The 57295-nt window shown below is 67.5% G+C and carries 53 protein-coding genes (1 of these 53 cut by a window edge); 28 read left to right on the plus strand and 25 right to left on the minus strand.

What is annotated here, in order from left to right:
• The first annotated feature begins 890 nt into the window (after window positions 1–890).
• The 4 genes from ON23_RS37670 to ON23_RS01210 all read left to right on the plus strand — a co-directional run bounded on the left by ON23_RS37670 (window position 891) and on the right by ON23_RS01210 (window position 9242).
• Window positions 891–1748: a hypothetical protein gene (locus tag ON23_RS37670; RefSeq protein WP_157170136.1), complete on the plus strand. Its 858-nt coding sequence runs from the start codon at window positions 891–893 to the stop codon at window positions 1746–1748.
• A 299-nt stretch (window positions 1749–2047) separates the two neighbouring features.
• On the plus strand, window positions 2048–3259 hold the full coding sequence (locus tag ON23_RS01200) for an acetyl-CoA C-acetyltransferase (protein ID WP_039775454.1): 1212 nt from the start codon (window positions 2048–2050) through the stop codon (window positions 3257–3259).
• A gap of 37 nt (window positions 3260–3296) precedes the next feature.
• Window positions 3297–5459, plus strand: a complete 2163-nt coding sequence (locus ON23_RS01205) for a 3-hydroxyacyl-CoA dehydrogenase NAD-binding domain-containing protein (RefSeq protein WP_039775457.1) — start codon at window positions 3297–3299, stop codon at window positions 5457–5459.
• 198 nt (window positions 5460–5657) lie between these two features.
• Entirely contained in the window at window positions 5658–9242 is a 3585-nt protein-coding gene (locus ON23_RS01210; RefSeq protein ID WP_039775460.1) for a serine/threonine-protein kinase, read from the plus strand.
• Between the two features lie 64 nt (window positions 9243–9306).
• On the opposite strand, the gene ON23_RS01215 is transcribed toward ON23_RS01210, so the two are convergent.
• From ON23_RS01215 to ON23_RS01225, 3 genes are all read right to left on the minus strand, one after another.
• Entirely contained in the window at window positions 9307–10626 is a 1320-nt protein-coding gene (locus ON23_RS01215; protein ID WP_039775464.1) for a class I SAM-dependent methyltransferase, read from the minus strand.
• Window positions 10623–12074 (minus strand): FAD-binding oxidoreductase, encoded by a 1452-nt coding sequence (locus tag ON23_RS01220; protein ID WP_051041794.1) that lies wholly within the window; start codon window positions 12072–12074, stop codon window positions 10623–10625. Before ON23_RS01220 ends, ON23_RS01215 begins: the two co-directional genes overlap by 4 nt.
• A gap of 500 nt (window positions 12075–12574) precedes the next feature.
• Window positions 12575–13285 carry a hypothetical protein gene (locus ON23_RS01225; protein WP_039775465.1) on the minus strand — a complete coding sequence of 237 codons (711 nt, stop codon included), beginning with the start codon at window positions 13283–13285 and terminating at the stop codon, window positions 12575–12577.
• Between the two features lie 137 nt (window positions 13286–13422).
• Here ON23_RS01225 and ON23_RS01230 point away from each other — a divergent pair, with 137 nt between their 5' ends.
• Window positions 13423–13857 carry an SRPBCC family protein gene (locus ON23_RS01230; RefSeq protein WP_036497274.1) on the plus strand — a complete coding sequence of 145 codons (435 nt, stop codon included), beginning with the start codon at window positions 13423–13425 and terminating at the stop codon, window positions 13855–13857.
• 169 nt (window positions 13858–14026) lie between these two features.
• Here the strand turns inward: ON23_RS01230 and ON23_RS01235 are convergent, their stop codons facing one another.
• The 3 genes from ON23_RS01235 to ON23_RS01245 all read right to left on the minus strand — a co-directional run bounded on the left by ON23_RS01235 (window position 14027) and on the right by ON23_RS01245 (window position 15911).
• The gene (locus ON23_RS01235; RefSeq protein WP_039775467.1) at window positions 14027–14380 is read right to left on the minus strand and encodes a VOC family protein; all 354 of its coding nucleotides are present in this window, start codon (window positions 14378–14380) and stop codon (window positions 14027–14029) included.
• A 62-nt stretch (window positions 14381–14442) separates the two neighbouring features.
• Window positions 14443–15264, minus strand: a complete 822-nt coding sequence (locus ON23_RS01240; protein WP_039775469.1) for a MerR family transcriptional regulator — start codon at window positions 15262–15264, stop codon at window positions 14443–14445.
• 41 nt (window positions 15265–15305) lie between these two features.
• Window positions 15306–15911, minus strand: coding sequence for a hypothetical protein (locus tag ON23_RS01245; RefSeq protein WP_223273318.1), 606 nt, complete (start codon window positions 15909–15911; stop codon window positions 15306–15308).
• Window positions 15912–16081: 170 nt separating this feature from the next.
• Here ON23_RS01245 and ON23_RS01250 point away from each other — a divergent pair, with 170 nt between their 5' ends.
• Both ON23_RS01250 and recR read left to right on the plus strand, forming a co-directional pair.
• Entirely contained in the window at window positions 16082–16420 is a 339-nt protein-coding gene (locus ON23_RS01250; RefSeq protein WP_083903614.1) for a YbaB/EbfC family nucleoid-associated protein, read from the plus strand.
• A 21-nt stretch (window positions 16421–16441) separates the two neighbouring features.
• Window positions 16442–17050: a recombination mediator RecR gene (gene recR, locus ON23_RS01255; protein WP_039775474.1), complete on the plus strand. Its 609-nt coding sequence runs from the start codon at window positions 16442–16444 to the stop codon at window positions 17048–17050.
• A 56-nt stretch (window positions 17051–17106) separates the two neighbouring features.
• On the opposite strand, the gene ON23_RS01260 is transcribed toward recR, so the two are convergent.
• Window positions 17107–17748, minus strand: a complete 642-nt coding sequence (locus ON23_RS01260) for a hypothetical protein (protein WP_039775478.1) — start codon at window positions 17746–17748, stop codon at window positions 17107–17109.
• Between the two features lie 200 nt (window positions 17749–17948).
• Between ON23_RS01260 and leuA the strand changes: the two genes are divergently transcribed.
• From leuA to ON23_RS01300, 8 genes are all read left to right on the plus strand, one after another.
• Entirely contained in the window at window positions 17949–19751 is a 1803-nt protein-coding gene (leuA, locus tag ON23_RS01265; RefSeq protein WP_039775479.1) for a 2-isopropylmalate synthase, read from the plus strand.
• Window positions 19752–20335: 584 nt separating this feature from the next.
• Complete coding sequence (locus tag ON23_RS35710) at window positions 20336–22129, plus strand: MinD/ParA family ATP-binding protein (RefSeq protein ID WP_373282146.1); 1794 nt, start codon at window positions 20336–20338, stop codon at window positions 22127–22129.
• A 129-nt stretch (window positions 22130–22258) separates the two neighbouring features.
• Window positions 22259–24013, plus strand: a complete 1755-nt coding sequence (locus tag ON23_RS01275) for a hydroxysqualene dehydroxylase (protein WP_039775481.1) — start codon at window positions 22259–22261, stop codon at window positions 24011–24013.
• Window positions 24014–24049: 36 nt separating this feature from the next.
• Window positions 24050–24667 carry a pyridoxamine 5'-phosphate oxidase family protein gene (locus ON23_RS01280; RefSeq protein WP_039775587.1) on the plus strand — a complete coding sequence of 206 codons (618 nt, stop codon included), beginning with the start codon at window positions 24050–24052 and terminating at the stop codon, window positions 24665–24667.
• An 89-nt stretch (window positions 24668–24756) separates the two neighbouring features.
• On the plus strand, window positions 24757–25977 hold the full coding sequence (locus ON23_RS01285; protein WP_039775588.1) for a Mur ligase family protein: 1221 nt from the start codon (window positions 24757–24759) through the stop codon (window positions 25975–25977).
• The gene (locus ON23_RS01290; protein ID WP_039775483.1) at window positions 25977–26687 is read left to right on the plus strand and encodes a type 1 glutamine amidotransferase; all 711 of its coding nucleotides are present in this window, start codon (window positions 25977–25979) and stop codon (window positions 26685–26687) included. Before ON23_RS01285 ends, ON23_RS01290 begins: the two co-directional genes overlap by 1 nt.
• Before the next feature lie 126 nt (window positions 26688–26813).
• Entirely contained in the window at window positions 26814–28430 is a 1617-nt protein-coding gene (locus tag ON23_RS01295; RefSeq protein WP_039775484.1) for a GMC oxidoreductase, read from the plus strand.
• Between the two features lie 75 nt (window positions 28431–28505).
• A complete protein-coding gene (locus ON23_RS01300; protein WP_051041797.1) occupies window positions 28506–29333 on the plus strand; it encodes a hypothetical protein in 828 nt (275 codons plus the stop codon).
• Window positions 29334–29346: 13 nt separating this feature from the next.
• Here ON23_RS01300 and ON23_RS01305 read toward each other — a convergent pair whose 3' ends face one another.
• The 3 genes from ON23_RS01305 to ON23_RS01315 form a co-directional block, all read right to left on the minus strand.
• Window positions 29347–30552 (minus strand): low temperature requirement protein A, encoded by a 1206-nt coding sequence (locus ON23_RS01305; protein WP_039775489.1) that lies wholly within the window; start codon window positions 30550–30552, stop codon window positions 29347–29349.
• 54 nt (window positions 30553–30606) lie between these two features.
• Window positions 30607–31065 (minus strand): SRPBCC family protein, encoded by a 459-nt coding sequence (locus ON23_RS01310; RefSeq protein ID WP_039775492.1) that lies wholly within the window; start codon window positions 31063–31065, stop codon window positions 30607–30609.
• Between the two features lie 273 nt (window positions 31066–31338).
• Window positions 31339–31533 carry a DUF1918 domain-containing protein gene (locus ON23_RS01315; protein ID WP_373282142.1) on the minus strand — a complete coding sequence of 65 codons (195 nt, stop codon included), beginning with the start codon at window positions 31531–31533 and terminating at the stop codon, window positions 31339–31341.
• Between the two features lie 182 nt (window positions 31534–31715).
• On the opposite strand from ON23_RS01315, the gene ON23_RS01320 reads away from it, so the two are divergent.
• A complete protein-coding gene (locus tag ON23_RS01320; protein ID WP_039775494.1) occupies window positions 31716–32291 on the plus strand; it encodes a dihydrofolate reductase family protein in 576 nt (191 codons plus the stop codon).
• Between the two features lie 6 nt (window positions 32292–32297).
• Here the strand turns inward: ON23_RS01320 and ON23_RS01325 are convergent, their stop codons facing one another.
• Window positions 32298–32714: a secondary thiamine-phosphate synthase enzyme YjbQ gene (locus ON23_RS01325; protein ID WP_030516482.1), complete on the minus strand. Its 417-nt coding sequence runs from the start codon at window positions 32712–32714 to the stop codon at window positions 32298–32300.
• A gap of 388 nt (window positions 32715–33102) precedes the next feature.
• On the opposite strand from ON23_RS01325, the gene ON23_RS01330 reads away from it, so the two are divergent.
• Together ON23_RS01330 and ON23_RS01335 are read left to right on the plus strand one after the other, a co-directional pair.
• Complete coding sequence (locus ON23_RS01330; RefSeq protein ID WP_039775496.1) at window positions 33103–34368, plus strand: aspartate kinase; 1266 nt, start codon at window positions 33103–33105, stop codon at window positions 34366–34368.
• Window positions 34369–34370: 2 nt separating this feature from the next.
• Entirely contained in the window at window positions 34371–35405 is a 1035-nt protein-coding gene (locus ON23_RS01335) for an aspartate-semialdehyde dehydrogenase (protein ID WP_039775497.1), read from the plus strand.
• Window positions 35406–35466: 61 nt separating this feature from the next.
• On the opposite strand, the gene ON23_RS01340 is transcribed toward ON23_RS01335, so the two are convergent.
• Window positions 35467–36063 (minus strand): TetR/AcrR family transcriptional regulator, encoded by a 597-nt coding sequence (locus tag ON23_RS01340; RefSeq protein WP_051041800.1) that lies wholly within the window; start codon window positions 36061–36063, stop codon window positions 35467–35469.
• Window positions 36064–36157: 94 nt separating this feature from the next.
• Here ON23_RS01340 and ON23_RS01345 point away from each other — a divergent pair, with 94 nt between their 5' ends.
• On the plus strand, window positions 36158–36574 hold the full coding sequence (locus ON23_RS01345) for a nuclear transport factor 2 family protein (RefSeq protein ID WP_039775498.1): 417 nt from the start codon (window positions 36158–36160) through the stop codon (window positions 36572–36574).
• 43 nt (window positions 36575–36617) lie between these two features.
• Here ON23_RS01345 and ON23_RS01350 read toward each other — a convergent pair whose 3' ends face one another.
• Window positions 36618–37964: a serine hydrolase domain-containing protein gene (locus tag ON23_RS01350; protein WP_039775500.1), complete on the minus strand. Its 1347-nt coding sequence runs from the start codon at window positions 37962–37964 to the stop codon at window positions 36618–36620.
• 161 nt (window positions 37965–38125) lie between these two features.
• Here ON23_RS01350 and ON23_RS01355 point away from each other — a divergent pair, with 161 nt between their 5' ends.
• Together ON23_RS01355 and ON23_RS01360 are read left to right on the plus strand one after the other, a co-directional pair.
• Window positions 38126–38548, plus strand: a complete 423-nt coding sequence (locus ON23_RS01355; protein ID WP_039775502.1) for a Fur family transcriptional regulator — start codon at window positions 38126–38128, stop codon at window positions 38546–38548.
• A 70-nt stretch (window positions 38549–38618) separates the two neighbouring features.
• Window positions 38619–40085: a catalase gene (locus ON23_RS01360; RefSeq protein ID WP_039775591.1), complete on the plus strand. Its 1467-nt coding sequence runs from the start codon at window positions 38619–38621 to the stop codon at window positions 40083–40085.
• Window positions 40086–40164: 79 nt separating this feature from the next.
• Here ON23_RS01360 and ON23_RS01365 read toward each other — a convergent pair whose 3' ends face one another.
• Together ON23_RS01365 and ON23_RS01370 are read right to left on the minus strand one after the other, a co-directional pair.
• Window positions 40165–40383, minus strand: coding sequence for a hypothetical protein (locus ON23_RS01365; RefSeq protein WP_039775505.1), 219 nt, complete (start codon window positions 40381–40383; stop codon window positions 40165–40167).
• 17 nt (window positions 40384–40400) lie between these two features.
• Window positions 40401–41069, minus strand: coding sequence for a TetR/AcrR family transcriptional regulator (locus ON23_RS01370; protein WP_051041801.1), 669 nt, complete (start codon window positions 41067–41069; stop codon window positions 40401–40403).
• A gap of 103 nt (window positions 41070–41172) precedes the next feature.
• On the opposite strand from ON23_RS01370, the gene ON23_RS01375 reads away from it, so the two are divergent.
• Window positions 41173–41910, plus strand: coding sequence for an SDR family oxidoreductase (locus tag ON23_RS01375; RefSeq protein WP_039775508.1), 738 nt, complete (start codon window positions 41173–41175; stop codon window positions 41908–41910).
• Window positions 41911–41939: 29 nt separating this feature from the next.
• Here the strand turns inward: ON23_RS01375 and ON23_RS01380 are convergent, their stop codons facing one another.
• Window positions 41940–42722, minus strand: coding sequence for a TetR/AcrR family transcriptional regulator (locus ON23_RS01380; RefSeq protein WP_083903616.1), 783 nt, complete (start codon window positions 42720–42722; stop codon window positions 41940–41942).
• A gap of 157 nt (window positions 42723–42879) precedes the next feature.
• Here ON23_RS01380 and ON23_RS01385 point away from each other — a divergent pair, with 157 nt between their 5' ends.
• Window positions 42880–44400, plus strand: coding sequence for an MFS transporter (locus ON23_RS01385; RefSeq protein WP_051041802.1), 1521 nt, complete (start codon window positions 42880–42882; stop codon window positions 44398–44400).
• A gap of 362 nt (window positions 44401–44762) precedes the next feature.
• Here ON23_RS01385 and ON23_RS01390 read toward each other — a convergent pair whose 3' ends face one another.
• The 7 genes from ON23_RS01390 to ON23_RS01420 all read right to left on the minus strand — a co-directional run bounded on the left by ON23_RS01390 (window position 44763) and on the right by ON23_RS01420 (window position 51986).
• Window positions 44763–45428 (minus strand): LutC/YkgG family protein, encoded by a 666-nt coding sequence (locus ON23_RS01390; protein WP_036497302.1) that lies wholly within the window; start codon window positions 45426–45428, stop codon window positions 44763–44765.
• An 86-nt stretch (window positions 45429–45514) separates the two neighbouring features.
• Window positions 45515–46555 carry a tellurite resistance/C4-dicarboxylate transporter family protein gene (locus ON23_RS01395; protein ID WP_157170137.1) on the minus strand — a complete coding sequence of 347 codons (1041 nt, stop codon included), beginning with the start codon at window positions 46553–46555 and terminating at the stop codon, window positions 45515–45517.
• A 358-nt stretch (window positions 46556–46913) separates the two neighbouring features.
• Window positions 46914–48695, minus strand: a complete 1782-nt coding sequence (locus ON23_RS01400; protein ID WP_051041807.1) for a chloride channel protein — start codon at window positions 48693–48695, stop codon at window positions 46914–46916.
• Window positions 48692–49204 carry a MarR family winged helix-turn-helix transcriptional regulator gene (locus ON23_RS01405; protein WP_083903618.1) on the minus strand — a complete coding sequence of 171 codons (513 nt, stop codon included), beginning with the start codon at window positions 49202–49204 and terminating at the stop codon, window positions 48692–48694. The genes ON23_RS01400 and ON23_RS01405 overlap by 4 nt, the downstream gene beginning before the upstream one ends.
• A gap of 106 nt (window positions 49205–49310) precedes the next feature.
• Window positions 49311–50780 (minus strand): AAA family ATPase, encoded by a 1470-nt coding sequence (locus tag ON23_RS01410; RefSeq protein ID WP_210744066.1) that lies wholly within the window; start codon window positions 50778–50780, stop codon window positions 49311–49313.
• Between the two features lie 112 nt (window positions 50781–50892).
• Window positions 50893–51099, minus strand: coding sequence for a DUF397 domain-containing protein (locus ON23_RS01415; RefSeq protein ID WP_039775512.1), 207 nt, complete (start codon window positions 51097–51099; stop codon window positions 50893–50895).
• Complete coding sequence (locus ON23_RS01420) at window positions 51096–51986, minus strand: helix-turn-helix domain-containing protein (RefSeq protein WP_245555892.1); 891 nt, start codon at window positions 51984–51986, stop codon at window positions 51096–51098. The genes ON23_RS01415 and ON23_RS01420 overlap by 4 nt, the downstream gene beginning before the upstream one ends.
• A gap of 351 nt (window positions 51987–52337) precedes the next feature.
• On the opposite strand from ON23_RS01420, the gene ON23_RS01425 reads away from it, so the two are divergent.
• The 3 genes from ON23_RS01425 (at window position 52338) to ON23_RS01435 (ending at window position 54001) form a co-directional block, all read left to right on the plus strand.
• Window positions 52338–52523 carry a hypothetical protein gene (locus tag ON23_RS01425; RefSeq protein WP_039775513.1) on the plus strand — a complete coding sequence of 62 codons (186 nt, stop codon included), beginning with the start codon at window positions 52338–52340 and terminating at the stop codon, window positions 52521–52523.
• 6 nt (window positions 52524–52529) lie between these two features.
• Window positions 52530–52811, plus strand: coding sequence for a hypothetical protein (locus ON23_RS01430; RefSeq protein WP_039775515.1), 282 nt, complete (start codon window positions 52530–52532; stop codon window positions 52809–52811).
• Window positions 52812–53434: 623 nt separating this feature from the next.
• On the plus strand, window positions 53435–54001 hold the full coding sequence (locus ON23_RS01435; protein WP_039775517.1) for a Uma2 family endonuclease: 567 nt from the start codon (window positions 53435–53437) through the stop codon (window positions 53999–54001).
• A gap of 69 nt (window positions 54002–54070) precedes the next feature.
• On the opposite strand, the gene ON23_RS01440 is transcribed toward ON23_RS01435, so the two are convergent.
• Complete coding sequence (locus tag ON23_RS01440) at window positions 54071–55687, minus strand: GMC family oxidoreductase (protein ID WP_039775519.1); 1617 nt, start codon at window positions 55685–55687, stop codon at window positions 54071–54073.
• A 325-nt stretch (window positions 55688–56012) separates the two neighbouring features.
• On the opposite strand from ON23_RS01440, the gene ON23_RS01445 reads away from it, so the two are divergent.
• Complete coding sequence (locus ON23_RS01445; protein WP_083903626.1) at window positions 56013–56504, plus strand: glutathione peroxidase; 492 nt, start codon at window positions 56013–56015, stop codon at window positions 56502–56504.
• A gap of 28 nt (window positions 56505–56532) precedes the next feature.
• Here ON23_RS01445 and ON23_RS01450 read toward each other — a convergent pair whose 3' ends face one another.
• The gene (locus tag ON23_RS01450) at window positions 56533–57099 is read right to left on the minus strand and encodes a TetR/AcrR family transcriptional regulator (RefSeq protein ID WP_083870533.1); all 567 of its coding nucleotides are present in this window, start codon (window positions 57097–57099) and stop codon (window positions 56533–56535) included.
• Between the two features lie 169 nt (window positions 57100–57268).
• On the opposite strand from ON23_RS01450, the gene ON23_RS01455 reads away from it, so the two are divergent.
• Window positions 57269–57295, plus strand: partial view of a class I SAM-dependent methyltransferase gene (locus ON23_RS01455; protein WP_039775521.1) — the 5' portion only. The gene runs 660 nt beyond the window's last position; only the first 27 of its 687 coding nucleotides appear in the window; it begins with the start codon at window positions 57269–57271; its stop codon lies off the right edge, out of view.

Genomic DNA, 57295 nt, shown 5'->3' on the forward strand with positions numbered 1-57295 from the left:
TGCGGGAGAAGAAGAGCGCGCCGCATCCGGCGCAGCGGGCGCAGTCGCCGGCCGGCCCGCAATCACCGGCGGCGCCGCAAACGCAGAACGAATCGGAAGATCAACGGCCCCAAGGGCTTTCGGCCGACCCGCACGCTGCGGCCCCGGCCGGCAGCCCATCCTCGGATGATCGGTCCGCATCCGGTACCGCCGGGGTTCCGGCGACCGGTGAGCAGGAATCCGCGCCCGGCTCTACAGCGACCGCCGCTGCCGGATCGGCCGACCGTGAAGCCGGCCGTCCGACGTCGACCGGTACGGATGGGGACGAAAAGGCTACGGCGACAACCGCTTCCGGCCCCACAGCGGACAATGAGGGTCGAGGCGTCGGGTCGGAACCGCCCGCCGGCGCGCGGTCGGTTGCCGATGCCGAGCGACATGACGGGGCGCTGGAGTCCGCTCCCGATCGGGGCGCTGCCGCGGCCGGATCGGGCGCCGTCGATCGGCCGTCCGCCGCGGATTCCGGCGCCCGGCCGGAATCGTCCGACGTGCCGCATCACGAACCTGACAGCGCTGTCTCCACTGCCCCCCGAGGCGGGCCGGAGTCGGCCGGACCCGACGAGGGCGCCGAGCACGGTCACGAGGGACGGAACGCCGCCGCTTCCGGCTCGGTCGTGGACGGATCGGAGGCGGGAGGTCCGTCGGGTTCGGCCGCGCACGCCGCGAGGTCCTTCGAACCCGATCGCGACTCGGTCCCAGCCGGTCGGCCGACGACTGCCGAGGGGGCGAACGGTCCGGATGCCGGCCCGGGTCCGGATTCCGGCGGTGCCGAGTCCGCCGCCGGTGATGAGGCCGGTGCTGCCCGAGTTTCCACCGCCGAATCGGCTGCGGCCGCCGGCCCCGGGACGCCGGATGTGCCGGGTGCGGACACGGTGGGCCACGCCGCAGATGATGCGCCCGCGGAGCCGGTGGCCTCGCCCGCCGAGGCGGGCAGTGGCGATGTCCTGCGGGAGATCGAGGCCGCCTGGGCCGATATCCGAGCCAAGGCGCGGGAGTCGAGTGCCGCCTTGCCGGCGCTGCTCTCGGGTGCGGTGGGGGCCGTGCGGGTCGAGGGCGACACGATCGTGTTCGCGCATCCGCATGCTCCGCTCGCGCAGCGGTTGTCGATCCCGCAGAACATCGACGCCGTGCGGGCCGCGGTGCACGCGGTGATCGGCCGGCAGTACGGCGTGCGGTGGGAAGTCGGGTCCGGCGAAGCCGGTGGTGCGCGTGCCGGTGGTGCGGCGTCCGAGCGACCCGCGCGAGGCGGCGGCGAACCGTCGGCCGGCCGTGGTGGGCGTGGGGACAATCCGGGCCAGTCGCAACCGCCGCGATTCGTCCGGCCCAGCCAGAGTCAGGCGCAGTCGGCGGAGGGCGAGACCCGCGGCGGTCAGACCGATACCCGGGGCGCGGCGGCCGATCGTCGCGACGGTCAGGGGCAGGGACAGCGGCGGGAGTTCCGCCCGCCGCGCGGGGCCGGCGCCGCCGACCGGACCGCGCCCGACGACGATATTCCGCCGCCCGAGGCGCCGGACCTCCCGGACGACCCCGGGCCGTCGGACTACTCGCCGGTAGGTTACGACGGTGTCCCACCTGCGTTGACGCCGGAAGAAGAGCAGGAGATGCTCGCGGAATCAGCGCGCCCGGTCCCGCCGGAACAGCGCCGCGACCCCGATGAGGTGGCCTTGGAGTTGCTGCGAACTGAGTTGGGTGCCACACATCTGGGTGGTTGACAGTCACCTGCCGGAATACGTTAAGTTAACCGGAGTTCGCATCCCGCTGTACTATGAACGGGTGGTCGTCAGCATCGGTGCTACGAGGTTCTATGGTATGCCCAGGCATACGGGCGCCCCGGAGCCTCGTAGGTCGATGCATGTCGGCGTTTGTACAGCGTTATGCGCTCGGCGGACTTCCGGAGGGAACCGTGTGTGACCTCCCGGTTCGCCGGTGTGGTGTGCCCGAGGGCTCGCCGGGATCGAACACGGTCGGTCGGATGGCCGGTCGGCACCTTTAAGGAAGGAAACACTCCGATATGACCACAGAGGCCTACATTTTCGAGGCCATCCGCACCCCGCGCGGCCGCAACAAGAAGGGCTCGCTGCACTCGGTCAAGCCGATCGATCTGACGACCGGTCTGGTCCAGGAGCTGCGTAACCGCTTCCCGAACCTCGACGAGGATCGCATCTCCGACATCATCCTGGGTGTCGTGTCGCCGATCGGCGACCAGGGTGCCGACATCGCCCGTACCACCGTGCTGACCGCGGGCCTGCCCGACACGGTCGGCGGTGTGCAGATCAACCGCTTCTGCGCCTCCGGCCTCGAGGCCGTGAACATGGCCGCGCAGAAGGTCCGCTCCGGCTTCGAAGACCTGGTCATCGCCGGCGGTGTCGAGTCGATGTCGCGCGTGCCGATGGGCTCCGACGGTGGTGCGCTGTTCGCCGACCCGGCCACCAGCTACGACCTCTACATCGCGCCCCAGGGCATCGGTGCCGACCTGATCGCCACCATCGAGGGCTTCACCCGCGAGGACGTCGACAAGTTCGCCGTGCGCTCGCAGGAACTCGCCGCGCAGGCGTGGTCCGGCGGCTACTTCGCCAAGTCCGTCGTGCCGGTCAAGGACATCAACGGCCTGACCGTGCTGGACCAGGACGAGCACATGCGTCCCGGCACCACCGTCGAGGATCTGGCCAAGCTGAAGCCGTCCTTCGCGGGCATCGGCGAAATGGGTGGCTTCGACGCCGTCGCGCTGCAGAAGTTCCACTACATCGAGCAGATCGACCACGTGCACCACGGCGGTAACAGCTCGGGCATCGTCGACGGCGCCGCGCTGGTGCTGGTCGGCACCGAGGAGGCCGGCGCCGCTTCGGGTCTGACCCCGCGCGCCCGCATCGTCGCCACCGCCACCAGCGGCGCCGACGCCACCATCATGCTCACCGGCCCGACCCCGGCGGCGCACAAGGCGCTGGCCAAGGCCGGTCTGACGGTCGACGACATCGATCTGTTCGAGATCAACGAGGCCTTCGCCTCGGTCGCGCTGAAGTTCCAGAAGGATCTGAAGATCCCGGACGAGAAGCTGAACGTCAACGGCGGCGCCATCGCGATGGGCCACCCGCTGGGCGCCACCGGCGCGATGATCACCGGCACCATGGTCGACGAGCTGGAGCGCCGCAACGCCCGCTACGCCCTGGTGACCCTGTGCATCGGCGGCGGCATGGGTGTGGCCACCATCATCGAGCGCGTCTGATTCCCACCCTTCACATTCTCCAGGAGAACGAAAAACTATGACAGAGAACATGATCGGCTGGGAAAAGGACGCCGACGGCATCGTCGTGCTGACCATGGACGACCCGAACCAGGGCGCCAACACGATGAACGAGCTCTACAAGAGCTCGATGCACGCCACGGTGGACCGCCTGGTGGCCGAGGTCGACGACATCACCGGTGTCGTCATCACCTCCGCGAAGAAGACCTTCTTCGCCGGCGGTGACCTCAAGAACATGATGAAGACCACTCCGGAGAACGCTCCGGACATCATGGAAGAGCTCACCAGCATCAAGGCCGACCTGCGTCGCCTCGAGACCCTGGGCAAGCCGGTCGTGGCCGCCATCAACGGCGCCGCGCTCGGTGGTGGCCTGGAGATCGCGCTGGCCACGCACTACCGCATCGCCGCCGACGTCAAGGGCGTGCAGATCGGTCTGCCCGAGGTCTCGCTCGGCCTGCTCCCGGCCGGTGGCGGTGTCACCCGCATCACCCGCATGCTCGGCATCGCCGACGGCCTGATGAGCGTGCTGCTGCAGGGCAATAAGTTCAACGCGCAGAAGGCCAAGGCCAAGGGCCTGATCAACGAGGTCGTCGGCAGCGTCGAGGAACTGGTCCCGGCCGCCAAGGCGTGGATCAAGGCCAACAAGGACAATGCCGAGGCCGCCACCCAGCCGTGGGACCGCAAGGGCTTCAAGATCCCCGGCGGCTCGCCGTCGAGCCCGGCGCTGGCCGCCAACCTGCCGGCCTTCCCGGCCAACCTGCGCAAGCAGCTCAAGGGTCAGAACATGCCGGCGCCGCGGGCCATCATGGCCGCCGCGGTCGAGGGCGCGCAGGTCGATTTCGACAACGCGTCGCTGATCGAGTCGCGCTACTTCGTCTCGCTGCTGACCGGCCCGGTCGCGAAGAACATGATCCAGGCGTTCTTCTTCGACCTGCAGGCCATCAACAACGGTGGTTCGCGTCCGAAGGACGTGCCCAAGCGTGAGATCAAGAAGGTCGGCGTGCTCGGCGCCGGCATGATGGGCGCGGGCATCGCCTACGTCTCGGCCAAGGCCGGCTTCGAGGTCGTGCTGAAGGACGTCTCCCAGGAGAACGCCGACCGCGGCAAGCAGTACTCGGTGAAGATCGAGGAGAAGGCGCTCTCGCGTGGCAAGACCACCGAGGAGAAGTCCAAGGCGCTGCTGGATCGCATCCACCCGACCGCCGACCCCAAGGATCTGGCCGGTGTGGACTTCGTGATCGAGGCCGTCTTCGAGAACCCCGACCTGAAGGCCAAGGTCTTCCAGGAGATCGAGGACGTCGTCGACGCCGACGCGCTGCTGGGCTCCAACACCTCCACCCTGCCGATCACCCTGCTGGCCAACGGTGTGAAGCGGGCCGAGGACTTCATCGGCATCCACTTCTTCTCCCCGGTCGACAAGATGCCGCTGGTGGAGATCATCCGTGGCGAGAAGACCTCCGACGAGGCGCTGGCCCGGGTGTACGACTACACCCTCGCGATCCGCAAGACCCCGATCGTGGTCAACGACAGCCGCGGCTTCTTCACCTCTCGCGTCATCGGCACGTTCATCAACGAGGCCATCATGATGCTCGAGGAGAACATCGACCCGCAGACCATCGAGCAGGCCGGTCTGCAGGCGGGCTACCCGGCCGCGCCGCTGAAGCTGAGCGACGAGCTCAACTTCGAGACCATGCAGAAGATCTTCAAGGAGACCAAGGAGGCCGCCGAGAAGGACGGCATCGCGATCTCCGCCGCTTCGCTGGCCTCGGGCCGCGTGGTCGAGACCATGATCGACAAGTTCGATCGCAAGGGCAAGCTGCACGGTGCGGGCTTCTACAACTACGCCGACGGCAAGACCGCCGGCCTGTGGGAGGGCCTGCGCGACGCCTTCAACTCCAAGCGTGAGCTGCCCGAGGGCGTCACGCTGCAGGATCTGAAGGACCGCATGCTGTTCATCGAGGCCATCGAGACCCAGAAGTGCTTCGACGAAGGCGTGCTGACCAGCACCGCCGACGCGAACATCGGCTCGATCTTCGGTATCGGCTACCCGGCCTGGACCGGTGGTGTGCACCAGTTCATCGTCGGCTACCCGGGTGGCACGGAGGGCTTCATCGCCCGTGCCGAGGAGCTGGCCGCGAAGTTCGGTGAGCGCTTCCAGGTGCCGGACTCGCTGCGCAAGTAAGGTTCTCGCCACGCCGAGATTCCCTGCGACGGCCCGGATCACGTTCCCGCGTGATCCGGGCCGTTTGCTGTCTCGTCCCTTTCACCGGCGTGGTCGCGCCCGACGGAAACGGTCGCGACTCGAAGCGAGCGGAACTGCGCCCCGACGCGTACGGACCGCGCTACGTTGGAATGAGGGCGCGACGTTCGAGGTGGCCAGATGAACCCACAAACGGGCAAGGTCCCCAGCACGGACGACCCCGCGGCGGACTCGGAGGCAGCCGCGGGGGCGAATACCCAGCGCTACCAACCGATTCGCATCGCCGACGAACTCGAGGCGATGGGGCTGTTCGATGCCCAGGAGATCGGGCGCGGCGGTTTCGGGGTGGTCTATCGCTGTGCGCAGCGGGCTCTGGATCGCGTGGTGGCGGTGAAGGTGCTGTCCTCGGAGATCGACGAGGAGAGCCGGGAGCGGTTCCTGCGCGAGGAACATGCCATGGGCCGGCTGTCCGGCCATCCGAATATCGTCGACGTCCTGCAGGTCGACGTCACGCCCAGCGGCTTGCCGTTTCTCGTCATGCCATTCGCCGCGCACGGCTCGCTGGAGCAGCTGATTCGCGATCACGGCCCGCTGAGCTGGTCTGATTCGCTGCGGGTCGGTGTGAAGCTCGCGGGCGCGATCGAGAGCGCGCACCGCGTGCACGTCCTGCATCGCGATGTGAAACCGGCGAACGTACTGCTGAGCCGCTACGGCGAACCGCAGCTGACCGATTTCGGCATCGCGCGCATCCCGGGTGGCTTTCAGACCTCGACCAGCATGATCACCGGATCGCCGGCCTTCACCGCGCCCGAGGTGCTCAAGGGCGAGGAACCGACCGTGCGGTCCGATGTGTACGGTTTGGGCGCCACCCTGTTCGCCCTGCTGACCGGGCACGCCGCCTTCGAACGCCGCTCCGGTGAGCGCGTGGTCGCCCAATTCCTGCGGATCACCACCCAGCCGGTTCCCGACCTGCGGGAACAGGACATTCCGGCCGATGTGGCGGGCGTGATCGAATCGGCGATGGCTCAGGATCCCGCCGATCGCCCGGCCTCGGCCCTGGAATTCGGGCAGGAAATGCGTGCCGTGCAGATCGCGCACGGCGAGACGGCCGACGAGATGGCTCTGCTCGACGGCGAAACGACCGACGGCCGCACGGCCGAACCCGACGCGACGGCGTATCCGATCACCTCACGCCGCAGTCGCGCGGTCCTCGGGCTGCCCGCGCTGCGCACGCCGGGGCCGTCCGGTCTCGCCCAGCCCGCGACGCTACCGCCCACGGCCGCAACGAAATTCCGTCCGCCGACCCCGGCCCGCGAGCCGATACCCCGGCCCCGGCTGCTCGACATCCTCCGCACGGGTGGCCGCCGCCGGCTGGCCGTGATCCACGGACCGGCGGGCTTCGGAAAAAGTACGATCGCCGCCCAGTGGCGCACCGAACTCACCGCCGACGGCATCGCGGTGGCGTGGATCGGGATCGATCACGACGACGACAACGAGGTGTGGCTGCTGGCCCATCTGATCCAGGCCATCCGGCGCGTGGCGCCCGATATCGGTTCCGGGCTGGCGGAGGTGCTCGAGGAGCGCCCCGCGGAGGCGGTGCCCTATGCGATCTCCACGCTGATCGACGAGATCCACAGCGGCGGGCAGGTCGTCGTGGTGGTGGTGGAGAACTGGGATCGGATCACCGACGAGGGCGCGCACCGGGTGATGGATGCGTTGCTGGAGAACGGATGTCACCATCTGCGCTTCGTGATCACCACCCGCGAGCAGGCCGGTCTGCCGCTGAGCCGGATGCGGGTCTGCGACGAGCTGGTCGAGATCGGCAGTCACGAACTGCGGCTCACGCTCGCCGAGACGCGGCAGATCCTGTTGGAGCGCAACAAGTTTCCGCTCACCGACGAACAGGTCGAGCAGATCCACGCCGCCACCGACGGCTGGCCGGCGGCGATCCAGCTGGTCAGCTTGTCGCTGCGCGGGGCCACCACGGGCGCACCGGTGGATCCGGCGCAGCTGATCGCCCATCTGTCCGGCGGAAACCAGGCCATCCGGGAGTATCTGGCCGAGAACGTGCTGGCGGGGCTCGAACCACGCATGCTCGAATTCCTGATGTCGATCTCGGTCGCGGAGAAGCTCAACGGCGGGCTGGCCGCGGTGCTCAGCGGTGAACCGGATGCCGAGCAATTGCTGGAGCAGGCGCAGCAGCGCGAACTGTTCGTCACCCGCGTCGAACACGATCCGGGCTGGTTCCGGATCCAGCCGCTGTTCGCCGAGCAGTTGCGTGCCCGGCTCGAACGCGTGCATCCGGGCAAGCTGAAGTCGTTGCACCGCAAGGCTTCACGCTGGTACGCCGAACATCAGCAGTTGCGTAAGTCGGTGGATCATGCCCTGGCCGCCACCGACCTGAAGATGGCGGTGGATCTGGTCGAGAACGGTGGCATGGATCTGATCGACACCTCCCGTCTGGCGACCCTGCTGGGCACCGTGTCCAAACTGCCTGTGCAGCAGGTGACTTCGCGGTCGAAGTTGTTGATGACGCTGGCGCGGGCCAATATCAATCTGCAGCAGTCGGGAGCGGCCCGCACCGCGCTCGGGCGACTGTCGAATATGCTCGCCCGCAGCTCACCCTCGGATGCCGATGCCACCCGCCAGCGGTGTGAGGCCGCGGTGTTGTCGGCCGCCGACCTGGTGGCCCGCGACCGCACCGACGGTGTGCTGGAGAAGGTGCTGCCGTGCCTGGAGGAGCCCGACGAACTGCCGCCGTGGACGGTGTCCACCGCCGCGAATCTGGTGTCGTTCGTGCGGCTGTGCGATTTCGATTTCGACGGCGCGCTGTCCATCCAGGACTGGGCCGCGCCCTATCACAGCAGGTCCAAGGATCCGCTCGGGATGGTGCTGGGTCTGCTCAACACCGGCGCGGTGGCCTACGAACAGCTCGATATCGATACCGCCACCCGGTGTTTCGAGAAGGCCTGGCAGGTCGGGCGGGAGCGCTCGGGGCCGCGTTCGCACGCGGTGCGGGTGGCCGCGGCGCTGCTGGGGGAGCTGACCTATCGGCGCGGCGACCTGGAGGCGGCGGATCGGCTGCTCGAGCAGAGCCATCGGTTGCCGGCGCGGATCGGCGCGGTGGATTTCATGATCACCACCTTTGTCGTGGGTGCGCGGGTCAAGGCCGTGCTCGGCGATACCGAGACCGCGCGCGCCCGGCTCGACGAGGGCGCGCGGATGGCCGCCGAACGCAAACTCCCGCGCATGGCCGCCCACATCCGGGCCGAACGGCTGCGGTTGGGACTGGTCGAACCACCCGCCGGGCCGGAGCCGCCCGCCCCGGTGCTGCGCCAGTCCGCCGGTACCGTCGCCCTCACCGCGGAGGCCGAGGAGGTCGCGGCCGTGCGGGTGCTGCTGGCGCGGCACTATCGCGGGCTGGACGGGGCGAACGTGGCGGCCGAGGGCCTCGAATCGGCGGTGAAACGGGCGCGCGCGCTCTACGGCCGGATGGTCGAACAGAACCGTCCCCGAGCGGAATTGGATGCCGCGCTACTGCTGGTCGAATGCCTGTCGGTCGCCGGCTGGAACGGCGAGGCGATCACCTCACTGCTGCCGGCGCTGGACCGCTGTGCCCGATTGGGCTGGACCAGACCACTTCTCGACGCCGGCCCGGAACTGAGCTATCTGCTGCACTCACTGCGTGACGATGTGCTGCTCGCCGGGGAAGGCACCGGATCGTTCGATATTCCGCGGCCGTTCCTGAACGCGCTGCTGCACTGAGAACGCGGGCGGGCCGGATTCGTCACCGCGAATCCGGCCCGCCGGCAACGCATTTCGTGCCGGATCAGGCGTTCCACCAGGGGCGCAGCGGCACGTCCCAGGTCTGCTTGTCCCCGAGCTTCATCCCGAGCACCTGGTGCAGCTGCACCACGTTGCGCTCGAAGCCCAGCTGGGAACCGGCCATGTAGAGGCCCCACACCTTGGCCGTGCCCTCCCCGACCTCCGCGACGCACTCGTCCCAGTTCGCGACCAGGTTCTTGCACCATTCGTGCAGGGTCAGCGCGTAGTGCGGGCGCAGATTCTCCTCGTGCACCACCTCGAGCCCGACGTTCTGGATATCGGTGATGATGCGCCCGGAACCGATCAGCTCGCCGTCCGGGAAGACGTAGCGGTCGATGAAGTCGCCGGCCTTCGTCGTGCGGGTGTTGTCGGGACGGGTGATGCAGTGGTTCAGGAACAGGCCGCCGTCGCGCAGCTTGCTCTTGATGAAACCGAAGTAGCTCGGGTAGTTCTGCACCCCGATGTGCTCGGTGAGGCCGATCGAGGACAGCGCGTCGAAACCGGATTCGGCGATATCGCGGTAGTCGCTGTGGCGGACCTCGGCCAGGTCCTGCAGACCCTCCTCGACGATCTTGGCCTGCGCCCATTCGGCCTGTTCCTTGGACAGGGTGGCGCCGATGACCTCGACTCCGCGCCGGGCCGCGTAGCGGACCATGCCACCCCAGCCGCAGCCGATATCGAGAAGCCGATCGCCTTCTTTCAGCCGCAATTTCTCGAACACCAGGCGGTACTTGTTCTCCTGCGCCTCTTCGAGGGTCTGGTTCTCGTCGGCGTAGCAGGCACAGGTGTAGGTCATCGACGGGCCGAGCACCAGTTCGTAGAACCGGTTGGATACGTCGTAGTGATGGTGGATCACCTCGGCGTCGCGGTTCTTCGAATGCCGCAGCCCCTCGAGCGCGATGCGCCGCCAGCGCGGCAGCGTCTCCTGCGGCGGCGGCGCGATCGGCTTGAGGGCGTCCCAGCCCAGCGAGCGCGCGATGGTGACCAGTGCCAGCGCCGACGGGCGCCGGAACTTCAGGTCGGTCATCGCCTTCAGGATGTCGTACGGGTCGCCCGGGTGGACGCCGTCGACCGCCATGTCACCGGAGATGTAGGCCCGCGCCATGCCGAGATCGCCCGGTGCGGTGGCGATGTAGTTGATACCCCGCGGCGTCGTGATCTCGAGGCTGAACTTCGAATCGTCGGGTCCGGTGCTGCTGCCGTCGTAGGCGGAGAACCGGATCGGGACGCCGCCGTCGACGAGCGTCTCGAAGATTTCGGCAATGCTGAGTTTCGTTCCCAGCTCCGAGAACGGGGGCAGCTGGGAATCCTTGAATGTCGTCACTTGCGTTGCACCGCCTTCGAATACAAATCCAGCAAACGATGATCGGGGTCGTATCGTTTCTTCAGATTCGCGTAGTGATCGCCTCCGTAGAGGCGCGCGAAATCGTCTTCTGTGTAGTAGGAGTCCGAGTAGAGGGACTTGTGGCCGTCCAGGCGGGCGACCTCGTCCTCGATGGCGCGATTGGCCGCACCCTCGATCTGCCCGGGTTGTTTCGGCACCGCCGACCAGAAACCGACATTGACGTAGGTGCGATCCGGTTCCAGCGGGTACAGCGGCCACGGGCGCGACGGATCCTCGGGTTTTCCCGGTACTTCCGCACTGTCGCGCAGCCGCAGCGGGCACAGCCACAGCGGTTCGATCGGAATTTCGCGCAGGAACCAGTGCAGGAAATCGGCGGTGCGCTCGATCGGCACCTCGATGTCCTGCACCACGCGCTCCTGCGGCGGATTTCCCTTGCGCGCCTCGAGCTTGTCGCCGATGTTGTATTTGTGATCGAGCGCGATCAGCTTCCAATAGAAGCTCGAACGGCGGTACTTCTTCGGCCAGAACCGGCGGATCTTGGGATTCTGGGTGCCGAATGCCCGTGAGCACCAGAACCAGTCGGTGTCCCAGCGCCACAGATAGTCGTGGATGGTCAGCCGGTCGCGTTTGGGCTCGGCGCTGTCGTGCCGCAGGGACTGGTAGTAGATATCCATCCCGGTGTAGTCGCTGACCGGGCCGGGTTCGTCGGTCTGGCGGCCCAGGACGAGGTAGCTCTCCTCGGCGGTGAATACCGCGCCGTCGAGATAGTCGACCCGCTCGCCGTCGTAGCTGCGGTCGGTGACGATCTGTGCCATCACGGTTTCGAGTTCGCGCAGATCGTGGAAACGCACATGGCGCAGTGCCACATACGGCTGCACCGATTCCAGCTCGATCTTCAGGCGAGTCGAATAGCCGAGCGTGCCATAGGAATTCGGGAAACCGCGGAACAGATCGGCGTATTCGCCGTCCGGGGTGGCGGTGATGATCTCGCCCGCACCGGTCAGCACATCGATCTCGAGGACGGATTCGTGCGGCAAACCGTTGCGGAACGACGTCGATTCGATTCCCAGGCCGGTGACCGCGCCACCCAGCGTGATCGTCTTCAACTGCGGAACCACGAAGGGCGCCAGACCGTACGGCAGGGTGGCGGCGACCAGATCCTCGTAGGTCGTCATACCGGCCACATCCGCGGTCTTAGTCTGGGGATCGACCGCGATCACCCGGTTCAGGCCCGAAACATCCAGTCCGGGTGCGGGGTTCTTCGCCCGGGCGCGAAACAAGTTCGACGTCTTTTTCGCCAACCGCACGTTGGCATCCGAAGGAATCGCACGATAGCTGGCGAGCAGACGCTCGACACCTTCTCGGTGCGCGGCAAAACCTGATTCGCGTGCGGCCGGCGCGCGGCCGGCCTTCCCCAACAGACTCACTGCCACCCCCTGACGCTATCTCTCCTGGTTTCCCCCGGCCACCGCGAGGGTACCTATGGGCGCGATTCTTCACGCATATGTTGCATTGCGTTCGATCACCGGCCGCGCCCGCGCTTGTGGGTCATCCGCCCAGCTCGCGGACATGTTTCCGGGCAGAATCGTACGGCTGTGTGCCGCCTCTGGGTTTGTGACGAACCCGTCGAAATTCGTCGCCCGTCCCGGAACGAGCGTTCCGGTTCGGGGGCGAACGGATTCCGCCGAAGGCTGCCGATCGGCCGCCCGTCACGCCGCCGGCCCGTCCGTCTTCGAGTACCGATGATCGCGGACCGTGCCCGCCGCCGATGCCGGTCGCTACCGCAGCGCCAGGAGTCCTCCGGCGACCGGTGAGACGACTGCTTGTGCATGCGGAAATGTGGGGGCAGTGCGCAGTCCGATCGGGAGAGCGCAGTCCGACAGGCAGAGCGCAGTGCGATGGCTCGAGCTCGGTGCTACGAAAATGCTCAGCGCGACGGATAGCCGGGGCGCACCCCATCGTGTCCGGCCGGCGGATAACCGGGCGGTGCCGGTGGGTAGCCCGGGGCCGGCGCGCCCGGCGCGAAATGTGGTGCGGCAGAAGGGTATTCCGCGTGACCAGCCGCCCCCGGGCGGGACGGATAGCCCGGTGGCGGCGGAGGATAGCCGGTTCCGGCGGGCGCGTAACCGGGCGCGGGATATCCGCCCGCACCGGACGGATAGCCGGGAGCAGGCGGGCCGGCCGGCGGACGGCCCCCGTTCGCGACGCCCGGATATGCGGGCGCGCCGGGCGGGGTGGAATGCGTCACCGGATACGCGGATCCGCCGGGTGGATAGGCGGCCGGGTTCGGGACCACCTGCATACCGGCCCTCGGGCCGAGACCGCCCGAGCGGCGCAGTTCCCCGGCCAGGAACGCGCCCCCGCCGACGATCATCAACACGCCGAAGCCGAGCAGCAGCCAACCCGTCCGGGTGTTGTCCGACGCCTGCTCGTCCATCGAGCGGGTGGTGCGGTGGCCGTGTTTGTCCACCTCGACGCACTGGTCGCCGGACCGCATGGTTTCACCGCCGCAGTCGACCTTGCCGTGACTGTTCAGCATCGTGATCGCGCCCACGATCATGACGACGCCGACGACCATCACGCCGACCCACTTGAGCACATTCTTGACACGGCGCGCGCCGACAGCGACGTTCGACACCTCATCCCCCCGGGCGTAGCTGCGGGCAGAGCGAAACCGCGTCTGCCGGTCCGGAACTGCACCGGACGCGGCGTAGCATAGCCCCGCAGAACGGCTCGAATAAACCCGAACGACCCCGGATCGACTAGGAGCTCATTGTGGGACAGGTCAGTGCATCCAGCTCGACCGTCGTCGCTGCGGAACCGCAGCGTGCGCTGGAAGCGATCGCGGACTATCAGGATGTGCGCCCCCGCATCCTGTCTTCGCACTACCACGACTACAAGGTGCTCGAAGGCGGAAAGGGCGCCGGAACCGTCGCCGAATGGACGCTGCAGGCGACGCAGAAGCGCTCCCGCAACGTCCACGCGGTCGTCTCGGTCTCCGATTCGATGGTGACGGAACGGGATTCGAATTCCACGCTGGTCACCACCTGGACCGTCACCCCCTCGGGTGAGGGTTCGCAGGTGACGGTTCGCACCAGCTGGAAGGGTGCGGGCGGTGTCCCCGGCTTCTTCGAGGGCATCTTCGCCCCGCTCGGCCTGAAGAAGATCCAGGCCGAGGTCCTGGAAAACCTGAAGCGCGAGCTGAGCTGAATTCTCGGCCTGCGCTTCGCTCCGGCGGGTTTCGGCCCCTGTGCCTCGATTTTTCCCTCCTCCGCTCAGTCGCTGCGCTCCCTCGCTCCGTCAGTCCAAAATCGAGGCGGGCCGAAACCATTGGAAGTGCACCGCTCCGGGGGAGTGCTCGACTGCGCCCCCCAGCGGCTCAGTGCTGGTGGGCGATGTCGAACAGGTTGCCCTCGGGGTCGGCGAGGGTGACCCACTGCACGCCGAATTCGTCGAAATCGCCGATGTGTTCGGCGCCCAGCGAGACCGCCCGCTCGATCTGAGCGCGCCAGTCCGGTGCGCTCAGATCGAGGTGGACGACGTTCTTGCCCGGGGTCTTGTCGGGGACCCGGATGAACATCAGCGCCGTACCGCTGTCCTCACCGCGGCCGATCGAGGCGAAGTACTCGTTGGCGTCCGGGTCCACCGGCCGCTCCAGCAGCTGTGCGTAGAAGTTCGCCAAGGTGGCGGCGTCACGGCAGTCGAAGGTGACGGCGGCCAGACTGATCGACATGAAATGTCCTCTCTTCGTGGGAAATTCGTGAATACGCGAGGCGCGTCGCGGCGTTCGCCCGATCACGCCGATGCGATCGGCCAGCAGACCTCGGTGCGCTGCGCGGCGGGGTCGGCGCAGTCCTGCGGGCCGACCACGTAGATCTCGCGAATCGGCTCGCTCAGCGCGGTATCGTGTTCGGCCACATGCGAACCCAGCGCGCCGTAGGTGCGGTCGAAGTCGGTGAACGGTCCGGCATGAACCGCAATCGCGAAGCGGCGCTGCGGAAATCGGCGAACCGCGACCTCGCGGTGCCGGTCGAGGGCGTCACCCGGATCCGCTGCCAGCGGCGCGAACGCCACCACCTCGCCGATCTCGTTCTCGAAGAAGTCCGCCGAATACGTCGCCCCGCTCGGTCCGCCCGGCGCCACCCCCGCGACCGCGAGCACGTCGTACAGCCGGGGGAACGCCGCGCCGCACCATGCACCGATCTCCGCCCGCGACACCAGCGCGCGAATCGTCACCGCCGTGAACTCCGGAACCAGGCGATACCGCACGTCGATCGGCGCGCCGGGTGACAGCAGCGCCCGCAGCGACGCCACCACATCGCGTGTCCGCAGCAACTCGGCTTCCATCCGCTCCAGATGCGCGGCCAGCGCCGCATCGCGGGTGGACCGATCCGGCGCGGCCAGGACCGCGCGGATCTGCGGCATCGGCATATCGAGGTCGCGCAGGCGGCGAATCAGATGCGCCTGTTCCACCTGAGCGGTCGAATAGCGGCGATACCCCGAGCCGGGGTCGATGGACACCGGCTCGAGCAACTCGATCTCGTGGTAGTACCGCAGCGTTTTCACGCTGAGACAGGTGAGGCGGGAGAACTCGCCTATGGAGACTGTCGCGGGCATGAGGACAAGCGAACACCCTCCAGCAACAGGAGAGTCAAGTCCTACTGCTCCGTGAGGGCGAACGTCAGCAGCAGCGTGGTCTGGAAGAACCCTCTCCACCAGGAGTAACCGAACCAGACGCCGGGAGTCACCTGGCGGATCTCGTCGAGGATCTGCGGTGTGATCGAAGGGCGGTAGTCCAGTAGCCAGGCCGGTCGGCCGTCCAGGCGGGCGGGCCCGGAATAGACGTCGGCGGGGAAACCCTCGATACCGGCCGCGGTGACGCGGTTGGTGAGGGTGCCGCCGTCGGGGCCGGTGGAGAAGTTCTTGCCGATCCAGAACGGCGGCGCCACCGCCTCCATCACCGGCGGCCGCGTCACCCAGCCGTTGGTCACCCCGGTCGGCACATCGCCGCGGGGTGCGTCCAGGAAGATCTGGTCCTGCTGTTCGGCCGAACAGTGGTTGTGCAGCGCGTCGATCGTCGCCGCCGGATCGTCGGTGTAGAGCACGCAGCCCCCGCCGTAATCGGTATCCGCCGAGGCGGCCGGGGCCAGGACGGCGGACCCGAGCCCCAGGACGGCGATCGCGACGACGGCCGTCAGTGCCGAGCCCCGCCGCATGCGACGAGGCGCGGGTGCGGACGGGGTGTGCGCAGGTGCGAAAGACATGTGTTGATCTTGATCCCGATACATAACCGGCCTCCACCGGATTGGCCCGACCCGTGTGCCGACATCCGGCCCAGTTCCGATGGTAAAGCCGCCGGGCCGGGCCGGTACCGGGCTGGATCCGAACGTGACTACGCTGGTGCACATCCGCATCCCGCAGAGAGGACATCCCCGTGGAGCCTGGTGGACAGCTCGATATGCAGGCCCTGCTCGCGCAGGCGCAGCAGATGCAGCAGGCGGTGATGGCCGCGCAGGCCGAAATCGCCGCCACCGATGTGACGGGTGAGGCCGGCGGCGGTCTGGTGCGGGTGACGATCAAGGCCAGTGGCGAGGTGCAGTCGCTGCAGATCGATCCGAAGGTGGTCGATCCCGAAGACGTGGAGACGCTGCAGGATCTGGTTGTGGGGGCGGTCAACAACGCGATGGCCAACGCGCAGCAGCTGGCCGCCGAGAAACTGGGTCCGCTCGCGGGCGGCATGGGCGGCGGTTCCGTGCCCGGCCTGCCGTTCTGAGCGGCCCGATAGGACGAATCCGTGTATGAGGGTCCGGTCCAGGATCTGATCGACGAACTGGGGAAACTGCCCGGCGTCGGTCCGAAGAGCGCCCAGCGCATCGCCTTCCATCTGTTGTCGGTCGAGCCGCCGGAGATCGATCGGCTGCAGTCGGCGCTGCAGAAGGTGCGCGACGGTGTGCGGTTCTGCGCGGTCTGCGGCACCGTCTCCGACGGAGAGTTGTGCCGCATCTGCGCCGACCCGCGCCGGGACCGGACCATGATCTGCGTCGTCGAGGAACCCAAGGACGTCCAGGCCATCGAGCGCACCCGCGAATTCCGCGGCCGCTACCACGTGCTCGGCGGTGCGCTGGACCCGCTCTCAGGGATCGGCCCGGATCAGCTGCGCATTCGAGAGTTGTTGGCGCGCATCGGAAATCAGGAGGACGGCGTCGATGTCACCGAGGTGATCATCGCCACCGATCCCAATACCGAGGGCGAGGCGACGGCCACCTATCTGGTGCGGATGCTGCGGGACTTCCCGGGCCTGTCGGTCACCCGGCTCGCCTCCGGTCTGCCGATGGGTGGCGACCTGGAATTCGCCGACGAACTGACCCTGGGCCGGGCCCTGTCGGGGCGGCGAACACTCTGACGTCGCGGGAGGCGCCGATCGGAACGTCCGTCAGAAGGTCTCGTCAGAAGGTCCCGTCAGAAGGTGACGGTCTCCCAGTCGAGCGCATCCAGGCGGCCGCGCTCCCCGGCGGTCCAGTCCCAGACGAGTGCGGCCACCTGGTCGCCGTCCTCCAGCTGTACCGCGAAATGCCGGTCGGGGCCCCCGTCGCGATATTCCAGCGTGTACAGGCCGGGCTCGTCGCGATAGGTCTGGATGTAGACGTGGTCGGCGCGTTCCACGATCAGATACGGATTCGGTTCCCCGAGTTCGGTGATCCACCGATGCGCGAGCTGCTCGGTGAGGTAAGGGAATTCACCCGCACCGCCGTGGGTGACGGTGACGTCGATGCGACCGGTCGGATCGATCAGCCAGTTCAGCTGCGGATCGTAGAGCGCGTAGTCACGCGGGGTCGCGAGTTCGAACAGGAGGTTGCGGACGTGGCCGATGGCGTCGTAGCGGGCGGCGATGTACAGCGCGCCGCCGGTGCCGTCGCCGCCGGCGGCGACACCGAGGAACGCCTCCTCCTCCGGCAGCGCGTCGTTGCGCCGGTTCACTTCGGCCGCGATCGCCGCCACGGTGTCGGTCTGCGGCCGTCCCTGCTGTGCGGCCAGGTAGGTTTCCACCGCATCGGGCGAGGTGGCGATGCCCGCGGGGAGCAACACGTGGTCGTAACTCATCCGGCCAGGCTACGTGGGGTGTGGCGAGGGTCCTTTTCCCGGCCGCGGACCGACCTGTAAACTGGCCGACATCATGCAGCGGGCACTCCTCCTCGGCCGCCGCGACGGGGTCTGATACGGACCGGCTCCCGTCGCGGAGTTCAGCTGTGCCGGTCGACCCCAATACTTGGGACACCCACCCACACCCTCGGAGAAACGCCATGTCACCCGCTGACGCCTTCGTATCCGGTACGCGCACCATCACCGCGCCGTCCAAACCCGCGCCCGCCGACCAGCCCGCGTGGAACCAGCAGAAGAACTCCTCGATGCCGGCCTTCCGCTACCGGCCGTTCGCCGAGGAGGTCGAGCCCATCACGCTGCCCGACCGCACCTGGCCGAACCAGGTCGTGGACCGGGCTCCCGGCTGGTGCGCGGTCGACCTGCGCGACGGCAACCAGGCCCTGATCGACCCGATGAGCCCGGCCCGCAAGCGCCGCATGTTCGACCTGCTGGTGCGGATGGGATACAAGGAGATCGAGGTCGGCTTCCCCTCGGCCAGCCAGACCGACTTCGATTTCGTCCGCGAGATCATCGAGGACGGCGCGATCCCGGACGACGTCAGCATCCAGGTGCTGACCCAGTGCCGCCCCGAACTGATCGAGCGCACCTTCGAGGCCTGCCAGGGCGCCGCCAATGTGATCGTCCATTTCTACAACTCCACCTCGATCCTGCAGCGTCGTGTGGTGTTCCGCGCCGACCGCGACGCGGTGAAGAAGATCGCGACCGACGCCGCGACGTTGTGCCTGGAGATCGAGCAGCGCTATCCGGACACCAACTGGCGTTACGAGTACAGCCCGGAGTCCTACACCGGCACCGAACTGGACTACGCCCGTGAGGTGTGCGACGCGGTCTCGGAGATCATCGCGCCGACCCCGGACAAGCCGCTGATCATCAACCTGCCGGCGACGGTCGAGATGGCGACGCCGAACGTGTACGCCGATTCCATCGAGTGGATGAGCCGCAACCTGGCCCGCCGCGATTCGATCGTGCTGTCGCTGCACCCGCACAACGACCGCGGCACCGCGGTCGCGGCCGCCGAACTGGGCTATCAGGCCGGCGCCGACCGCATCGAGGGCTGCCTGTTCGGTAACGGTGAGCGCACCGGCAACGTCTGTCTGGTCACCCTGGGGATGAACCTGTTCTCCCGCGGCGTGGATCCGCAGATCGACTTCTCCGATATCGACGAGATCCGTCGCACGGTCGAATACTGCAACCAGCTGCCGGTGCACGAGCGTCACCCGTACGGTGGCGATCTGGTCTACACCGCCTTCTCCGGCAGCCACCAGGACGCGATCAACAAGGGCCTGGATGCCATGAAGTCGGCCGCCGACAACGCGGACTCCGATATCGACGACATCGTCTGGGAGGTTCCGTACCTGCCGATCGATCCCAAGGACGTGGGCCGCACCTACGAGGCCGTGATCCGGGTGAACTCGCAGTCCGGCAAGGGCGGCGTCGCCTACATCATGAAGACCGACCACGGGCTGGTGCTGCCGCGGCGGTTGCAGATCGAGTTCTCGCAGGCGATTCAGAAGATCACCGACGGCGAGGGCGGCGAGGTCACGCCCAAGGAGATGTGGGACGTCTTCGCCGACGAGTACCTGAACCCGATTCTGCCGCTGGAGCGTATCCGGCAGAAGATGACGGCCGCCGAAACCGATTCCGGCACCGACACCATCACCGCGGTGGTGAAGGTGGACGGGGCCGAACAGGAGATCGTCGGTTCCGGCAACGGCCCGCTGGCCTCGTTCGTCGACGCGCTGGCGACCATCGGCTACGACGTGCGGGTGCTGGACTACTCCGAGCACGCGATGTCCTCCGGTGACGACGCGCAGGCCGCCGCCTACGTCGAATGCGCGATCGGGGACAAGGTGACCTGGGGTGTGGGCATCGCGACCTCCATCACCACCGCCTCGCTGCGCGCGGTCGTCTCCGCGGTGAACCGCGCCCAGCGCACTCGCTGATCCGCGCAACCCGCTCGACAGCCGGGACCGCCCACCGCCGGGAAGGCGGTGGGCGGTGTTCTGCGCCAACCCGTCCGGCACGGGGTGCGGCCCCTGTTCACCGGGGGACTCGTATTCGTCCAGCGTGCTAGCGTTGTGGCGCATTGGCCGCGAGCTCTCTGCTCGAACTCTGTCGAGCAGATGGGGGAAACGTGACGACTAACGACAACTCCACTTCACCGCCTTGGTTGCAGGGGCAGGGAATGGGCGATACAGCTGCCGACCAGGACAATCCGACCTCGCTGCCGTCGCATGACGAATCCGACGCGGACACAACGGCATCCGACGGGCCGGCGGGCGTGACGTCCGAAGCCGAACCGAACGGCGCACCTGCCGAGGAATCCGCGGAATTCGAACACGCGGCGTCCGGGATCATTCCGCCGGTGCCCGACGGTATCGAACAGACCACGTTCGCGCCCGGCCCGCAGTTCGGGCCCGACGGCTTCGCCCCGCCCGAGCAGGGGGGATTCGCACCCGGCCCGTTCGCGCCGCCGGGAGCGAACCCGTATCCGCCGAATCAGGGTTTCGCGCCGCCGGGCTTCCCGATGAACGACCATGCCGGCCCCTTCGCCCCGCCGGGAGATCCGAACGGATTCCCGCCGCCGTGGGCGGGCGGGCCCGGCCCGGACGGTTTCGCGCCCAATGGATTCCCCGGTGAGCAGGGCGGTTTCGCGCCGCCCGGCGGCCCGGCCGACCAGGGCGGCTTCCCGCCGCCGGGACACCCCGGCGAACCGGGCGGCTTCGCACCGGCCTCCTTCCCCGGCGAAGCGGGCAATTTCCCGCCTCCCGGAAACCCCGGCGACCCGGGGGGTTTCGCACCGGGTGGGTTCCCCGGTGAGCAGAACGGTTTCGCGCCTCCCGGTGAACAGGGCGGTTTCGCACCGCCCGGAAACCCCGGCGAGCCAGGCGGATTCGCGCCGCACGGCAATCCGGGCGATCCGGGTGGTTTCGCCGCGCAGGGCAATCCCGGTGAGCAGGGCGGTTTCCGGTCCGGCGCCGGTGAGCCGGGACCCGGGTACGGCGAGGTCCGCCAGGAAACGCCGTACGGTGAAATCCGCCAGGAGATCGGCGCCGACGGCATGGTCCGCCGGGTCTTCGACGAGCGGCAGGGGCCGCCGTCCGGTCCCGAGCAGCAGGGCGGGGCCGCCGATGCGGGCGGGCCGATCTTCAGCTGGGCGCCGCCGCCGCTGCCCTCGACTCCGCCGCAGCAGCCCCAGCAGTATCAACCGCAGCAGCAGGGCGGCTGGCAGGGCGGGCCCGGACCGCAACAGCAACTGCCGCAGGCGTATCAGCAGCAGCCGCCGCAGTCGACGTTCCAGCCGCAGCACATGACCCAGCCGGTGCAGCCGGGCAGTTCGGTCAACGACCTGAACCTGCTCAAGCGGGCGCGGCGTTCACCGCGCAGCGGCTGGCGCCGCGCCGTGCACAAGGTGACCGGTGGCGCCATCAATCCGGGCGAATCGTCGGCCGACGTGATCTACCGCGAGCTGGTGGATCGGGTGAACCAGCCGGTGCGCGGCGACTACCGGATCGCGATCCTGTCGCTCAAGGGCGGCGTCGGAAAGACCACGACCACAGTCGGTTTGGGGTCGACCTTCGCCTCGTTGCGTGGTGACCGCGTCATCGCCATCGACGCCAATCCCGACCTCGGGACCCTGGCCCACCGGGTGCCGCGCCAGACCCGCTCGACGGTTCGCAACCTGCTCGAGGATCAGCACATCGGCCGCTACTCGGATGTGCGGGCCCACACCTCGCAGGCGCCGAGCCGGCTGGAAGTGCTTGCCAGCGAACAGGATCCGGCCGTTTCGGAGGCCTTCAGCGAGGCCGACTACCGGCGCGCGATCGGCATCCTGCAGCAGTTCTACAACATCATTCTCACCGACTGCGGTACCGGCCTGATGCATTCGGCGATGGCCGGTGTACTGGATATGGCGAGTTCGCTGATCCTGGTCACCTCCCCGGCCATCGACGGCGCGCGCAGTGCCTCGGCGACGCTGGACTGGCTCGAGCACCACGGCTACAGCAAGCTGGTGGAGCGGACCGTGGTGGTGGTCAACGCCTCCCGTCGCGGCGCCTCGACCGTCGACCTGGATCAGCTGCGCAAACTGTTCCTCGATCGCACCCGCGCGGTGCAGGTGGTGCCGTTCGACGATCATCTCGCCGAGGGCGCGGAGATCGATCTGGAACTGGTCGGCAAGCCGACCCGGCGGGCGCTGCTGGAATTGGCGGCCATGGTCGCCGACGATTTCGGATATCACGTCCCGCAGCCGCCGTTCCCGGGCCCGCAGACCCAGCACCCGGGTCCGCAGGGGCACTATCCGGGCCCGCAGGGCTACTGATTCGCGCCGGGCACCGGTTTGCGAGGATTTCCTCCCCGCCGAATTGCTGCCCGGCCGAATTGTCACCCCAATCGATACGCGGCCCGGCCGCACCGCATACAGTTACCCGCGGTGTGGAGGTCCCGATAGATGGCAGAAAAATACGGGGCCGTCTCGCGAAGGACGGTACTTCGCGGGGCGGCCGGCGCGGGTGTGATAACCGCGGGCGCCATGATGCGCCCGATTCGTGCGAATGCCGATCCCGGTCGGCGGGTCGCGATTTTCGGTGGCGGTGTCGCCGGGCTGACCGCGGCGCACGAATTGGCCGAACGCGGATTCGACGTCACGGTCTACGAACGCCGGGCGCTGGGCGGTAAGGCGCGCAGCATTCCGGTGCCGGACAGTGGTCGTGGCGGCCGTGCCGATCTGCCGGGTGAACACGGTTTCCGATTCTTCCCCGGTTTCTATCACCACATTCCCGACACCATGCGGCGTATTCCGTTCGCGGGCAATGCCAACGGTGTCTGGGACAATCTCGTCCCGGCCGCCGAGGCGCGTTTCTCCCGCGCCGGCGCCGACGACACCATCGTGCCGATGGGTCGCGCCGGAAAACCCTGGGCCACCCCCGACGATTTCCGCCAGACCGTCGCCTCGGTGATCTCCACCTCGATGAAGATGCCGATGACCGATGCGGCGTATTTCGCCAATCGGCTCCTGGTTTTCAACACCAGTTGCGACGATCGCCGTTTCGGCGAGTGGGAGAAACTCGCCTGGCGCGATTTCGTGGGCGCCCGCGGTCGCTCGCAGGAATTCCGCATGCTGATGTCGCGCACCCTCACCACACTGCTGGTCGCGGCCAAGGACGACCACGCCAGCACCCGGACCATCGGTTCCATGGGCGAGCAGTTCCTCGGCAATCCGCTGGAGACCGGTAACGACGGGCCGCTGGACCGGCTGCTGAACGGTCCGACCAACGAGGCCTGGATCGACCCGTGGGTGGCCCATCTGCGCGGCCTGGGGGTGCGTTTCGAGACCGCCGAACTGCGCGGGCTCGACGTGCGCGACCGGCGCATCTCGGGCGCCCGGGTGGCCGTCGGCGGCGGCGAGCGGGCGGTCGACGCCGACTATTTCGTGCTGGCGGTGCCGGTCGAGGTCGCGCGCACACTGTGGACGCCGGAAATTCTGGCCGTGCAGCCGGAATTGGCGGCGATGGACGGCCTGGTGGTCAACTGGATGAGCGGAATGCAGTTCTATCTGCGCCGCCCCACCCAGATCGCCCGCGGCCATACCGCCTACGTCGACTCCCCGTGGTCGCTCACCTCCATCGCGCAGAATCAGTTCTGGTCGCGCACAAGGCTTTCCGATTCCGGCAACGGTTCGGTCCGGGATTGTCTGTCGGTCGACATCTCGGACTGGAATACACCCGGCATCCTGTACGGCAAGCCGGCGATCGAATGCACTCACGACGAAATCGCCCGCGAGGTCTGGGCGCAGTTGCAGAAGCATCTGGAAGGCCGTGCGGCGCTGGAGGATTCGGATCTGGTGTCGTGGTTCCTGGATACCGGCGTGAGCTGGGACGCCGCGCAGAACCGCAATACCAACGCCGATCCGCTGCTGATCAACACCGCCGGTTCGTGGGCGGCGCGCCCGAATGCGCACGGTGATCTGGAAAACCTGTTCCTCGCAGGCGATTACGTCCGCACGAACATCGATCTCGCGACGATGGAAGGTGCCTGCGAGGCGGCTCGCACCGCGGTGAACGCGCTGCTGGACGTGGCCGGGTCGAATGCCGCCCGCTGCCGGCTGTTCCAGCTGTACCGGGCGCCGCAGCTGGAGCCGCTGCGCCAGGCCGACAGCGCGCGCTACGCGGCCGGACAGCCGAATATGTTCGACGTCCCGATATAGGTGGCGGACGGCGGATCTCGCGCGTTCAATGGTGTGATGAGCGAGATCACCGGCGCCGCCGAACTTCGGGAACTGCTCGGTGAACCGGCACCGCGCGCCGCGACCAAGGAACGGACGCGCCTGCATCCGCGCGATCGGGAGTGGATCGCGACCGCGCCGTTCGCCGTCCTGGCCACCAGCGACGCCGACGGACGTTGCGATGCCTCGCCGAAGGGCGACCCGGCCGGATTCGTGCACGTGATCGACGACCACACCCTGGCCGTCCCGGAGCGGCCGGGCAATCGCCGGGGCGACGGATACTTCAACATCCTGTCCAATCCGCACGTCGGCGTGCTGTTCCTCATTCCCGGACGCAACGAGACGCTGCGGATCAACGGCCGGGCGCGGCTGCTGCGCGACGCGCCCTACTTCGACGACATGGTGGTCAAGGGGCACCGGCCGATCCTCGCCATCGAGGTGGCGATCGAGCAGATCTTCTACCACTGCGCCAAGGCGTTGCTGCGCAGCGAGCTGTGGCGGCCCGAACGCTGGCCGGAGGATCCGCTGCCCAGCCACGCGGTCCTGGTGAAGGAGGTACAGCGCAACACCACCGAATCGCTGGAAGAGCTACGGGACTACTACTCCCCGGAGAACTACCGGCGCATGCTCTACTGACCGCCTCCCGCTCCCGGTCGCAGATCACATCGGCCGGTCGCACGCGGGTGTCTGTCCACCAATACACTCGCGTGGTGGCAGACATCTCGATGCGCGGACGGCTGGCGCTGCGGGCGGCGGCAGCGGCGTCGTGGGCCTCGCAGAAGGCCGGACGCGGTAAGGGGTCGATGATCGGCGGGCTGATCGCCCTGCAGATCGCCCCGGACATCATGACCCAGCTGGGCCGCGATCGGCGGACGGTGCTGGTCACCGGCACCAATGGCAAGTCGACGACGACCCGGATGACCGCGGCCGCGCTGGCCGAACTGGGCCGCGTCGTGACCCAGGCCGACGGGGCCAATATGGATGCCGGAATCGTCGCCGCGCTCAGTGTGGACCGTGCTGCGCCGCTGGCCGCCATCGAGGTCGACGAACTGCATCTGCCGCACGTGGCCGATGCGCTGAACCCGGCCGCGGTGGTGCTGCTGAATCTGAGCCGCGACCAACTCGACCGGGTCGGCGAGATCAACATGATCGAGCGCAAGCTGCGCGAGGGTATGGCCCGCCATCCCGACACCGTGCTGATCGCCAACTGTGACGACGTGCTGATCACCTCGATCGCCTACGACCATCCCAATGTGGTGTGGGTGTCGGCAGGAAGCGGCTGGGCGGTCGACGCCACCAGCTGCCCCCGCAGCGGCGAGCCGATCGTCTGGGAGGGCACCCACTGGCGCAGCACCGGCGCCGACTTCCAGCGGCCCGATCCGCAGTGGTGGGTCGACGCGGAGTATCTGTGCGGGCCGGACGGGCTGAAACTGCCGCTGCACCTTGCACTTCCGGGGCGCGCCAATCGCGGCAACGCCGCGCAGGCGGTGGCCGCGGCGGTCGCGCTGGGCGGCCGTGCGGAAACCGCGGCGCGGGCCGCCGGAACCGTTCGCGAGATCGCCGGCCGCTACCGCACCGTGCAGGTCGGTGAGCACTCCGCGCGCCTGCTGCTGGCCAAGAATCCGGCCGGGTGGCAGGAGGCGCTGTCCATGATCGACCCCGACGCAACGGGTTTGGTGATCGCGGTCAACGGCCAGGTGCCCGACGGCGAGGATCTGTCCTGGCTGTGGGATGTGCGCTTCGAGCACTTCGAGGGCACCCAGGTGGTCGCGGCGGGCGAGCGCGCCACCGACCTGGGCGTGCGGCTGACCTACGCCGGGGTCGAGCACACGACCGTGCCGAATCCGTTGCGTGCCATCGCATCCTGTCCGCCGGGGCGGGTCGAGGTGCTCGCCAACTACACCGCCTTCCGGGATTTGAATCGCGATCTGGACGGAAATCAGTGATGGCTGAATCGACGGTACGAATCGGGCTGGTGCTGCCCGATGTGATGGGCACCTACGGTGACGGCGGCAATGCGCTGGTCCTGCGGCAGCGGCTGCGCATGCGCGGTATCGATGCCGAGATCGTGGAGATCACGCTCGCGGACGCGGTGCCGGAGACGCTGGACATCTACACCCTCGGCGGCGCCGAGGACTCCGCGCAGCGCCTGGCGACCAGGCATCTGCAGCGCTATCCCGGTCTGCAGCGCGCGGCCGCGAAAGGTGTTCCGGTACTTGCCATCTGCGCCGCGATCCAGGTGCTGGGCAACTGGTACGAAACCTCGGCGGGTGAGCGCGTGGACGGTGTCGGCCTGTTCGACGTGACCACCGCTCCGCAGCGGGTCCGGTCCATCGGCGAGGTCGCCACCACGCCGCTGCTCGCCGGCCTGAGCCGGCCGCTGACCGGCTTCGAGAACCACCGGGGCGGAACGACTCTCGGTGCGGACGCGACCGGACTGGGCCGGGTCACCAAGGGCGTAGGCAACGGTGTGGGCGACGGTCTCGAGGGTGTGGTGCAGGGCTCGGTGATCGGCACCTACATGCACGGCCCGGCACTTGCCCGCAACCCCGAACTGGCGGATCACCTGCTCACGCGGGCCCTCGGCGGTCGCGAACTGGAACCGCTCGACCTGCCCGAGGTCGAGCGGCTGCGGCGCGAACGTCTGCGCGCCTGAATCCCTCTACTACGTGATATAGCGATCGCGCATGTAACAGCGCGGTCGCCGGCGCCGATCCTGTTGAGAGATAGGAAGTTCGGCGGTAATCTCGCGCGCGGCCATGCGTGATGAGGGAGGTGGCCGGTGCGGAGACGTGCCTTTTTACAGGCGGCCGGTGCTGCGGTTTTGCTGGGTGCCACGGGCGCGTTGCGCGAGACCGGAACAGCCACCGCCGACCCGGCGTGGGACGGGATGTTCCGCAACTGGGTTTCCGAGATCTTCGTGCCGCTCGCGGATCCGCCGGAGCATACCGAGGCGATCGTGGTCGGATCCGGCTTCGGCGCCGCGGTCGCGGCATTGCGCCTGGCCGAGGCGGGTATCGCCAACACCGTGCTGGAGCGCGGGTCGCGCTGGCCGAACGATCCGTGGCGAGAGATCTTCACCGGTGACGACCTGCCCGACGGCCGCGGATTCTGGCATCGCACCAGCTTCACCGGCGTCACCAAGGTCGCCATGCGTTTCGCCGATTTCGGCGGTGTCCTCGATGTCACCGAATTCGACGGGATCGATGTGTGGCGGGCCGCGGCCGTGGGCGGCGGATCGGTGATCTTCTCCGGGTGCATGATCGCCCCGGAACGCCGGCACTTCGACGAGATCTTCGGTGGCACAGTCGATTACACCGAACTGGAGCGTACCTACTATCCGCGCGTGCGGCAGATGCTCCGGCTGTCGGTCATGCCGGCCGACATCTACAATTCACCGCCGTTCGCCCATTCCCGGATGTGGGACGATCAGGTGCGCGCGGCCGGATACGAGCCGGTGGCCAACGAGTCCATCTTCAAATGGGATACGGTGCGCGCCGAATTGGCCGGTGCCACGCGCGCGTCGGCCACCGCGGCCCGCAGCAATCTCGGCAACTCGAACGGCGCGAAGTTCGACCTCAACCAGAACTATCTGAAGTACGCGCATGCCACGGGCCGCTCGTCGGTGTTTCCGGGGCATCGGGTGGACAGCATCGGCCGCGACGGTGACCGCTACGTCCTCCAGGTCTCCAAGATCGACCCGACCGGCAAGGTCCTGGGCATCCGCACGCTGACCTGCGACAAGCTGTTCCTCGGCGCCGGATCCATCGGCACCACCGAACTGCTGGTCCGCGCTCGCGCCACCGGCACGCTGCCCGACCTCGACGAACATGTCGGCGACGGCTGGGGCACCAACGGCGACGTCGCGCTGGCCCGCGGTGAGAGCCGGCTCTCGGGGCTGGGGCAGGGCGTGCCGAGCGCCAGCCGGATCTTCGACGAATCCGGCATGCCGTTGACCCTGGAGAGCTGGTACATCCCCGGAATCCCGGTCGAGACCGGCGCCTTGGCCTCACTCGGGCTCGTGATCGACCCGACCCGGACGCGCATCACCTACGACGCCGCGCGCAATGCCCCCGCCCTGAGCTGGCCACGTGCGGCTCAGGATCGAATCGTGGCCGCCTGCCGCGCGGTCGACCAGCGCATCGCCGAACGGTCGGGCGCGCTGTTCGACTATCAGGCGCTCGGCTACGACGCGAATGCCCCGTTCACCGCGCATCCCCTCGGCGGTGCGGTCCTGGGCCGGGCTACCGACAACTACGGCCGGGTCAACGGCTATCCGGGGCTGTACGTGGTCGACGGCGCGGCGATTCCGGGCAGCACCGGCGCGGCCAATCCGTCGCTGACGATCACCGCGCTGGCCGAACGCAACGTCGAGGCGATCATCCGCGCCGGGCGCTGATTCCCGCCGCCCCGGGCCTCGGGGCGGCTTCCCGGCGCCGCCGGTGCCGTTACTCTCGGCAGGTACCCGTTCGATGTGGAAGGGACCGTTGTGGCGCAGTACCCGGCTGGATCGTTGCCCGAGCAGTATCCGCGCAAACCGCCGGCGCTGTGGACCGATCTGGTGATGCTGGCGCTCGCCGTGGTCTCGGTGGGTCTGGTCACCTGGATCACCTTCTTCACCGTGCCGCAGCACACGTATCACGTGATCGTGGTGGTCGACACCGCGATCTGCGCGGTGTTCGCCCTCGAATTCCTCTGGCGCTGGCGGCGTGCGGATTGGTCGTGGACCTTCCCGTTCGTCTACTGGTACGAGGTCCTGGGCATGATCCCGGTGACCAGCCCGTTCTTCCGGGGCTTCCGGTTGCTGCGCATCGTCGTGATCCTGGTCCGGTTGGCCCGCGTCGCCGACCGGGCTTTCGGCGACCGGGTCACGGCCGCGGTGGTGAACCGCTCGGTCGGCGTGATCGTCGACGCGGTCCGGCGCCCGGTCACCATGGCCGTGCTGGAGGAGGTCGCCGATGTGCTGCGCCGCGGCCGGTACACCCACAACATCGCCGCGGCGCTGGAGGAGAACCGCGACGAACTCGACGCCATGATCCTCGAGCTGATCAAGAAGGATCCGGCGGTCGGGCGGGTGCGTTACCTGCCGTTCCACGAGGAGATCATCCACGGTATCGCCGACGCCAGTTTCCGGATCGTCTTCCAGGTGCTGGCCGATCCGCGTACCGACGAACTGGTCGGAGATGTGTTGCGCGAGAACATCAATCAGATGCGGGACGCGGTGCGCGCCGGCGGGCACGTGCCGGAGGCGGTGGATCACAGACTGCAGCAGCGTGTTTCGCCCGAACGGGCACCGCGCTAGTCGGGTTCGGCGGTCAGTGCGCGTGCCGCACCGCGTCGCGTGGTTGCGCGTAACGCACTGTCTCCCAGACGATCAGCACGGTGAGCACCGCGCACAGCAGCGCCAGTGCGGCCATCGCCGGCAGCTGTCCGGCGAGCGGAACCAGAGCGATCAGAACCGCCGCGGTGGCCAGGCGCGGCCACAGCACCACCCGGGTCGCGTAATGCCGGAACCAGACCAGTGCCAGCAGGTACAGCACCACGCCGCCGTAGAGCGCGAACAGGGGAATGCCGTGCAGCCGATCGTGCAGGGTATGTCCGGCCGCGCCGCCGAGATAGTTCAGCGTCTTCTTCAATCCGAGCGACATGGCGACGATGCCGGCCACCATCGGGAAGTGCAGAAAGGTGTAGCAGTTGCGCGCGATCCGGATCCGGCGCGGACCCGAGGCCTCGGTCATCGCGCGTTCCACGACGGTCGCGGCGACGTCGAAGTAGGCCCACCACAGCAGGCCCGAAACCGCCAGTGCCAGCAGCGATCCCACGGTGATCGGCCACGAGATCGGCAGCCCGGCCACGCCGACGCCGATGGAGACGATCGATTCCCCCAGCGCGACGATCACGATCAGGCCGTGCCGCTCGGCGAAGTGCGAGGCCGAATTCACGCGCCAGTCGTTACCGGCGAAGAAGGTCCAGACCATATCGCCGGCGATGGCCGCGATCCACAGCACGATCTGCACCGTGCCGTGTTCGACAGCCGCCACGATCAGCAGTGCGGTGCCGATGGTGATCGAGCCGCCGGCCCAGCGGCCGACCTGCCCGCGCAGCTGCCGGTCCTCGGTACTGGCCAGCCAGAACATCCCCAGATGGACCAGCCGGATCACGAGATATCCGATGGCGAACACGAGTGGTCCGTACCAGCCGCCCGGCATGTCGTGGAAGGCCTCGGGAATCACCTCGGCGACGATGAGTCCCGCGCCCATGGCCGCGAACATGGCCACCCGGGCCACTCCCTCGTCGGCCTTCACCACATTGCCCAGCCAGGCGTAGGCGATCCACACCCACCACATCACCGCGAGCACCAGCGCGGCCCGCAGCATGTTGAGCGCGGTGACGTCGTGGGCGGCCAGATCGGTCACCTGGGTGAAGGCGAAAACCAGGACGAGGTCGAAGAAGAGTTCCAGCTGGGTTACCGAGGCGTCCTCGGTGACCGCTTGAATGCGCGTGCGTCTGACACCGGTCATTCGCACATCGTGGCAGGAAGCCGACGTCAGCGCCCGCGACGGCGAACCTCTCGGTCAGCCGACCTCGTAGTTCTCGCCGAAGGGAAATTTTTCGATGTACTCGATGAGGTTCTGCACGGCCTCGTCGTTGGCCCGCGACAGCGTGCGCTTGAGCAGCAGACCGGGAACGGGGATCGGCAGATACACCTCGGAGTGGTACCAGACCTCGGTGCCCTCGGCGGTCTCCTCGATGTCGAACCAGCCCTTGCCGCCGCCACCGGCGGCGCTCTCCATCACTTCCCAGGAGATGCGTTCCGGGGTGCAGGTGTACTCGAGGACCTGACGGTCGGAGTTGTTGAGGGTCGTCACCGTGGCGTAGACGCGGCGGGGACGGTCGAATTCGTCGCGGGTCGCGACGCGCACATCGCGGTGCGCAGGCGACCATTCCGGAATCCGCTCGACGGCCAGCAATGCTTCCTGAACCTGATCGGGTTCGACATCGATGATGAATCGGTGATCGGTCTTCGTGCGCATGTCTTGCCCTCCACTGCTTCGGCCGATTGTCTCCGCCGTCACACGCGGTCGTCAACCGTGTGGTCTGTTCCCGGAGTTACAGAGACCGACCAGTCTGATTAGGTTCGGTCGGGCGTGCCGAGTTTGCGGTCGCGCTGCCGGGGCGGATCGGCGGCGTACTCGGCATCGGCCTGCCTCGCCGGTGGCCCGGCGATTGCCGGGTGAGCGGTCGCTTGCCCGAAGAGGGACTGCCCCCGAGTGGGAAAGGGGGCTTGACGTTGCTCGTCCGCACAGCTACCGGTGGTGAAGGACCTCCCAGTCGGGCCCCGGAAAGACCAGACTTTCGTGCCCGTCCTCGAACCGGACGACATAGGGTGGGGCGCCGTCGCTGCCGCGCGCCTCGATGATTTCGCCGGTGCGTTCGGGCATTCCCACAGCATTGCTGTGAACGCGGATGTGATCGCCTACATGCGCCTGCATGCCCGCCATTATCGTTCGATGTGATACTGCTCACAAGTCAATGTCATAGTTCCCTGCCGCCCGAATCGCCTCCTCGTTGCAACCCTCCGAATCGGCGCGCAGCAACTTCCGCATCCTCTTGACACCACTGCGTCTGTAGTACTACGTTTAAACCACTACAACTAGAGTGCAACAGGCAAGGCGGTATCAGGATGCGAAAGCTCGTCTACTACGTCGGCGTCTCCCTCGACGGCTATATCGCCGGCCCGGGTGGCGAGTTCGATGTCTACCCCGTGTCCCAGGAGATGTCGGACTGGTTCAACCAGCGGTATCCGGAGGTGGTGCCCACCCATATCCGCCCGCACGTGAATCTGCCGGTGGCAACTCCGAATCGGGAATGGGACACGCTGATCATGGGGCGCGGGACCTACGAACCCGCGCTGGAGATCGGTGTCACCAGCCCGTATGCGCATATGAAGCAGTACGTCGTCTCGACCACCCTGGACCCGGTGGACGATCCGAATGTCGAGGTCGTGGCCGACGATCCGGTCGCGCTGGTGCGGAAGTTGAAGCAGCAGGACGGCAAGGGCATCTGGCTGTGCGGCGGCGGCACACTCGCCGGTGCCCTGATCGACGAGATCGACGAGGTGATCATCAAGAGCTATCCCTTGCTGCTCGGCGCCGGGATCTCGGTGGTGTCGGGCAACTTCTCGCCGACCGCCTTCCGGCCGGTCCGGCGGCAGGAGTTCGGCAACGGTACCCAGGTCACCTGGTTCGAGCGCGCCTGAGCAGGATCATCCGGCATCGCGCAGGAAGGACAGGCGCACCCGGCGGATCGGGTTGTCGACGTTGAGGTCCACGAAGGCGATCGACTGCCAGGTGCCGAGCGTCAGCTCGCCGCCCAGCACCGGCACGGTGGCGTAGGGGGCGATCAGCGCGGGCATGACGTGCGAGCGGCCGTGCCCGCGCGAGCCGTGGGCGTGCCGCCAGCGATCGTCGGCCGGCAGCAGATCGCGCAGGGCGCGCAGCAGATCGTCGTCGCTGCCCGCGCCGAGCTCTATCAGGGCCACGCCGGCGGTGGCGTGCGGGACGAAGACGTGCAGCAGTCCGTCGCCGCCGCCGGCCTCGCGCAGAAACGTGGCGCACTGCGGGGTGAGGTCGTGGACGACCTCGCGATCACCGGTGTGCAGCTCGATTTCGATGCTCTTCATAGGCCCATCGTGCGCTTTCGCCGCGAGGTACATGGGGAACTCGCGGGAAGGGGTTCGCCGACCAGGTGCTAAACCGGTCGGTGTGATTACTCACACCGGTACGCCGGCTGTTCGGGCGGGAGCGGCTCACCGACTCCGGCGGACCCGGGAAACCGCTGATGAACGGGGCTGTTCGCGCCGATCATGATGGCCCGCAAGGGCTCTGCCGTGGTGGCCGCGCCGCGCAGCGCCGTCCCGGGACGGGATCGCCGCTGGTCCGGGTAGCGAATTCGGGTGACGAACCCGGCCGATGCCGGTGGCCGCTCGGAGGTAGCCCACCACCGGGCGTACTCCGATCGGTAGTCTTATTGGCTGTAACAGCAGCTAGTCGATCTTGGAGGACCCCACTGTGGCTCTCGTCGTTCAGAAGTACGGAGGATCTTCGCTCGAGTCTGCCGAGCGGATCCGGCGCGTCGCTGAGCGGATCGTCGAGACGAAGAAGCAGGGGCACGACGTGGTCGTCGTGTGCTCGGCAATGGGTGACACCACCGACGAACTGCTCGACCTGGCCCAGCAGGTGGCGCCCGCGCCGCCGGCCCGCGAACTCGACATGCTGCTGACCTCCGGTGAGCGTATCTCGAATGCGTTGGTGGCCATGGCGATTCACTCGCTCGGCGCCGAGGCGCGGTCGTTCACCGGTTCCCAGGCGGGAGTCATCACCACCGGCACCCACGGCAACGCCCGCATCATCGACGTGACCCCGTCCCGGGTTCGCGATGCCCTCGACGAGGGATTGATCGTGCTGGTCGCGGGCTTCCAGGGCGTGTCGCAGGACAGCCGCGACATCACCACGCTGGGTCGCGGCGGCTCCGACACCACCGCGGTAGCGCTGGCCGCCGCGCTGGAGGCCGACGTCTGCGAGATCTACACCGACGTCGACGGTGTGTTCACCGCCGATCCGCGGATCGTGCCGGATGCGCAGAAGCTGGACCAGGTGAGTTTCGAGGAGATGCTCGAGCTCGCCGCCACCGGCGCCAAGGTGCTGATGCTGCGCTGCGTCGAATACGCCCGCCGCTACAACGTTCCGGTGCACGTGCGGTCGTCCTATACCGACCGCAAGGGCACCTATATCTACGGATCGATGGAGGACATCCCCTTGGAGGACGCAATTCTCACCGGCGTCGCGCACGATCGCAGCGAGGCCAAGGTGACCGTGGTGGCCCTGCCGGACGAGCCGGGCTACGCGGCCAAGGTGTTCCGGGCCGTCGCCGACGCCGAGATCAACATCGACATGGTGTTGCAGAACGTCTCCAAGGTCGAGACGGGCAAGACCGACATCACCTTCACCCTCCCCAGGGCCGACGGCCCGCGCGCGGTGGAGTTCCTGACCAAGCGTCAGGGCGAGCTGGGCTTCAGCCAGGTTCTCTACGACGACCACATCGGCAAGGTGTCGCTGGTCGGCGCGGGGATGAAGAGCCACCCCGGCGTCACCGCCACCTTCTGTGAGGCGCTGGCCAAGGCCGGAATCAACATCGACCTGATCTCCACCTCCGAGATCCGCATCTCCGTGCTGGTCAAGGACACCGAACTGGACGGCGCCGTGCAGGTGTTGCACAAGGCGTTCGACCTCGGCGGCGACGAGGTCGCGGTCGTGCACGCGGGATCGGGGCGATAACAATGGGCGTACGCGTAGGTGTGGTCGGCGCGACCGGACAGGTCGGCGCCGTGATGCGAAAACTGCTGGAGGAGCGCGACTTTCCGGCCGACGAGGTGCGATTCTTCGCCTCCTCGCGTTCGGCGGGGAAGAAGCTGCCCTGGCGCGGCGGCGAAATCGTGGTCGAGGACACCGAGACCGCGGATCCGTCCGGACTGGATATCGCGCTGTTCTCGGCCGGCGCCACCATGTCGCGGGTGCAGGCGCCGCGGTTCGCGGCGGCCGGTGTGACCGTCATCGACAACTCCTCGGCGTGGCGCAAGGACCCCGAGGTGCCGCTGGTGGTCAGCGAGGTGAATCCCGAACAGACCCGCAACCTGGTCAAGGGCATCATCGCCAACCCGAACTGCACCACGATGGCCGCCATGCCGGTGCTCAAGCCCCTGCACGACGAGGCCGGACTGCAGCGGCTGATCGTCTCGAGCTACCAGGCCGTCTCCGGTAGTGGGCTGGCCGGTGTGGAGGAGCTGGCCACGCAGGCCCGCGCGGTGATCGGGGATGCCGAGAAGCTGACCCACGACGGCAGTGCCGTGCGGTTCCCCGCGCCGAACAAGTACGTCGCGCCGATCGCGTTCAACGTGCTGCCGCTGGCAGGTGCGCTCGTCGACGACGGTTCCGGTGAAACGGACGAGGATCAGAAGCTGCGCAACGAGAGTCGCAAGATTCTCGGCCTCCCGGAGCTGCTGGTCAGCGGCACCTGTGTGCGCGTGCCCGTCTTCACGGGGCATTCGTTGTCGATCAATGCCGAATTCGCGCGGCCGCTCTCGGTGGAGCGGGCGAAAGAACTGCTCGCCGACGCGGCGGGTGTGAAACTGGTCGACGTCCCGACGCCGCTGGCGGCCGCCGGTAAGGACGAGTCGCTGGTCGGCCGGATCCGCCAGGATCCGGGCGTGCCGGAGGGGCGTGGCCTGGCGCTGTTCGTCTCGGGCGACAACCTGCGAAAGGGCGCCGCGCTCAATACGATTCAGATCGCGGAAGTTCTGCTCGCGCAGCGCTGACACCGCGTTCTCTGTCGAACGGGCTGTCCGATCACGGGCGGCCCGTTTCGCTGTCGATCGCTCAGCCGGCCGGCGCGCAGCGGGCCCGGAGTCCGTCGAAGACGACGGCGAACGCGCGGGCTCGCTGCTCGCCGGTGGCGGTGTGCGTGCCCGCGAAGGTGCCCTTCAGCACCCGCATCAGATCGTCGAAGTCGATATCGTCGCGGATCGCGCCGGCATCCTGCGCCCGGCGTAGCAACCGGGCGATGGCCGCCTGGAATTCCTTTGTGGGACCGGTGATCTCGATCATCTGGTGACCGCCCAGCGCATCGGCGAGATCGCGTTTGACCCCACCCTCGGCGACCATGTGGTCCAGCAGGGCGAAGAAGGCGGCCCCCGGATCGTCGGCGGTTTCGAGCCCGCGCGCGTAGTCGATCATTCGCTCGATGTTGTCGACGATGGCGGCGTGGAACAGGGCTTCCTTGGTGGGGAAGTGGCGGTAGACGGTCCCGGGGCCTACTCCGGCGCGCCGGGCGATCTCGTCCAGCGGAACCGAAATACCTTCGGCGGCAAACGCTTCCCGCGCGGCGGCGAGTACCCGCTCCCGGTTGCGGCGGGCGTCGGCGCGCAGGGCGCGGCGCGGTTCGGCCGCCGGGTCCGCTAACTGTTTCTCCGCCACAGCGCGAGTCTACCCGGTAATCGTTGACAAACGGGGCGTGCGTTCCGGATCATAAACGGGGCGTACGTTCCGCTTCTAATAGAGGGAGTTTGTCATGGTTTCCAGTTCGGTGCGCGGTGCCCGCCAGGTGGTCGAGGACCTGTTCGCGACATTGCCGGTGCGTGATGCCGATGCCTTCGTCGCGGCGCTCGCTCCCGATGCGGTATTCGAGATCCCGTTCCCGATCGCGGGTATGCCGGAGCGGCTCGAGGGACGGGAGGCGATCCGCGAACACCTCGCGCAGCGCTGGTCGGGTCGGTCGGGTATCGAGGTGCACGGCGTTTATCCCACGGTCTACGAATCCACCGAGGAGGGCGTGCTTTTCGTGGAGAACGAGGTGGATATGACGGTGCCCGGCGCACCGCGTGCGCGAGTGCGTACCTCGGTCAATGTGGTGCACGTGCGGAACGGGGAGATCACCCTGTTCCGGGATTACATGGACACCGCGGGGATCGCGCGTATCACCGGCTGACCGGCGCCGCGGGGCCGTCGGGTCCCTGCTCGCGGCGTCGTCCTCAGCGGATGCCGGGTGTGCGGGGGTCCGGGCCGAGGCAGACCAGCAGCGCGCAGCCGGGCGGTGCGTCGGAGAAGGGCGGCGCCAGCGGGGTCTGCAAACAGGACAGCACGGTGCACCCGGGATAGGCGTCGGGTCCGATGCCGAATACCGCGAGGGTGATGTCGGGATCGAAGAAGGCGCGGGGGTCCAAGGTCACCGGCGGCTCGACATAGGGCCCGGGGTCCGCGATCGGCGGTTGTTCGAAGGCGCCGAGCAGTCGCCGGAAGAACTCCCAGGTCAACTCGGTCAGGTTCTGAACGATCCCGGTCGGGCCGCCGTTGCTTCGGTTGCCGAAGACGCCGGTCCACACCACGGTGAGGTCCAGGCTGGGGATGAGGAAGACGTCCTGCAGACCGAGTCCGGACATCGCGAAGACATCCGGGGGCAGGAACGACGGAATCTCGATGCACCCGGGGCGGGCCCAGAACAGATAGCCGTAACATTCGCGGCCCGGGCCCGTTTGCTGGGCGCGGCGCAGATAGTCGGCCGAGACCACCCGCACCCCGTTCCAGTCGCCGTCGCCGGCGACCAGCAGGGCGATCTTGGCGAGATCGTCCGGCGGGATCATCAGGTGCGCGTAGCCGTAGGTGTGACCGGAACGGTCGCGGGCCCAGTAGTAGTCGCCGCGCTGAATACCCAAGGGGGAGAACAGTTCCCGTTGCGCGAACTGTTGCAGCGGTTCGCCGACGGCCAGCTCGGTCACGTACGACAGCAGATCGACGTTGCGCTGACTGTAGGAGAACCGGGTGCCGGGCGGATTGTCGAGCGGGACCCCGAGCGCCTGCACCGCACTGTTCGGATCGATCGGCACCACCCCGGAGACGCCCTCGTTGATCACTCCCACGCGCAGGCCGGAGCGCTCGGTGAGCAAATCCTCGACGGTGATCGCGCGGTGCGCGGCGTCGCCGAGTCCGGGCGGCAGATAGCGGTCGATCGGCGCGTCGATATCGAGTTTGCCCTGATCCCAGGCGATTCCGGCGATCAGCGAGACCACGCTCTTGGTGACGCTCCAGATATTCCACGGCGTGGTATCGGTGGCGTCGTTGTGTGCGCCGGAGCCGATCAGGCAGTTGTGCCGGAAGACCTTGACGTTCAGCCGGTTGCGTTCGTCGGCGAACCGCAGGGCGGACGCCAGCCGGGCCGAATCCAGACCGGCCGATTCCGGTGTGGCCCGTTCGAATTCGCGTCCGGACGAGACGGCGCAGGTCGGTGGATCCTCCGCTCGTGCCGGTACCGCGGTGGCGCAGGCACCACCGATCAGTACGACGACGAGAACCCCGATGACCCAGCCGCGTAGGCGTCCCATGAGTCGAGGTTAACGACGGGCATCCGGCCGCGGTGTCCAACACGCAACCGCTGCAATCAAATCGGAATCGGCGTCGCGGCGTTCGAGTGAGTGCTGTGACGCCGGTAACATCCCTTTCGGTCTTTTCTTGACTTATTCCAGAAAATGGGCAGACTGGGTTCATGCACACCGAAGGTTTCGATCCGCGCGAACGATTGCGTGCGGCCGGCCTGCGGGTTACCCGCCCGCGGGTGGCGGTGCTGGAAGCGGTTGCGGCCCATCCGCATTCGGATGCCGACCGGGTGGCTGCCGCGGTCCGGCAGGAGCTGGGCTCGGTATCGACACAGGCCGTCTACGACGTCCTGCACGCCTGTGTGGGCGCCGGCCTGCTGCGCCGGATCGAACCGGCTGGTTCGGCGGCGCGGTACGAAACCCGCATCGCCGACAACCACCACCATCTGGTGTGCCGGAACTGCGGCACGGTCGTGGACGTGGACTGTGCCGTGGGCCGTGCCCCCTGCCTCGACCCGTCGGATGCGCACGGGTTCACGATCGACGAAGCCGAGGTCGTGTTCTGGGGACTCTGCCCGCAATGCCGTCGGTGACGACGCGCCATCACGATGGCCCGGACATCCCGGGCGACAGCTGAAACAGGAGGCTGCGATGACCAAGCCGATCAGTAAGCCGACCACTACCAACACCGGCACCCCGGTCCCCAGCGACAACGAATCGCTGACCGCCGGCACCGAGGGCCCGATTCTCCTGCACGACCACTACCTCATCGAGAAGCTCGCCCAGTTCAACCGGGAGCGGGTGCCGGAGCGGATCGTGCACGCCAAGGGGGCGGGCGCCTTCGGCGAACTCGTCGTCACCAACGACGTCAGCCGCTACACCAAGGCCAAGCTCTTCCAGCCGGGTGCGCGGACCGAATCGCTGGCCCGGTTCTCCACCGTCGCCGGTGAACAGGGCAGCCCCGACACCTGGCGCGATCCGCGCGGATTCGCGGTCAAGTTCTACACCCCCGACGGCAACTACGATCTGGTCGGCAACAACACCCCGGTGTTCTTCATCAAGGACCCGATCAAGTTCCCCGACTTCATCCGTTCGCAGAAGAGGTTGCCGGGCAACGGTCTTCGCGATCACAACATGCAGTGGGACTTCTGGACCCTGCGCCCGGAATCGGCGCATCAGGTGACCTGGCTGATGGGTGACCGCGGCATTCCCAAGACCTACCGGCATATGAACGGCTACGGCTCGCACACCTACCAGTGGATCAACGCCGAGGGCGAACGGTTCTGGGTGAAGTACCACTTCAAGACCGATCAGGGCATCGAATTCCTGACCCAGTCCGAGGCCGACCGGCTGGCCGGCACCGACCCTGACTATCACCGCCAGGATCTGTGGGAGGCCATCGAACGCGGTGAATTCCCGAGCTGGACGCTGTATGTGCAGATCATGCCGGTGGGGGAGGCGGCGAACTACCGCTTCAACCCGTTCGATCTGACCAAGGTGTGGTCGCACAAGGACTACCCGCTGATCGAGGTCGGCACCTGGACGCTGAACCGCAACCCGCGCAACTACCACGTCGAGATCGAACAGGCCGCGTTCGAGCCGTCGGCGATCGTGCCGGGTATCGGTTATTCGCCGGACAAGATGCTGCTGGGCCGGGTCTTCGCCTATGCCGACGCCCATCGCTACCGCATCGGTACCAACTACCACCAGTTGCCGCCGAACCGTGCGCGGGCTGCCGAGGTGAACTCCTATTCCAAGGAGGGCGCCATGCGCTACGACTTCAACGAGCCGGAAGTGCCTGTCTACGCGCCGAATTCGTTCGGCGGCCCGCACGCCGACGCGGCCGTGGCCCCGGAGGAGGCGGCGTGGAGTTTCGAGCCCGAGCAGGTGCGCGCCGGTTACGTCCAGCACGCCGAGGACAGCGATTGGGCGCAGCCGGGCACGCTGGTGCGTGAGGTGTACAACGACGAGCAACGGCAGCGCTTGGTGGACAACGTGGTCGGGCATGTGCTCGGCGGCGTGCGCGAACCGGTGCTGAGCCGGGTGTTCGACTACTGGAAGAACATCGATCCGGAGATCGGCAAGCGCATCGAGGAAGGTGTGCGCGCCGGTCTGAACGGCAACGGCTGAACCTGACGAAATCTGCGGGCCCGCACCGGTCTTCGGTGCGGGCCCGTCGTCTGTGATCAGTGCCGCGCGGCGCCGGCCGCTACTGGCACCAGGTGGGGCCCTGGTTCATCAGCATCAGGCGAACGATGGTGCACATGATGGACTGCGTGGACGAGCCGGTGCCGCCGTCGGCAACCGGCTGGGTCGCGGCTACGGGTGCGGCGGTCTGCGACGTCGTCTCGGCCTGGGCCGGGGCGAGGGGGAGCAGGACGGCGCCACACACCAGTGCGCCGGCGGTGAGTCGCGTAATCCGAGTCATCGTGAACAGACCTTCCGTCAAGGTTTTCCGATCCGTGGGAACGGATCCGCTGACTCATCCACGGCTGTGCGAGAAGTGTTAACGGGTGGGAGCAGGGTGTCGACGAGCCGGGTCGCGGTGGTGTGGTCGAGTGGGGCGTGACCGAGCAGGAAGCGGTACCAGAACAGTCCGTAGAGCAGATCCACCAGCAGGTCCACATCCGTCTCGCCGGGCAGTTCGCCCCGGGTGATCGCGCGCTCGAGGATGTCGCGCACGGCGGCGCGGCGGGCTGCGGTGAACTCCTGCAGTAATTCGGCGAGGTGGGGGTCGCGGGCGGCCTCGCGCACCAGCGCGCGCAGCGCCGGGGCAGTCGAAACCTGTTGGGCGCCGGCGAAAGTCGAATCCGCGACGAGCAGCAGGTCGGTGCGCACCGAGCCGGTGTCCGGGGCCGGCACCTCCTGGCGAGCGCGGTCGAGCAGCGCGTCGAGCAGCACCGCTCCCTTCGACGGCCACCAGCGGTAGATCGTCTGTTTGCCGATCCCGGCGGCGGCCGCGATGGAATCGACCGTGATCGAGCCGCCCTCGGAGGTGGCGAGCTGAGCGAGAGCGGCGTCGAGAATCGCGCGACGGGTGGCCTCGTTCCGGCGCCGGCCGGTGTGCGCGCGGGCGGGTGACGTCGAATCCGGTTGCCGCGGTCGTGTGCCCATGGTCTACCTCCCAGCGGTGACGATGCTCGGGAATACCGCACCCGATACGCTCGTTGTCGAGACTGTCAGTCTCGACAAACTGTACAGGACAGGAACAGTAGCAATGAGCGCTTCCAGCACCGGCATCCCGCGCGTCGTCGTCATGGGCGGTAGTTCCGGAATCGGTGCGGCCACCGCCGCGCTGTTCGCGAACGAGGGTGCCGAGGTCGTGGTCACCGGCCGCAGTCAGGACAAACTCGACGCGGCAGTGGCCCGGCTGGGTGGTAAGACCAGCGGCTACCGGATGGACGCGACAGATGCCGAGCAGATCGCGGCATTCTTCGCCCAGTCCGGCCCCATCGACCACCTCGTCGTCGCGGTCAGCGGTTCGGCGGGCAGCGGTCCGTTCGCCGAACTCGATCTCGACCACCTGGCGCAGGGGTTCGACGGTAAGTTCTGGCCGCAGGTGAGGATTGTGAAAGCGGCTCTGCCGCATCTGGTTTCGGACGGATCCATCACCCTGATCACCGCGGCGTCGGCGCATGCGGCCTTCCCCGGCACCGCCGGACTGGCCGCGATCAACGGGGCGCTGAACGCCATGGTGCCTCCGCTGGCGGTCGAACTCGCCCCACTGCGGGTGAACGCCGTGGCGCCCGGCGTCATCGACACCGAATGGTGGGAGCGGGTGCCGCAGGAGCAGCGCCGCACCCTCTTCGACGGCCTCGCCGCCACCACACCCGTTGGGCGCGTAGGGGATCCGGAGGAATTGGCGCGGGCCGTGCACATGATCGCCACCAACGGCTTCGTCAGCGGCGTGGTCCTCGACGTTACCGGCGGGGCGAACCTGCCCACCGGCCGCTGATCTCTGCGGCGGAGGTCCTGGGCAGCCGCTCAGGACCTCCGCCGCGCGTGCAGTCCGTCCAGGATCAGGCCCAGCTCCTCATCGAAATTGTCCTCGCGGATGCGGGTGGAGTCGTGCCCGCGGTGCTCGGCGAAGCGCTGGGAGATCCGCGGATAGGGGCGTGCGGCGAGTTCGGCGGCGGCCATGAACTGGTCGAACCAGACCTGTTCGTCGAGGCCGCTGCGCGCGATCGAGGTCAGCATCGCGGCCTCGGTGGAGGTCGCGCCGATGACGTAGGCGAGCAACGTATTCGAGGCGCGGTCCGCGGTGGCAGTGTCGAAGCCGGCGCCTTCCAATATCGACAGCAGCGACTCGGACAGCCGCAACATGTTCGGCCCCAGATAGACCAGCCCGGCGGTGGTCATCACCATCGACGTCCATGGGTGGCGCAGCAGGATGCGCCGGATGTCGTGACACAGGTCGAGCATCGCGGCACGCCAGTCGGCGATCGGCTCGGCCGGTAACCGCAGTTCGCTGAAAGCCTCGTCGACGACCAGTTCGAGCAGTTCGTCCTTGTTTGCGACATGGGTGTAGAGCGAGGTCGCGCCCGCGCCCAACCGGCTGCCCAGCTTGCGCATGCTCAGCGATTCGAATCCCTCGGCATCGAGCAGGGCGATCGCCTCGGCGACGATCTGCTCTCGGCTCAGCGCCGGTTGCTCGCGGCGCTGCCGGTGCTCGCGCGTCCACACCGAGCGGATCTGCGTGGTTTCCCCGGATTCGGCCGGCGTGGAGTCGGTCGTAGCGGAGTCGGTCGTAGCGGGCCGAGACGCCATCGGCTCTCCTTTCGCGGTCGACTGTCAGCATAGTCGCGTCCGCACGACGTTCGATCAGTCGAACGCCGTACCCATTGCCGAACAGTGTGCGGTGGCCGTACAGTGTTCGGAGTGACGCACGGTGTGCGTCCTTTCTGGTCCTTCGAAAGGGTTCGCGATGGATAGTTCGGAATCGAGTGCTGTCGGCAGTTCGCGGCGCTGGCTGATCCTGGTCGTCTTGTGCCTGAGCTCGCTGGTGCTGGTGATCGACAACATGGTGCTGACGGTGGCCATTCCGCAGATAGCCACCGATCTGCACGCGGACGCGCAACAGATCCAGTGGATCATCGATGCCTATCTGCTGGTGTTCGCCGGACTGCTGCTCACCTCCGGCAGCCTCTCCGACCGCTTCGGCCGGCGGCTGATCATGGTGATCGGCCTGGCGCTCTTCGGTGGCGCCTCACTGCTGGCCGCCTATGCCGGCAGTCCGGAGATGCTCATCGCCGGGCGGGTGCTGATGGGCATCGGCGGCGTCCTGATCATGCCCAGCACCCTGTCGATCCTGATCACCGTCTTCGATGATCGGGAGCGGCCGAAAGCCATCGCGGCGTGGAGTGCGGTCGCCACGCTCGGCATGGTCGGCGGTCCGGTCCTCGGTGGCGCGCTGCTGAACCACTTCTGGTGGGGTTCGGTCTTCGTGATGAATGTGCCGATCGCGGGCCTGGCGATCGTGGCGGCGCTGGTGCTCATGCCGGAATCTCGGGGGCCGTGGCGTAAGCCCGACCTCCCGGGCGCGGTGCTGTCGATCGTCGGGATGACGGCGCTGGTGTGGACGATCATCGCGGTGCCGCAGCGCGGCTGGTCGGACAGCGCGACTCTCGCCGCCGCGGCGGTGACGGTTGCCGCATTGTGCGGCTTCGTGATTCGCGAACTGCGCACCGATTCGCCGATGGTCCCGCTGCACCTGTTCGGCAACCGCACCTTCACCGGATCCAGCTTCTCGCTGGTGCTGGTGACCTTCGCCAACGGCGGTCTGGTGCTGGTGCTGACGCAATATCTGCAATTCGTGCTCGGCTATTCGCCGATGCGGACCGCGCTGGCGTTCACGCCGATGGCGATCGCGCTGCTGGCGTTCAACGCGCTGGGGGCGAGCGTGGTCGGCAAACTCGGCGCCAAGCCGGTGACCGTCGCCGGGTTGGTCGTCGTCGCCGGAGGTTTCGGGGTGCTGGCCACGCTGAACGCCGGAACCGGGTTCTGGCTGCCGGCCATGGCCATGGCGCTGCTCGGCGCGGGAGCCGGTCTGGCGATGCCCGCGGCGATCGGCGCGCTGATGAGCGCGGTGCCCGCCGAACACGCCGGGGTGGGTTCGGCGCTCAACGACACCATTCAGCAGACCGGTGGTGCGCTGGGCGTCGCGGTCCTGGGAGCCATCCTGGCCGGCACCTATTCCGGCGCGATGCCGGACGCGGCGCCGGCGAGTGCGCGCGAATCCATCGCCGGTGCGCTCGGCCTGGACGACCCGCACCTGGCGGGACTGGCTCGCGATGCCTTCAGTTCCGGAATGCACGCCGCCTTCGCGGTCGGCGCGGTGAGCGCGGTGGTCGCGGCACTGGTGGCGGTGTTCTTGATGCGGAACGTGAAAGAGACTGTCGGACAGCAGGACCCGGGTACGGCGGAAGAACTGGTCGGCACGCGCTGACCGGCCGGGACGGAGTCCGTCGCGTCCGGAGGTCGAGTCCGTGGCGAGCCCGGGGGCCGCCGATCGGTCAGATCAAGCCCCACCAGTAGATCAGGCAAGCCAGGACGAAGACGACCGCAGTTTCCATACCCCCATCATTCCTCGAGTCGGACACCCGCGCCGCTGCCGAATCGTGATCCGCTCGGTCTGTCACCCCTCGTCGACAGACCGAGCGGAACGTCTCGGTCGCAGCCGGTGAGTGATCCTGCCGCCCCCTCTCGCGGCAGGAGCACTCCCGGTGTCGACGACGACAATGCCGGGGTGCGCTTGCCGCGCCCTTAACGAGCGCTTGCGAGGGGGCTGGGAAGAAACGGGGGACTCGATCAACCGACGATGACGACGACCAGCCGTCGCTCGGTCTCCTCGATGACGCCGCCGACCTTGCCGGAATCGGCCTCCGGATCGGTCATGGCGGTCGGGCCGCCGAACCAGGTGATGGATCGGCGCGGGTCCAGTTTGTCCAGAACCTGCGGGAGTGAGTAGTCGATCTGCTCGACGCGGACCACGCAGATGTGACAGTCGGCCAGGACGGCGGCGTCGCGGCGGCACTGTCCCGGTCCGCCGTCGAGAATCAGGGTGCCGGCGTCGGCTACCGCGCCGGCGCATCCGGTGACCACGGCGTCGGTGCGTTCGCGATCGAGGATCGACAGCTGGGGCTGATCGTCGAGGACCCGATGCTCGCCCGTCAGTTCCCAGCGCCGCAGCCAATGCTCGGGCAGCCCGTCGGGGGCCAGCGCCGAGCGGGCGCCGTGGGCGCGCAGGGCCGAGTCGATCGCACCGGGGATCTCGTCCGCGCCGACCCGATGGACCTGGGCGCCATAATGTTTGAGGCGATCGATGAACAGTTCGACGATCTCGGCCTGGTCCGCGGCCGAGTGCACCGGGGCGTTGCGCTGATAGTTGCGCGGCACCGGCACCATACGTTCGTCATTCGGTAGCGCCTCGAGGGCATCGCGCACGCGGCGCAGGAAATCCTCCCGCGAGGTCACCGTGAATCTCCCGTTCCATTCCTCCGGCTCCTCCCGCCGGATCGTACTTCGCGAACCAGGCTACCGTGCGGTAGGAGATCGCGAGCTCAGCCCACGAATTCCCGGGTACGCCGGCGCCGGATCAGCGTAATCACCAGATCGGCCGCGGTGGCCGCCCACACCGCCAGCGCCACCCACGCCTCACCGTGCCCGAAGTCGACCATCCATTGTTCGCCGGTGGCCTTGCCCAGTTCGGCGGTTCCCACGCCGTACATGCCCACGGGAAACACGATGCTCCACAGGCCCGGTTCGTAACTCAACCCGAAATGCCGGACCAGATGCCGCCAGATGCCGGCCGCCAGCAGCAGCGGAACCAGCCAGCTGCCGAACGCCCACAGCACCAGCGTCGCACCCTCGAGCATGGGCCGCACCGTCGCGATCAACGCCACCGAGCGCTGATTCATGATCTGGGTACCGGCCAGCACGCTGATCGCCGTGGCGCCCATGAAGATCCAATACGTCGGCGCGAGGCGCTCGGCGGTCAGCGAGGTGCCGAACAGGGTGCCCAGCACCACCGTCGCCACGATGCCGTAGAGCACCACGCCGACCGACCAGCACAGCAGCGCCGGAATCGCGAAACGCTGACCCCACGGCGGCGGCAGGGCGGTGGCGGCCACCGCGAGTGATTGGGTACCGACCACCCACAGGAACCAGGTGCCGTTGGCGCCCGTCACCGCGGTCGGTGCGCCGTGATGCAGCATGAGCAGCGCCGGAATCGCGTACCCGAGAACCGCCCACACGACCGTCGCCACCAGCAGCAGCGCCAGCGCCGCACCCACCCAGGCATGCCGGGACAGCCCCGCCGACAGCACCCCGGTAGCGGCGACGAAGGCCAGATAGGTGAAGCCGGTCGCGGGATTCCTCGCATCGCCGATCACGCGGTCGCGGAAGAATGCGATGCGCAGCAGGGTCGCCACCACGAGCACCGCGTAGGCGATCAGGCCGACGATCAACAGGGCATCGCCACCCCACTCCCACCCCGCCGCGCCGACGGCCCGCGAGACGATGCCGGTCGCCATCACCGAGGCGAACCACCCCGGACCGAGATTCGCCACGAAACCCACTCGCCGCCCGAACGACTCGCTCACAGCGCGAGTGTTCCACGCAGACGCCGCCGAGCCCCGCATCCACACCGTGCCGGGTCGGCTCGGCTCGACCGGTGCGCTCGGCGTCGTGATGCCGCGCTGCCGTCCGTGAACTCGTCTCTGCGAGCTTCGCCGGATGTGCCTGTGAGTGGTCCGTGTGGTGACGATGCCGCGTTGCCGGCGCGCTCCTTCGCTCGGGCTGCGATTACCTCTGCTCGATCCGGTTGTCGTAGTAGACATTTCGTGACTGTGCCGCGTAGCCGATGTGGTGCGCCTCGGCGCTCGCGGCGGTCGCTTGCGTCGGATGTGCTGGTCCGCCGGACTGTGGGGTGTGGCGGGTTTGCCCTCGAGCCCGCTTTGTTCAGGCGGCGGTGACCTTGTCGTCGTCCCCGGCAACTGGTTCGTCTCGCACCACCAGCAGTCGTTCGCGGTGGTGTTCCTCGTGCAGGTCGCGGCGGCGGGCGTGGAGCAGCTGTTCGAGAGTGACGATGCCGCACAAGCGGTTCGGATCGTCGCGCGCGACCACGGGCGCGGCGGTCACGTGCGCCAGCGCGAGGGCGTTGGCCACCTCGCGCAGGGTGTTGTCCGGGTGGACCGAGGTCCGGATGTCCAGGGTGGCCGCACCGACCGTCGTGCCGGGGCTGTTCTGCAGGACCTGACGGGTGGTCACGCCGACCAGTGCGCCGCAACCGTCGACCACCGGATAGAGCCCGGCGTCGTGGGTCCGGGAGAGGATCGGGTCGATGAGGTCGTCGATTCCGAGCACCAGGGGATCGGCCGTCATCACCTCGTGGGTGAAGAACGTCTCCAGCGGGTCGGTGGCGTATTCGCGGGTGAGATGCAGTCGGCGGCGGGCGATCTTCTCCGTCAGCACCGAGCGCTTGAGCAGCAGGACCGACACCGCGTACGCCGAGACCGAGGCGACCGCGAGCGGCAGCACGTCGTTCCAGGCGTGGGTGAGTTCGCAGGTGAAGACGATGCCGGTCAGCGGTGAACGCATCACCCCGCCGACCACCGCGGCCAATCCGCACATCGCCCAGAATCCGGCGGTGACGTGGGGCAATAGTCCGCCCTCGGCGGCGCCCAACGCCGCGCCGATCATGAACACCGGCGCCAGCACGCCGCCGGAGGTGCCCGAGCCGAGCGAGAGCGACCAGATCAGGGTTTTCACCACGAGAATGCCGGCGATCAGCGACAGCGTGGCGTGCCCGGTGAGCAATTGGTCGATGACGTCGTAGCCGACTCCGAGCGCCCGCGGTTCGAACAGGCCGCCGATGCCGATGATCAGGCCGCCGATCGCCGGCCACCACATCCAGTGCACCGGAATCTTGGCGAAGGAATCCTCGGCGAAATACACCATCGCGGTCGCGGCGATGGCCAGCAGTCCGCCGGTCATGCCGGGGATCAACGCCAGGCCGTCGGACAGCGCGCCGGGCGTGCGCCCGTCGGTCGCCACCGCGAAGACCGGTTCGTTCCCGAGCATCGCCCAGCGGCAGATGGTTCCGGTGACCACGGCGGCCACCACCGGAATGAAACTGCGTGGCCGCCATTCGAACAGCAGCAGTTCCACCGCGAGCAGGATCGCCGCCAGCGGGGCATTGAAGGTCGCGGCCATCCCCGCCGCCGAACCGGCGACCAGCAGTGTCTTGCGTTCGTCCGCGGACAGTTTCAGCAACTGCGCCAGAATCGAACCGACCGCGCCACCGGTCATGATGATCGGCCCCTCGGCGCCGAACGGCCCGCCCGAGCCGATGCTGATCGCCGCCGAGGCCGGCTTGAGCAGCGCCACCCTCGGCTGCACCCGGGACCCGCCGGTGAGGATGGCCTCGATCGCCTCCGGCATGCCGTGGCCGCGAATCTTCTCCGAGCCGTAGCGGGCCATCACCCCGATGATCAGCCCGCCCACGACCGGTGCGGTGAGCACCAGCCACCACGGGTGATGGGTGGCGCCCGGCGCGACCATCTCGGTGCTGAACCGTTGGTAGAACACGAGGTTGGTGATGAAGCCGATCAGTTTCAGCAGCGCGAACGCGGCCACCGCGGCCGCGCCGCCGACCGGAATCGCGAGACCGGCGATCAGCAGCAGGCGCGGGCTGACTTGGAAATCGCCCAAGTGCGTGGCGCGCGAATGCCCGGCGCTCATAACGACCCCGGCCCAGTCGCGGTGACGAAGGGTGTGGTGGCGGCGGCCTGCACCAGATCCCGCGCCGCGACGATCGTGCGGGCGCGCGCCTCGGGAGCGAGCCCCTCCAGCAAGGATCCGAAGGCGACCTTCCGCCGCTGCAACACCTGATCGACCACGGCCTGCCCGGCCGCGGTGACCTCGATGGTGACGACGCTGCGGTTGTGCACATCGGTTCCCCGCGCCACGTACCCGCGAGCCTCGAGCTTGTCCGCCAGCCGCGTCACCGACGAGGCGTTGACACCGAGCGCGGCCGCCAGCCGCGACGACGACACCCGGCCCAGGGCCTGCAGGATCAGTAGAAAGCGCATCTGCGGGAAGGTGACGCCCGGCGGTGCGGCGTGCGCGCTGTCCCAGGCGATGGAAACCAGCATCCGCGTCAGCGCCTCGAGTGCCGCGATCTCGGCCGTGGTGCTCTGTTCGGGCGCGGCGTCGGCGGCCGGCGCTACGGTCCCCTCATCGCCTTGCATTGGACAAGACTTGCAATGTGCAAATGATGCGTCAAATCAAACGCCCCGTTGTGTTTGGCATCACAACCGATCCGCGCCGATCGGCGTGCTCAGGCCGTATCGGCAGTCAGCGGAGATAGAGATCGTCCAAGCCGACCAAGGCGATATCGCTCGCCCGGGCCGCTTCGCGCTCGAGCGCCGGCATGAAACCCGCCGCGCTGTAACAGATCAGCCGAGTTTCGGAGGTGTCGTACCGATTGGAAAGTAGTTGCCGGATACGGCGAAGCCGGTCCAGATGCCCCGTGCCCACGACGTCGTTCCACTTCGCCTCGCCGATCGCGAGCAGCGATTCGGTGCCCTCGCGCCCTTCGCCGAACACGACCACGTCGACTTCATGTGTAGCCCGATCGGCGGGGTCGTTCACGACTCCGGAGCCGACCCTGCCGGGATAACCTCCGAAGGTCTCGGGCGGTGCGTAACCGGCAATCCAGTCGCGGCAGATCTGTTCGAAATGCGGGCCCAGCACATTGCTGTCGAATCTGCTACGCCGACGGCGCCACAACCTGTCGGTATCGCGGCCCCGCTCCCACTGTGCCCACTCGGGACGCAGGATGGTCTGATAGAAGGTGACCAATGGTTCGCTGATTCGGTAGAGGATTCGGTTGCCGCGGAACAGATCCGGCTCCCGGCGCAGGAGTCCGCAGTCTTCCAGAACGGCGAGCGGGTGAGCGATATCGCTGGCCTTACGGCCTACATACGATGCGATCCCACCGCTGGTCGAATTGCCATGTGCCACAGCCGAAAGCACCGAATGATAGAGGCCGGGATCGCGTAGTCCGGGCTCCTCGCTGAGCAGATACCGAGCCTCGCGGAACAGCGGGCTGGACGGATTCAACACTGTTCGCCGAACCCAGTCGTCGAAGTCTTCCGGCCCGGAGGGGGCATCGTCCTCGACGAATTCCCGGCGGTAGGCGGGGGTGCCGCCGACGATCGCGTGCACGCGCACCGCCAATCGCGGATCCTCGATTCCCCAGAACTCGGCCGCGAGCCGATAGTCGAGAGTGGGCACGACGAGTTCCAATCCGGCTCGCCCGCGCAGTGGTGCGTCGCCGGAAAGCAAGGAGCCCATGAATGACAACGCCGAGCCGCACAACAGCAATCGACCTCGCGAACGCAGGCGTTCGGGTCGGCGGGGCGCCAGCGCGGCTTGCACGATCGAGGGAAGCGCCGGAGCAGCCTTGGCGAGGTAGGGAAACTCGTCGATGACCACGGGCACCTCGCGGTCGACGGTCACCGCGAGTAGTCCATCCACCGCTTGACGCCAATCCTCGAAGGTCACCGGCAGATCGGAACCGGAATAGTCTGCGACCGCGCCGGAGAAGTAACGGAGCGACTCGGCCTCGGTCGCTTGATCCGCCGCGAAGTAGAAGCCGCCGGTGGCCTCGCACAACGCCTCGAGCAGGAAGGATTTGCCCTGTCGCCGACGCCCCGAGACCACCCCGAGAGTCGCGTGCGGTTGTCCACTCGTGACGAATCGGGTCAGCGCCTCCCATTCGCGCGTTCGGTCGAACATGTCCGAGGGCTTCGCGATTGCCATCCACACCTCCGAGGTTTAACTATGGTTAAACTAACTATAGTTAAACCTCCCGCGGCAAGCGGATCCGATCCCGAAGCGCGGCGCGCCGTCCGGTTCGCATGACGCGGTCGATCTAGCCGTTGTCGAGGGTGCCGTTGCGGAGGTCGGTGGTGAAGGCGTCCCATTCGGCGGGGGTGAAGACGAGGGCGGGGCCGGTGGGGTTTTTGGAGTCGCGGACTCCGACGAGGCCGGTGGGGAGGAACGCGGTCTCCACGCAGTCCTTACCGCCAGAACTGCGGCTGGACTTGAACCACTTGGCCCCGATCAGATCGACGTTCACGCTCGGAACTCCCTTGCTGTGTGCCGCAGAAGACGCTTGCTCTCTGCAACGTCAAGCGCCGCTTGCTGGATGACGTTGTACGCCTGACGATACCGTCCCACATCGGCGTTTCGCTCGAGGTACATATCGCCCGCGTAGGACTCGATATAGACCACGGTTGGCGAGATATCGCGGCCCTTCGAGTCTTGACCGAAGTCGAGGATCGTGAACGGCCCCGGCGGTGTTCCCAGCGGAAATCCAGCGGCGAACGGTAGGACTCGCACGGCGACGTTGGCGGGCGCGTCGGCGAGGTGACGTAGCTGCTCTGCCATGATGGCTGGCGTGCCGACCATCGTTCGCAGAACGGCTTCTTGAATTACCAAATCCACTCTGGCTGGATTGGTTTTCCGGGTGACGAGTACTTGTCGTCGGCGCTTCAGCTCCGTGCGTCGCTCCAATTCGTCCCTTGCAATTTTCGGGAAATAGATCTGCTCCAGGAGACGGGCGTAGTTCGGGGTTTGAAGTAGGCCGGGCAGCATGTCCGGGCGAAAGATCGACAGTTGCCGCGCCGACGATTCCAGCCCCACGTACAGGTCGAAGTTCCCCGAAATAACGTCATCGAATGCCTGCCACCAGCTTTTGCCGGTGCTCTGTTTCGCCAGGCCGACCAGGCCGGCAATGACCTCGGGATCGTCGATGTCGTAGATCCCGCACAGCGCCTCCACGTCGAGTACGCGGATGGCCGGCGATTTTCCGGCTTCGAGCCGAGACAGTTTGCTCGCCGACCATTGCATAAGCGGCGCAACGTCTTCCAGCCGCAGGCCCACGCCCAGGCGGGCCTCCTTGAGATACCTTCCCAATTGCCGCCGGGGCAGGGTGGTCGAGCTGTCCTCACCAATGTTCGTCACGGATTCCTCGTTTGCATCGTGAGCGGTCGCCGTTTGCACGAGGAAAGAAATCGGCTACCCCCGTGCGAACCGCTCTGGGCCGTCGCAGAACCTTCGTTGCATATGCATGGCGCTATTGTCCCGCCGGCTCAGTCGGTGGTCTTCTTGAGCCACCCCGATGGCCGGGAAACTCGAATCGTCAAGTCGCACAACCGTTGCCCCCGGATGCGACTACAACCGTGATGATACCGACGAGACATTACCGCGTAGCACCGACGCCGCAAGGTGGTGGCCGAAATTGGCCCCGGCCATCGGGAGTACCAGCAGCCGCGTGTCCGCTGGTGCCCCGACGATGTCCGGAGGTGTTCTCCCGTGCACGGTTTGCGACCGATCAGCCACAGCGCCCTGCCGACCATGACCACCGCGCTCGCTCACCGCATCATGCAGGACCATCTCGACTGCCCGATCACGGTGTGCGCCCGCAAATTACAGGCCAAACTGTGGCTCGTCGCGACGGGCGCCATGCACCCCGCCGACCGCCCGCACTTCGGAATCTGACCGGCCATGACCAACCCGGTCTTCCACGGCCCGCTCGCCAACCCGATCTCTCCCGAGCGGATGCACCGCGAGATCCACGCCGCCCGCCACGCGGCCTGCACCGAGCAAACCTGCGACATGCTCAGCAGTTGCCGCAACATCCTCACCACCCTCGGCCACGACCCCGACGCCGCGACCACCGCCCACTGCGCCGCCTGCCGCACCGGGCCCACCATGAAAACGCCTCGCTCGCAGGACGTTCCGACCCCACCGTCCACACTCCCCACCGAGTGCCGCGAGCGAGCCTGAGGTGTCTGCGGGGTCCCCTCCCGACCCCGCAGGCCACCGCAACGCGCTGCCACCGCAACGCGCGCCATTCGGTCCGACAAGGAACGACGTATGACACCGTCTCTGCCGCAACGCATTCCACGAACACCATCGGCACCGGCGATCCAGGGCGATCCCAACTGGTACGCGGCAATCGCGCAAGCCCTACGGGCCACCCCCGCCACCAACTTCCCCTGCCTGAACGACCTGATATCCCGCCTCCCGTCAAAGTCCGTCGGAACGGCTATCGCCCAGCCCGGGCCCACCACCCCGCGTGGGCGCCCGAGTGTTCGAGCGGAGACTCGCGGCATCGAGCGATCGTCGGTCACTACCCGACCGGGTTCCGACCCGCGATAACCCGCCCGTGAACTTTTCGTGCAAACTCCGACAAAAGTGGCGGAAAAACCGCAAAAATGGGCAAGCTTTGCACGGATAGTGCAGGTGGCAGCTCCTGCGTCCTCGCAGCAGGTTCTACCGTTGCTGCAGCAACTCTTGCTGCAAGCGCGTAGTAGCTTTCGGTATCCTGCAACTTGCCTTGCGGTATCGGCGATAGTTCGCCGAACCCGGCGTGAGCAGGCCCGGAGATGCCTGGGAGGAGCGGTGTCATGACTGTCGAGACCGTCACACCGGCGTGGATGCACCAGCAGATCACGGCAGCGGAATACGAATCCTGGTCCGAGGAGCAGTGTGCGGGCATCGAGATCGTGGACGGGATGGTCGTTGTGAGTCCCAGCGCGTCCAAGCGGCACAACCGGCTGGCCCGCGTCCTGGCCAACGCACTGGATGCCGCGTCGGGCCCGGAGTGGAACGCCGATACCGACTTCGACGTCCGGTTGCAGGATGTCCCGCTCACCAACCGCCGTCCCGATGTCGTGGTGTATCGCGCGGACACGATCGACATCACACCTACCCGCCCCGAGCACGTCCTGCTGGTCGTGGAGGTCGTTTCGCCCGGGTCCGAGACGACCGATCGGATCGTGAAGGTAGACCAATACGCCAAGGCGGGTATCGCCTTCTACTGGCGAGTCGAGCAGGCCGCGACCGGCGTCCCGCTGATCTACACCTACATCCTCGACCCGGCAACGAGGGCGTATCGGACCGGCGAGATGTACACGGGCATCATCAAAGCGACGGCACCTTTCACCGTCGACATCGATCTCAGCGATATCTGACGACCTCACGACGACACCGGCCCCGGTTGTGATCGGTGATCACAACCGGGGCCGGTCGAGCGAGGCGAATTACGCGGAGGCGGTGATGAATTCGGCCGCCTTCTCACCGATCATGTAGCACGGGGCGTTGGTATTGCCGCCGGTGATGCTCGGCATGATCGAGGCGTCGGCCACACGCAGGCCCTCGATGCCGCGCACCCGCAGCTGCGGGTCGACGACGGCGCGCTCGTCCACGCCCATCCGGCAGGTGCCGACCGGGTGGTAGACCGAGTGGATCCGCATCGGCAGCTCGCGACGCAGCGCGGTCTCGTCCCGGAAGGCGGGGCCGGGGGAGAACTCCTCGGTGATATCGCCCGCGATCGCCTTGTTCGCCGCGGCCTCGCGGATCATGCCGATGGCCTCGACCAGGAAGTCCATATCGGCCGGATCCGAGAGGTAGCCCGGGTCGATCAGCGGCGAGGTCAGCGGATCGGTGGAGGCCAGGCGCAGTTCGCCGCGGCTCTTCGGGTAGATCAGGGTCGGGAAGATCGTCAGCGCTTCCCGCTTGTCCACCATGTGCAGCTTGTCCTCGTCCTGGTTGGGCGTCGGGTAGCTCCACGGCAGGGTGTGGATCTGCATATCCGGGATGTCCTTGGCGAACGAGGTCCGCACGAAGCCCACGGATTCGAAGACCGTGCGCCCGAACCAGGAGCTGCCGGGGCTGCGCAGTTCCTTGAGGAAACCGGCCGCGAAATGCGACGGAATGCCGCGGTGCAGCGCCTTCTTCGAGATGAAGGTCATCGGGACGAACAGGTGGTCGTGCAGGTTCTGGCCGACCGGCAGATCCGCGTTGACCTCGATGCCGAGGTCGCGCAGGTGCCCGGCGGGGCCGACTCCGGACAGCAGCAGGATGTGCGCGGAACCCATCACACCACCGGAGACCACCACCTCCTTCTCGGCGCGGATGATCCGGCGGCCCTTCTTCTCGATGACCTCGACGCCGATGGCGCGGCCCTTCTCGATCACCACGCGCGCCACGTGCGCCTTGGTGACGACCTTCAGATTCGGGTTGGGGCGGTTGGTGATGAAGCCGCGCGAGGAGCTGTAGCGCAGGCCGTCCTTGACGCTCTGCTGGAAGATGCTGATGCCCTCTTGGGACTCGCCGTTGTAGTCCTCGATGACCGGGACGCCGAAGGTTTCGGCCGCGGCCTCCATCCACTCCTTGGCGATCGGGGTGAGGTCCTTCTGCCGGGTCACCTCGATGGGACCGCCGGAGCCGCGCAGGTCGCTGGCGCCGTCCTCCCAGTTCTCCAGGCGCTTGTAGGCCGGCAGCACGTCGTCGTAGCTCCAGCCCTCACAGCCTTCGGCGGCCCAGGAATCGAAGTTGGCCTTGTTGCCGCGCACGAAGAGCATGCCGTTGACCGAACTCGAACCGCCCAGCACCTTGCCGCGCGTCATCGGCACCCGGCGCTCCGCGGCGTGCTTCTGCGGAATCGAGTACTGCGACCAGGTGACCTGGTGCTTGAGCTGCGGAACGGTGTGAACCGTGGTGATCATGCCGGGGACCGTGACCAACTTGGTGTTGTCCTTGCGGCCGGCCTCGAGCAGGATGACGCTGGCGCCCTGCTCGGCGAGCCGACTAGCGACAGTGGCACCGGAGCTGCCCGCGCCGATGACGATGTAATCGGCTGCGCTGGTGTCGGTCATGTTCGGTTACCTCATCTTCGAAGTGGTAGCGGCTGATCGCGGCAGCGCTCGGCGCGGGAGCGTGCCTCAGCTCACTGTAGAACAAGTTCTAATAATGGTGAAGACGCGCGGTGGGGAAAAATGATGCGCGGGACGCGGTCCGGGAGCGACTTCCTGGCTATGACCAGGGATGTTGTCCGCGTCACACTATAGAACAGGTTGCAGTTAGTTCGCCTGTGCCGGGACGCGGCGGCGGGATGTGCCGACCCTCGGCAACCCCTCCGAGGACGGTCCGGCGACGGAAGTCGCGCTCGCACCCGGCGAGATTCCACCTATCATTTCGACTGTGACCGATATTCGTGACATTCCCGTCCAGACCCTCGCCGGCGAACCCGCGACTCTGGCCGAACTCGCCGGTGACAAGGCCCTGCTCGTGGTCAACGTCGCCTCGAAATGCGGTCTGACACCGCAATACACCGGATTGGTGGCGCTGCAGCAGGCCTACGGCTCGCGCGGATTCAGTGTCGTCGGCGTGCCGTGCAACCAGTTCATGGGGCAGGAGCCGGGCACCGCGGAGGAGATCCAGCAGTTCTGCTCGACCACCTACGGCGTGGATTTCCCGCTGCTGGCCAAGGTCGACGTCAACGGTGACGACCGGCATCCGCTGTATCGCGAACTCGTGCAGACCGCCGATGCCGAAGGTGACGCCGGCGATATTCAGTGGAATTTCGAGAAATTCCTCATCGATCGTGACGGTAAGGTCGTCGGCCGTTTCCGTCCGCGCACCGAACCGCAGGATCCGAGTGTGGTCGCCGCCATCGAATCGGTATTGCCGTAATTTCCGGGATGCGCCGGGAATTACGCGATCAGTCCCGCAGCACCTGCAGGGCCGATTTTTCCAGCCGATCGGCGATTTCGGCGTACGAGGCGTAACCCACGCCGGCGCGCACCAGGGCGCCGGCGTAAAGCAATTCCAGCGTTTCCACCACATCGGGATCGGCATCCGGGCCCAGGGCGTCCAGCAGGCGCCGCCGGATCTCGGTCCCGATGCGGGTGCGCAGATGTGCGACGTCGGGGTCGGTGCCCAGTAGTGCGCTGGTCACCGCGCCCGCCAGTGCGGGTTCGTCGGCGACCAGCATGGCGATCTGCCGCAACACCGCGACCACCCGGGTGGTCCGGTCGGCGCCGGCCTCGGGCTCCGGCGGCGCATCGGCCGCCAGTCGCCGCCAGAAGACCTCCGCGACCAGGTGTTCCTTGGAGGAGAAATAGGTGTAGGCGGTGGCCGTACCCACTCCGGCGGCCGCGGCCACCATGCGCACGGTGAGGCCGGCGAAGCCTTCGCGCGACAGCACCTCCAGCGCGGCCTTGGTCAGCCGGTCGACGGTATCGGCCTGCTTCTCGGTGAGGCGGCGGCGAGTTGCCTCCATATTCACCGGTGTAGGCTCGGTGGAAATGGGATCGGACACGTGTCTGGATGCTACTGTAGTGAAGCTTCGAAAGCAACTCGCATACCCGTTGCCGGAGCGGATGCAGTCGCAAATCACGCAATATCGCATCCGCTCGCAAAGTATCGAGAGATGATTTCCGAAAGGTGTTCTTCTGATGACTCGTGCCGATTCGATAATTCCC

It is taken from the genome of Nocardia cerradoensis NBRC 101014, assembly GCF_000308535.1.
Classification (GTDB): domain Bacteria; phylum Actinomycetota; class Actinomycetes; order Mycobacteriales; family Mycobacteriaceae; genus Nocardia; species Nocardia cerradoensis.

Excerpts from the sequence above, each read along its gene's own strand:
- ON23_RS01200 (WP_039775454.1), top strand. The coding sequence starts at position 2,048 with ATGACCACAGAGGCCTACATTTTCGAGGCCATCCGCACCCCGCGCGGC.
- ON23_RS01205 (WP_039775457.1), top strand. The coding sequence starts at position 3,297 with ATGACAGAGAACATGATCGGCTGGGAAAAGGACGCCGACGGCATCGTC.
- ON23_RS01210 (WP_039775460.1), top strand. The coding sequence starts at position 5,658 with ATGAACCCACAAACGGGCAAGGTCCCCAGCACGGACGACCCCGCGGCG.
- ON23_RS01235 (WP_039775467.1), bottom strand. The coding sequence starts at position 14,380 with ATGTCGATCAGTCTGGCCGCCGTCACCTTCGACTGCCGTGACGCCGCC.
- ON23_RS01240 (WP_039775469.1), bottom strand. The coding sequence starts at position 15,264 with ATGCCCGCGACAGTCTCCATAGGCGAGTTCTCCCGCCTCACCTGTCTC.
- ON23_RS01245 (WP_223273318.1), bottom strand. The coding sequence starts at position 15,911 with ATGTCTTTCGCACCTGCGCACACCCCGTCCGCACCCGCGCCTCGTCGC.
- ON23_RS01260 (WP_039775478.1), bottom strand. The coding sequence starts at position 17,748 with ATGAGTTACGACCACGTGTTGCTCCCCGCGGGCATCGCCACCTCGCCC.
- leuA (WP_039775479.1), top strand. The coding sequence starts at position 17,949 with ATGTCACCCGCTGACGCCTTCGTATCCGGTACGCGCACCATCACCGCG.
- ON23_RS35710 (WP_373282146.1), top strand. The coding sequence starts at position 20,336 with ATGAACGACCATGCCGGCCCCTTCGCCCCGCCGGGAGATCCGAACGGA.
- ON23_RS01275 (WP_039775481.1), top strand. The coding sequence starts at position 22,259 with ATGGCAGAAAAATACGGGGCCGTCTCGCGAAGGACGGTACTTCGCGGG.
- ON23_RS01280 (WP_039775587.1), top strand. The coding sequence starts at position 24,050 with ATGAGCGAGATCACCGGCGCCGCCGAACTTCGGGAACTGCTCGGTGAA.
- ON23_RS01285 (WP_039775588.1), top strand. The coding sequence starts at position 24,757 with ATGCGCGGACGGCTGGCGCTGCGGGCGGCGGCAGCGGCGTCGTGGGCC.
- ON23_RS01290 (WP_039775483.1), top strand. The coding sequence starts at position 25,977 with ATGGCTGAATCGACGGTACGAATCGGGCTGGTGCTGCCCGATGTGATG.
- ON23_RS01305 (WP_039775489.1), bottom strand. The coding sequence starts at position 30,552 with ATGACCGGTGTCAGACGCACGCGCATTCAAGCGGTCACCGAGGACGCC.
- ON23_RS01310 (WP_039775492.1), bottom strand. The coding sequence starts at position 31,065 with ATGCGCACGAAGACCGATCACCGATTCATCATCGATGTCGAACCCGAT.
- ON23_RS01315 (WP_373282142.1), bottom strand. The coding sequence starts at position 31,533 with ATGGCGGGCATGCAGGCGCATGTAGGCGATCACATCCGCGTTCACAGC.
- ON23_RS01320 (WP_039775494.1), top strand. The coding sequence starts at position 31,716 with ATGCGAAAGCTCGTCTACTACGTCGGCGTCTCCCTCGACGGCTATATC.
- ON23_RS01325 (WP_030516482.1), bottom strand. The coding sequence starts at position 32,714 with ATGAAGAGCATCGAAATCGAGCTGCACACCGGTGATCGCGAGGTCGTC.
- ON23_RS01335 (WP_039775497.1), top strand. The coding sequence starts at position 34,371 with ATGGGCGTACGCGTAGGTGTGGTCGGCGCGACCGGACAGGTCGGCGCC.
- ON23_RS01345 (WP_039775498.1), top strand. The coding sequence starts at position 36,158 with ATGGTTTCCAGTTCGGTGCGCGGTGCCCGCCAGGTGGTCGAGGACCTG.
- ON23_RS01350 (WP_039775500.1), bottom strand. The coding sequence starts at position 37,964 with ATGGGACGCCTACGCGGCTGGGTCATCGGGGTTCTCGTCGTCGTACTG.
- ON23_RS01355 (WP_039775502.1), top strand. The coding sequence starts at position 38,126 with ATGCACACCGAAGGTTTCGATCCGCGCGAACGATTGCGTGCGGCCGGC.
- ON23_RS01365 (WP_039775505.1), bottom strand. The coding sequence starts at position 40,383 with ATGACTCGGATTACGCGACTCACCGCCGGCGCACTGGTGTGTGGCGCC.
- ON23_RS01370 (WP_051041801.1), bottom strand. The coding sequence starts at position 41,069 with ATGGGCACACGACCGCGGCAACCGGATTCGACGTCACCCGCCCGCGCG.
- ON23_RS01375 (WP_039775508.1), top strand. The coding sequence starts at position 41,173 with ATGAGCGCTTCCAGCACCGGCATCCCGCGCGTCGTCGTCATGGGCGGT.
- ON23_RS01380 (WP_083903616.1), bottom strand. The coding sequence starts at position 42,722 with ATGGCGTCTCGGCCCGCTACGACCGACTCCGCTACGACCGACTCCACG.
- ON23_RS01385 (WP_051041802.1), top strand. The coding sequence starts at position 42,880 with ATGGATAGTTCGGAATCGAGTGCTGTCGGCAGTTCGCGGCGCTGGCTG.
- ON23_RS01400 (WP_051041807.1), bottom strand. The coding sequence starts at position 48,695 with ATGAGCGCCGGGCATTCGCGCGCCACGCACTTGGGCGATTTCCAAGTC.
- ON23_RS01405 (WP_083903618.1), bottom strand. The coding sequence starts at position 49,204 with ATGCAAGGCGATGAGGGGACCGTAGCGCCGGCCGCCGACGCCGCGCCC.
- ON23_RS01410 (WP_210744066.1), bottom strand. The coding sequence starts at position 50,780 with ATGGCAATCGCGAAGCCCTCGGACATGTTCGACCGAACGCGCGAATGG.
- ON23_RS01430 (WP_039775515.1), top strand. The coding sequence starts at position 52,530 with ATGACCAACCCGGTCTTCCACGGCCCGCTCGCCAACCCGATCTCTCCC.
- ON23_RS01435 (WP_039775517.1), top strand. The coding sequence starts at position 53,435 with ATGACTGTCGAGACCGTCACACCGGCGTGGATGCACCAGCAGATCACG.
- ON23_RS01440 (WP_039775519.1), bottom strand. The coding sequence starts at position 55,687 with ATGACCGACACCAGCGCAGCCGATTACATCGTCATCGGCGCGGGCAGC.